This window comes from Flavobacterium sp., assembly GCF_030146175.1.
Classification (GTDB): Bacteria; Bacteroidota; Bacteroidia; order Flavobacteriales; family Flavobacteriaceae; genus Flavobacterium.
The window spans coordinates 1-57,671 of the sequence record NZ_JASLCE010000024.1; the positions used below are offsets into that span (position 1 = coordinate 1).

At 40.3% G+C, this 57,671-nt stretch carries 57 protein-coding genes (1 of these 57 running past the window's edge); 35 read left to right on the plus strand and 22 right to left on the minus strand.

Features of this window, described 5'->3' with window-relative positions; translation table 11 throughout:
• The first annotated feature begins 86 nt into the window (after positions 1-86).
• A complete protein-coding gene (locus Q1R07_RS02645) occupies positions 87-1,316 on the plus strand; it encodes an MFS transporter (protein WP_300485733.1) in 1,230 nt (409 codons plus the stop codon).
• A 32-nt stretch (positions 1,317-1,348) separates the two neighbouring features.
• Here Q1R07_RS02645 and Q1R07_RS02650 read toward each other — a convergent pair whose 3' ends face one another.
• Positions 1,349-1,582 carry a hypothetical protein gene (locus Q1R07_RS02650; RefSeq protein WP_300485735.1) on the minus strand — a complete coding sequence of 78 codons (234 nt, stop codon included), beginning with the start codon at positions 1,580-1,582 and terminating at the stop codon, positions 1,349-1,351.
• A 139-nt stretch (positions 1,583-1,721) separates the two neighbouring features.
• A complete protein-coding gene (ccsA, locus tag Q1R07_RS02655; RefSeq protein WP_300485736.1) occupies positions 1,722-4,862 on the minus strand; it encodes a cytochrome c biogenesis protein CcsA in 3,141 nt (1,046 codons plus the stop codon).
• 302 nt (positions 4,863-5,164) lie between these two features.
• Between ccsA and Q1R07_RS02660 the strand changes: the two genes are divergently transcribed.
• Entirely contained in the window at positions 5,165-8,230 is a 3,066-nt protein-coding gene (locus tag Q1R07_RS02660) for a choice-of-anchor I family protein (RefSeq protein ID WP_300485738.1), read from the plus strand.
• Between the two features lie 130 nt (positions 8,231-8,360).
• Complete coding sequence (locus Q1R07_RS02665; RefSeq protein ID WP_300485740.1) at positions 8,361-9,422, plus strand: nitronate monooxygenase; 1,062 nt, start codon at positions 8,361-8,363, stop codon at positions 9,420-9,422.
• A gap of 197 nt (positions 9,423-9,619) precedes the next feature.
• Here Q1R07_RS02665 and Q1R07_RS02670 read toward each other — a convergent pair whose 3' ends face one another.
• Positions 9,620-10,837 (minus strand): porin, encoded by a 1,218-nt coding sequence (locus Q1R07_RS02670; RefSeq protein ID WP_300485742.1) that lies wholly within the window; start codon positions 10,835-10,837, stop codon positions 9,620-9,622.
• A gap of 89 nt (positions 10,838-10,926) precedes the next feature.
• On the opposite strand from Q1R07_RS02670, the gene prmA reads away from it, so the two are divergent.
• Positions 10,927-11,760 carry a 50S ribosomal protein L11 methyltransferase gene (prmA, locus tag Q1R07_RS02675; protein WP_300485744.1) on the plus strand — a complete coding sequence of 278 codons (834 nt, stop codon included), beginning with the start codon at positions 10,927-10,929 and terminating at the stop codon, positions 11,758-11,760.
• Between the two features lie 27 nt (positions 11,761-11,787).
• Positions 11,788-12,063 (plus strand): ATP-dependent Clp protease adaptor ClpS, encoded by a 276-nt coding sequence (locus Q1R07_RS02680; RefSeq protein ID WP_300485746.1) that lies wholly within the window; start codon positions 11,788-11,790, stop codon positions 12,061-12,063.
• A gap of 45 nt (positions 12,064-12,108) precedes the next feature.
• On the opposite strand, the gene Q1R07_RS02685 is transcribed toward Q1R07_RS02680, so the two are convergent.
• Together Q1R07_RS02685 and Q1R07_RS02690 are read right to left on the minus strand one after the other, a co-directional pair.
• Positions 12,109-12,522 carry a DUF6691 family protein gene (locus Q1R07_RS02685; protein ID WP_300485749.1) on the minus strand — a complete coding sequence of 138 codons (414 nt, stop codon included), beginning with the start codon at positions 12,520-12,522 and terminating at the stop codon, positions 12,109-12,111.
• Between the two features lies 1 nt (position 12,523).
• A complete protein-coding gene (locus tag Q1R07_RS02690) occupies positions 12,524-13,084 on the minus strand; it encodes a YeeE/YedE thiosulfate transporter family protein (RefSeq protein ID WP_300485750.1) in 561 nt (186 codons plus the stop codon).
• A 117-nt stretch (positions 13,085-13,201) separates the two neighbouring features.
• On the opposite strand from Q1R07_RS02690, the gene Q1R07_RS02695 reads away from it, so the two are divergent.
• The 4 genes from Q1R07_RS02695 to Q1R07_RS02710 all read left to right on the plus strand — a co-directional run bounded on the left by Q1R07_RS02695 (position 13,202) and on the right by Q1R07_RS02710 (position 15,928).
• Positions 13,202-13,687 carry a DUF4199 domain-containing protein gene (locus Q1R07_RS02695; protein WP_300485751.1) on the plus strand — a complete coding sequence of 162 codons (486 nt, stop codon included), beginning with the start codon at positions 13,202-13,204 and terminating at the stop codon, positions 13,685-13,687.
• 2 nt (positions 13,688-13,689) lie between these two features.
• Positions 13,690-14,157 (plus strand): 2-dehydro-3-deoxyphosphooctonate aldolase, encoded by a 468-nt coding sequence (locus Q1R07_RS02700; RefSeq protein WP_300485753.1) that lies wholly within the window; start codon positions 13,690-13,692, stop codon positions 14,155-14,157.
• Positions 14,158-14,248: 91 nt separating this feature from the next.
• Positions 14,249-15,067, plus strand: coding sequence for a 3-deoxy-8-phosphooctulonate synthase (kdsA, locus tag Q1R07_RS02705; RefSeq protein WP_300485755.1), 819 nt, complete (start codon positions 14,249-14,251; stop codon positions 15,065-15,067).
• 15 nt (positions 15,068-15,082) lie between these two features.
• Positions 15,083-15,928 (plus strand): hypothetical protein, encoded by an 846-nt coding sequence (locus Q1R07_RS02710; protein WP_300485757.1) that lies wholly within the window; start codon positions 15,083-15,085, stop codon positions 15,926-15,928.
• A gap of 66 nt (positions 15,929-15,994) precedes the next feature.
• Here the strand turns inward: Q1R07_RS02710 and Q1R07_RS02715 are convergent, their stop codons facing one another.
• Together Q1R07_RS02715 and Q1R07_RS02720 are read right to left on the minus strand one after the other, a co-directional pair.
• Positions 15,995-16,348: a DUF1801 domain-containing protein gene (locus Q1R07_RS02715; protein ID WP_300485759.1), complete on the minus strand. Its 354-nt coding sequence runs from the start codon at positions 16,346-16,348 to the stop codon at positions 15,995-15,997.
• A gap of 2 nt (positions 16,349-16,350) precedes the next feature.
• Entirely contained in the window at positions 16,351-16,638 is a 288-nt protein-coding gene (locus tag Q1R07_RS02720; RefSeq protein WP_300485761.1) for a hypothetical protein, read from the minus strand.
• 108 nt (positions 16,639-16,746) lie between these two features.
• Between Q1R07_RS02720 and Q1R07_RS02725 the strand changes: the two genes are divergently transcribed.
• The 4 genes from Q1R07_RS02725 (at position 16,747) to creD (ending at position 19,506) form a co-directional block, all read left to right on the plus strand.
• Entirely contained in the window at positions 16,747-17,355 is a 609-nt protein-coding gene (locus tag Q1R07_RS02725) for a hypothetical protein (protein ID WP_300485763.1), read from the plus strand.
• Between the two features lie 5 nt (positions 17,356-17,360).
• Positions 17,361-17,657, plus strand: a complete 297-nt coding sequence (locus tag Q1R07_RS02730; protein ID WP_300485765.1) for a transcriptional regulator — start codon at positions 17,361-17,363, stop codon at positions 17,655-17,657.
• 47 nt (positions 17,658-17,704) lie between these two features.
• The gene (locus Q1R07_RS02735) at positions 17,705-18,160 is read left to right on the plus strand and encodes a hypothetical protein (protein ID WP_300485767.1); all 456 of its coding nucleotides are present in this window, start codon (positions 17,705-17,707) and stop codon (positions 18,158-18,160) included.
• Positions 18,161-18,231: 71 nt separating this feature from the next.
• Positions 18,232-19,506 carry a cell envelope integrity protein CreD gene (gene creD / locus Q1R07_RS02740; RefSeq protein ID WP_300485834.1) on the plus strand — a complete coding sequence of 425 codons (1,275 nt, stop codon included), beginning with the start codon at positions 18,232-18,234 and terminating at the stop codon, positions 19,504-19,506.
• A gap of 43 nt (positions 19,507-19,549) precedes the next feature.
• Here the strand turns inward: creD and Q1R07_RS02745 are convergent, their stop codons facing one another.
• Genes Q1R07_RS02745 through Q1R07_RS02755 form a run of 3 tightly spaced genes read right to left on the minus strand, consistent with a single transcriptional unit; the run spans position 19,550 to position 22,296 of the window.
• On the minus strand, positions 19,550-20,641 hold the full coding sequence (locus tag Q1R07_RS02745) for a peptidylprolyl isomerase (RefSeq protein ID WP_300485769.1): 1,092 nt from the start codon (positions 20,639-20,641) through the stop codon (positions 19,550-19,552).
• Positions 20,642-20,670: 29 nt separating this feature from the next.
• Complete coding sequence (gene gldI, locus Q1R07_RS02750; protein ID WP_300485771.1) at positions 20,671-21,279, minus strand: gliding motility-associated peptidyl-prolyl isomerase GldI; 609 nt, start codon at positions 21,277-21,279, stop codon at positions 20,671-20,673.
• Positions 21,280-21,282: 3 nt separating this feature from the next.
• Positions 21,283-22,296: a bifunctional oligoribonuclease/PAP phosphatase NrnA gene (locus tag Q1R07_RS02755; RefSeq protein ID WP_300485836.1), complete on the minus strand. Its 1,014-nt coding sequence runs from the start codon at positions 22,294-22,296 to the stop codon at positions 21,283-21,285.
• 142 nt (positions 22,297-22,438) lie between these two features.
• Here Q1R07_RS02755 and Q1R07_RS02760 point away from each other — a divergent pair, with 142 nt between their 5' ends.
• Positions 22,439-22,858, plus strand: a complete 420-nt coding sequence (locus tag Q1R07_RS02760; RefSeq protein ID WP_300485773.1) for a hypothetical protein — start codon at positions 22,439-22,441, stop codon at positions 22,856-22,858.
• Positions 22,859-22,909: 51 nt separating this feature from the next.
• Here the strand turns inward: Q1R07_RS02760 and Q1R07_RS02765 are convergent, their stop codons facing one another.
• Positions 22,910-23,977, minus strand: coding sequence for an inorganic phosphate transporter (locus tag Q1R07_RS02765; protein WP_300485775.1), 1,068 nt, complete (start codon positions 23,975-23,977; stop codon positions 22,910-22,912).
• 31 nt (positions 23,978-24,008) lie between these two features.
• Positions 24,009-24,653 (minus strand): DUF47 family protein, encoded by a 645-nt coding sequence (locus tag Q1R07_RS02770; RefSeq protein ID WP_136402937.1) that lies wholly within the window; start codon positions 24,651-24,653, stop codon positions 24,009-24,011.
• A gap of 177 nt (positions 24,654-24,830) precedes the next feature.
• Between Q1R07_RS02770 and Q1R07_RS02775 the strand changes: the two genes are divergently transcribed.
• From Q1R07_RS02775 to Q1R07_RS02785, 3 genes are all read left to right on the plus strand, one after another.
• Complete coding sequence (locus tag Q1R07_RS02775; protein ID WP_300485777.1) at positions 24,831-26,459, plus strand: carboxyl transferase domain-containing protein; 1,629 nt, start codon at positions 24,831-24,833, stop codon at positions 26,457-26,459.
• A gap of 104 nt (positions 26,460-26,563) precedes the next feature.
• Entirely contained in the window at positions 26,564-28,195 is a 1,632-nt protein-coding gene (locus Q1R07_RS02780) for a M1 family metallopeptidase (protein ID WP_300485779.1), read from the plus strand.
• Positions 28,196-28,313: 118 nt separating this feature from the next.
• A complete protein-coding gene (locus Q1R07_RS02785; protein WP_300485781.1) occupies positions 28,314-28,739 on the plus strand; it encodes a DoxX family protein in 426 nt (141 codons plus the stop codon).
• 100 nt (positions 28,740-28,839) lie between these two features.
• On the opposite strand, the gene Q1R07_RS02790 is transcribed toward Q1R07_RS02785, so the two are convergent.
• Positions 28,840-29,880 carry an AMP-binding protein gene (locus tag Q1R07_RS02790; RefSeq protein ID WP_300485840.1) on the minus strand — a complete coding sequence of 347 codons (1,041 nt, stop codon included), beginning with the start codon at positions 29,878-29,880 and terminating at the stop codon, positions 28,840-28,842.
• On the minus strand, positions 29,873-30,784 hold the full coding sequence (locus Q1R07_RS02795; RefSeq protein WP_300485783.1) for a CPBP family intramembrane glutamic endopeptidase: 912 nt from the start codon (positions 30,782-30,784) through the stop codon (positions 29,873-29,875). The genes Q1R07_RS02790 and Q1R07_RS02795 overlap by 8 nt, the downstream gene beginning before the upstream one ends.
• A 115-nt stretch (positions 30,785-30,899) precedes the next feature.
• On the opposite strand from Q1R07_RS02795, the gene arsC reads away from it, so the two are divergent.
• Together arsC and Q1R07_RS02805 are read left to right on the plus strand one after the other, a co-directional pair.
• Positions 30,900-31,241 (plus strand): arsenate reductase (glutaredoxin), encoded by a 342-nt coding sequence (gene arsC / locus Q1R07_RS02800; protein WP_300485785.1) that lies wholly within the window; start codon positions 30,900-30,902, stop codon positions 31,239-31,241.
• Positions 31,242-31,337: 96 nt separating this feature from the next.
• Positions 31,338-33,815 (plus strand): outer membrane beta-barrel family protein, encoded by a 2,478-nt coding sequence (locus tag Q1R07_RS02805; RefSeq protein WP_300485787.1) that lies wholly within the window; start codon positions 31,338-31,340, stop codon positions 33,813-33,815.
• Positions 33,816-33,885: 70 nt separating this feature from the next.
• Here the strand turns inward: Q1R07_RS02805 and Q1R07_RS02810 are convergent, their stop codons facing one another.
• Complete coding sequence (locus Q1R07_RS02810; protein ID WP_300485789.1) at positions 33,886-35,850, minus strand: endonuclease; 1,965 nt, start codon at positions 35,848-35,850, stop codon at positions 33,886-33,888.
• 262 nt (positions 35,851-36,112) lie between these two features.
• On the opposite strand from Q1R07_RS02810, the gene Q1R07_RS02815 reads away from it, so the two are divergent.
• The 10 genes from Q1R07_RS02815 (at position 36,113) to Q1R07_RS02860 (ending at position 46,834) form a co-directional block, all read left to right on the plus strand.
• Positions 36,113-38,941 (plus strand): aminopeptidase, encoded by a 2,829-nt coding sequence (locus tag Q1R07_RS02815; RefSeq protein WP_366526329.1) that lies wholly within the window; start codon positions 36,113-36,115, stop codon positions 38,939-38,941.
• Positions 38,942-39,146: 205 nt separating this feature from the next.
• On the plus strand, positions 39,147-41,552 hold the full coding sequence (locus Q1R07_RS02820) for an alpha-ketoacid dehydrogenase subunit alpha/beta (protein WP_300485791.1): 2,406 nt from the start codon (positions 39,147-39,149) through the stop codon (positions 41,550-41,552).
• A gap of 133 nt (positions 41,553-41,685) precedes the next feature.
• On the plus strand, positions 41,686-42,249 hold the full coding sequence (locus Q1R07_RS02825; RefSeq protein ID WP_300485793.1) for an AAA family ATPase: 564 nt from the start codon (positions 41,686-41,688) through the stop codon (positions 42,247-42,249).
• A 196-nt stretch (positions 42,250-42,445) separates the two neighbouring features.
• Complete coding sequence (locus tag Q1R07_RS02830) at positions 42,446-43,378, plus strand: AraC family transcriptional regulator (protein WP_300485795.1); 933 nt, start codon at positions 42,446-42,448, stop codon at positions 43,376-43,378.
• Between the two features lie 72 nt (positions 43,379-43,450).
• Entirely contained in the window at positions 43,451-43,948 is a 498-nt protein-coding gene (locus Q1R07_RS02835) for a VOC family protein (protein WP_300485797.1), read from the plus strand.
• A 187-nt stretch (positions 43,949-44,135) separates the two neighbouring features.
• Entirely contained in the window at positions 44,136-44,621 is a 486-nt protein-coding gene (locus tag Q1R07_RS02840; RefSeq protein WP_300485799.1) for a VOC family protein, read from the plus strand.
• An 11-nt stretch (positions 44,622-44,632) separates the two neighbouring features.
• A complete protein-coding gene (locus tag Q1R07_RS02845; RefSeq protein WP_300485801.1) occupies positions 44,633-45,079 on the plus strand; it encodes an SRPBCC family protein in 447 nt (148 codons plus the stop codon).
• 11 nt (positions 45,080-45,090) lie between these two features.
• The gene (locus tag Q1R07_RS02850) at positions 45,091-46,002 is read left to right on the plus strand and encodes a hypothetical protein (protein ID WP_300485803.1); all 912 of its coding nucleotides are present in this window, start codon (positions 45,091-45,093) and stop codon (positions 46,000-46,002) included.
• Positions 46,003-46,020: 18 nt separating this feature from the next.
• Complete coding sequence (locus tag Q1R07_RS02855) at positions 46,021-46,464, plus strand: SRPBCC domain-containing protein (protein WP_300485805.1); 444 nt, start codon at positions 46,021-46,023, stop codon at positions 46,462-46,464.
• 1 nt (position 46,465) lies between these two features.
• Positions 46,466-46,834: a nuclear transport factor 2 family protein gene (locus Q1R07_RS02860; RefSeq protein WP_300485807.1), complete on the plus strand. Its 369-nt coding sequence runs from the start codon at positions 46,466-46,468 to the stop codon at positions 46,832-46,834.
• A gap of 15 nt (positions 46,835-46,849) precedes the next feature.
• Here Q1R07_RS02860 and Q1R07_RS02865 read toward each other — a convergent pair whose 3' ends face one another.
• The gene (locus Q1R07_RS02865) at positions 46,850-47,476 is read right to left on the minus strand and encodes a TetR/AcrR family transcriptional regulator (RefSeq protein ID WP_300485809.1); all 627 of its coding nucleotides are present in this window, start codon (positions 47,474-47,476) and stop codon (positions 46,850-46,852) included.
• Positions 47,477-47,555: 79 nt separating this feature from the next.
• Here Q1R07_RS02865 and Q1R07_RS02870 point away from each other — a divergent pair, with 79 nt between their 5' ends.
• The 6 genes from Q1R07_RS02870 to Q1R07_RS02895 all read left to right on the plus strand — a co-directional run bounded on the left by Q1R07_RS02870 (position 47,556) and on the right by Q1R07_RS02895 (position 53,654).
• Positions 47,556-48,092 (plus strand): DUF2867 domain-containing protein, encoded by a 537-nt coding sequence (locus tag Q1R07_RS02870; RefSeq protein ID WP_300485811.1) that lies wholly within the window; start codon positions 47,556-47,558, stop codon positions 48,090-48,092.
• A gap of 41 nt (positions 48,093-48,133) precedes the next feature.
• On the plus strand, positions 48,134-48,943 hold the full coding sequence (locus Q1R07_RS02875; RefSeq protein WP_300485813.1) for an alpha/beta fold hydrolase: 810 nt from the start codon (positions 48,134-48,136) through the stop codon (positions 48,941-48,943).
• Between the two features lie 19 nt (positions 48,944-48,962).
• Positions 48,963-51,473, plus strand: coding sequence for a cation-translocating P-type ATPase (locus tag Q1R07_RS02880; RefSeq protein ID WP_300485815.1), 2,511 nt, complete (start codon positions 48,963-48,965; stop codon positions 51,471-51,473).
• 78 nt (positions 51,474-51,551) lie between these two features.
• Positions 51,552-52,421, plus strand: a complete 870-nt coding sequence (locus tag Q1R07_RS02885; RefSeq protein ID WP_300485817.1) for a cation diffusion facilitator family transporter — start codon at positions 51,552-51,554, stop codon at positions 52,419-52,421.
• Between the two features lie 80 nt (positions 52,422-52,501).
• Positions 52,502-53,131, plus strand: a complete 630-nt coding sequence (locus Q1R07_RS02890) for a hypothetical protein (RefSeq protein ID WP_300485819.1) — start codon at positions 52,502-52,504, stop codon at positions 53,129-53,131.
• A gap of 13 nt (positions 53,132-53,144) precedes the next feature.
• Positions 53,145-53,654 (plus strand): GyrI-like domain-containing protein, encoded by a 510-nt coding sequence (locus tag Q1R07_RS02895; protein WP_366526330.1) that lies wholly within the window; start codon positions 53,145-53,147, stop codon positions 53,652-53,654.
• Between the two features lie 146 nt (positions 53,655-53,800).
• Here the strand turns inward: Q1R07_RS02895 and Q1R07_RS02900 are convergent, their stop codons facing one another.
• The 6 genes from Q1R07_RS02900 to Q1R07_RS02925 form a co-directional block, all read right to left on the minus strand.
• Positions 53,801-54,649, minus strand: coding sequence for a hypothetical protein (locus Q1R07_RS02900; protein WP_300485821.1), 849 nt, complete (start codon positions 54,647-54,649; stop codon positions 53,801-53,803).
• A 76-nt stretch (positions 54,650-54,725) separates the two neighbouring features.
• Entirely contained in the window at positions 54,726-55,289 is a 564-nt protein-coding gene (locus tag Q1R07_RS02905; protein ID WP_300485823.1) for a hypothetical protein, read from the minus strand.
• 73 nt (positions 55,290-55,362) lie between these two features.
• Entirely contained in the window at positions 55,363-55,776 is a 414-nt protein-coding gene (locus Q1R07_RS02910) for a hypothetical protein (protein WP_300485825.1), read from the minus strand.
• 45 nt (positions 55,777-55,821) lie between these two features.
• Positions 55,822-56,481 (minus strand): JAB domain-containing protein, encoded by a 660-nt coding sequence (locus tag Q1R07_RS02915; RefSeq protein WP_300485827.1) that lies wholly within the window; start codon positions 56,479-56,481, stop codon positions 55,822-55,824.
• A gap of 255 nt (positions 56,482-56,736) precedes the next feature.
• The gene (locus tag Q1R07_RS02920; RefSeq protein ID WP_300485829.1) at positions 56,737-57,228 is read right to left on the minus strand and encodes a hypothetical protein; all 492 of its coding nucleotides are present in this window, start codon (positions 57,226-57,228) and stop codon (positions 56,737-56,739) included.
• A gap of 160 nt (positions 57,229-57,388) precedes the next feature.
• Positions 57,389-57,671: the 3' end of a DUF4041 domain-containing protein gene (locus Q1R07_RS02925; RefSeq protein WP_300485831.1), read on the minus strand. The gene runs 1,145 nt beyond the window's last position; the window shows 283 of its 1,428 coding nt (coding positions 1,146-1,428); the start codon falls outside the window, past its right edge; it ends in the stop codon at positions 57,389-57,391.

A 57,671-nucleotide genomic window follows, 5' to 3' on the forward strand; every position in this document is an offset into this window, starting at 1 on the left:
ATTAATCGCCTTAAAAATATCCTGACAAAAAAAGAACACAGAAGACAATTATTTATATTTTTGGCAATACTTAACCTAAAATACAAATGGAATCCCAAAAAATTAAACATTTATTATCCTTTCCTGTAATTGTAGCAGCTTTAGGCTATTTTGTCGACATTTACGATTTACTCCTTTTCGGCATTGTTCGTATTCCCAGTTTAAAAACCCTTGGTCTTGATGTCGATACCGACGGTACGATGATTCTGAATTTCCAGATGGTCGGACTGTTGTTAGGTGGTATACTCTGGGGCATGTTAGGCGACAAAAAAGGACGGCTTTCGGTACTTTTCGGTTCCATACTTGTCTATTCCGTGGCTAATATTTTGTGCGGTTTCCTTCCATTTCTACCCTTTAACGACAAAGCGATGACCTATGCCATTCTGCGTTTTATTGCGGGTGTCGGACTGGCGGGCGAATTGGGCGCCGGAATCACGCTGGTTTCGGAATCATTACCCAAAGAATTACGGGCGATCGGAACTTCCATTGTGGCTGGCTTCGGCCTTTTAGGTGCCGTAGTGGCGCAGCTTACGGTAGAATTGGCCGGTGACTGGACCTATGCCTATTTTATCGGTGGTTCGTTAGGACTGTTTCTGCTTTTTTTACGCGTAGGTGTGATGGAATCCGGCCTATATAAAGACCTTCGGGATACCGATATTCAAAAAGGAAATTTTCTTGGCTTTTTTACCAATCGCAAGCGTTTTATAAAATATGTAAAGTGTATTTCCATTGGATTGCCCACCTGGTTTTGCGTGGGGATTCTGGCGGTAATGGGGAATCAGTTTGCACCATCCTTCGGGATTGGAGAAATTGACCCTGGTAAAGCGATTATGTGGGCGTATGTTGGGATTTCCGTAGGCGATTTTGCCAGCGGGTTGATTTCGCAATTATTGCGTTCGCGGAAAAAGGCCATTTTATATATGATGCTCTTTACGATTGTAGGAATTGTATTGATGCTATACGGCGGAACACGGTCGGAGACTATGTATTACTTTTATTGTGCCTGGCTCGGATTGGGAACCGGCTATTGGGCGATGTTTGTAACGGTGGGTGCCGAGCAGTTCGGAACCAATATCCGCAGTACGGCCGCTACAACGATCCCGAATATGGTTCGCGGTTTGCTTCCGGTGATGTTAATCGCTTTTGATCATTTAAAAGTGCATAACGGGGTAATTGTTTCCGCTTCTATAGTCGGATTGATTGTATTTGCTTTGGCTATTTATTCGACGCTTACGATCGCCGAAACCCATAATAAAGATTTGGATTATACTGAATAAAAAAGCGCCCGGAAGAGGCGCTTTTCATTTTGTTACTTTTTTTTCATTTCGTCTTTGACTTCGGCTTTCGCTTTTTTACCTTCAGCTTTCATCTCAGCTTTCGCTTCTTTGCCTTCGGATTTCATTTCCGCTTTCGCTTTTTTGCCTTCGTGCTTCATTTCTTTTTTAGCAGCATCAGTCTCTTTTTTTACTTCTTTTTTCACTTCCTGAGCCGACATTGCCATGGTAAATAATAATGCCATTCCTAAATAAACTACTTTTTTCATACTGTTTGTTTTTATTGATTAACGAGTATAAATGTAATAGGTATTTTTGTTAAAAAAATATTAAAAATTAAATTATTTAATACTCATAAATAAAAAAAAGCTACCCGAAGATAGCTTTCATTGTTTTATTATTTTGCAATTATTTCTTTTTATGCAGGTATTTTTTGTTTTTGTAGTAGGCCAATGCCACCAACAGCGTTATCAAAGCCATTGAATAATACACGAAGTTTGGTGTTACCACTTTATCTCCTTTGGCATACGAATGCAAACCGGATAAGTAGAAGTTTACTCCAAAATAGGTCATCAAAATGGAATAGAAGGCATAAACACTAACTGCATTATAAATCCATTTACCACGCATAGCCGGAACCAAACGCATGTGGATTACAAAAGCGTATACCATAATACTGATCAATGCCCAGGTTTCTTTCGGATCCCATCCCCAATAACGTCCCCAGCTTTCATTAGCCCATTGTCCACCCAGGAAGTTACCAATCGTTAACATCACCAATCCGACAGTAAGTGCCATTTCGTTGATATAGGTAATCTCCTGAATGTTCAGGTTCATTTTTTCTTTGTTCTTTTCGTTCGTGAACACCATTAGCAATAACGCTACAATTCCCAGAATCATTCCCAGTGTAAACGGACCGTAACTACCTACGATAACCGCCACGTGGATCATCAACCAATACGAGTTTAATACCGGTTGTAAATTGGCGATCGCAGGATCCATCCAACTCCAGTGTGCTACCATCAAGATCATGGCCGCAACAAAGGCTGTAGACGCTACCGTTAATTCCGATTTTCGGCCGAATACCAATCCGAATAGCATGGTCGCCCATCCAACGTAAATCATCGACTCGTAGGCATCACTCCACGGTGCGTGACCGGAAATGTACCAACGGAAGATCAATCCGGCGGTATGCAATACAAATAGTACCGCAATAATCGCATGGCTGATTTTTACCAGTATATTAACCGTTTTATTGGTTTTGAAAATTTTGATGATCACAAAAAGGAACATCAATACTCCGGCATACATATACCAGGAGAATAGCTTTTTGAAAATGTCGTATTTGTTGTACAGGATTTCCGTATCAATTTTTTTGTCGCTTGGACGTACTTTCGATCCGTATTTGATTTGGTAATTTTCCAATCCTTTAAGCAAGCTGTCCGACAGTTTATAATCGCCCGAAATAGCAGCTTTATCGATACTACTCAAATAATACGGAATAACGTTTTTAATAGAATCCAAAGCGGTATGCGTTTGCTCGTTCACTTCCAGGAACGATACCCATTTGTTATTCGGATCGTTCGGAACCGGGAATACTTTTAAAATCTGACCGCTTAACGCCGAATACAACAGGTTTACTTTTTTATCCGCTTCGATAAAATCTTTCTGGAATTGGTTTGGAACCGCAGCTTTATAGGCTTCGTCCAAAACACCAGCCAGTTTGTAATTCCCTCTTTCATCGAAGAAACTTACCAACGGAGCATATTTTTCGCCCAACGACACTCCGATTAATTTATGGATACTGTCGTTGTCTTTTTTCATATAGATCAACGGAACATTATACCATACCTGCGGGAATTGTGTCATCGACAGGAACGCCTGATCGGAGTTCATTCCTTTATAATGATCCTGTTTGCTTACTTTTCGCAATAGTTCGGATGAAAACGTATTGATAGGCTTCATACGTCCACCCTGATCCTGAATTACCAATCGGCCAAATTTTGCTGCTTCTTCGTCGCTTACCTTATATTTGGTTAGTAAAGAGTCGATTTGTTTTGGCGTTGGCATCTGATGTTGGTGGTTGTTTTGCGCAAAACCGCTAAACGATAGCAATAGCGCAATAACCGGTAGTAATTTTGCTTTTTTCGTACGCACTTTTTCCAGTTTCTTTTTCAGATCGCCAAATCGGCTGTTTTTATCAAATAAGATCGCTATAAGTCCAACATACAATAAGAAATAACCCAAATAGGTCATATTGGTTCCCCACGAATCGTGGTTTACCGATAACACGGTTCCCTTTTCGTCCGGATCGAATGACGACTGGAAGAAGCGGAATCCTTTATAGTCCAAAATGTGATTCATATAAATACGTTCATCGCGTTGTTCCGCACCATCGAGTACGGTTACTTTACTTTCAAAAGACGAGTAGCTTTTTTCCGTTCCCGGGTATTTTTCGGCTACGAAATCATTTAAACGGATTTTAAATGGCGTTTCATAAACTTTACTTCCGTACATCATGGTAAACTCCAGATTCCCCAGTTTAAAGGAATTCGGCACACCCATTTTTCCTCTGGCACCCAATAGGGTTACTTCATGTTCTTCGCCTCCAACGGTTACGGTTAACACCAAAGCATCGTCGGATTTATCGTCTTTAAAATCGTTGTTCGATTCGAAGGCCACAACACCTTTTATGGCCGGTTCCGGTAGTACAAATTGCGTACCGCCCATATTATACAGGGAACGGAACATCAAGTCCTGAACCATATCTTTCGCAACATCGCCTTTCATCTGGTCGGCCATTCGCATAAAGTTTCCTTCAAATGGTGATTTTATCGAATATTTATCGCCTTCTTTGATGATATTAATCGCACCGTCGGTTGGTTTGTTAAACGCAAACAATACGTTGTGGATGTTTTGTACTTCCCCTTCTTTCAGGTAATGCTCGTGACGGGTTCCGTCGCCGGATTCCACGAGTTTTAAAAACAATGTCCCTTTTTCACTTGGTTTGATCACCTCTTTGGCGCCCATTACAAAGTCTTTATAACGGATTTCAAATGGCGTTTCATTAAACTTTTTGGAAATGGTAAAGTCGTTATTCGTCACCGGTGAGAACAAAGCTCTTTGTTCAAAGGTTCTTCTACGCATTTCGCCTTGGTAATCACCATCTACAAAAACAGTCAGATACGTTCTGTCTGAAAAAATCTGATTGGAACTTTCGCCTTCGCGGATTGGCATCACACCTTCATAACTGATATAACGGGTGATAAAGGCTCCCAAAATGATAAAAATAAAAGACAAATGCAGCAATAGCGTAGCCCATTTCTCTTTTTTATGCAATTGGTAGCGTTTGATATTTCCAAAAAAGTTGATCAGGAAGATCGCCATAATACCTTCGAACCATTTCGTATTGTAAATCAGAATACGGGCTGTCGTGGTATTATAATCGTTTTCGATAAACGTTCCTACGGCCATCGCTGCTGCAAAGAAAATAAACAGGAAAGCCATTAAACGCGTGGAGAACAAAAATGAGACTATTTTTTTACCCATGGTGATTGGATTTGTTTTTTTATAAATTGTCGCAAAAGTACTTAAAAACAAACTCCTATTAACGCTTTTTAACGTAATATTTAACAGCTGTTAAAATTGATAAACCTTTCTTAAAACGGGCATTTTTGTCCTTTTTTTTTTATATCGGTGACCGTCCTGCGGAAAAGTTAAGTTAACATCCGGTTGTGTATTGGTTTACCTTCCTAACCTATTCTTAAACATTCTGTTACACCGATTTATTTTTAAGTTAATACTACCCTAACCTGAAACCTTCACTTTTGTACCCAACCAAAACAACATACATGACACAATTTTACACTTCTAAAAAGAACCTGTTACGCCTGTTCCTTTTTATGGGATCGACCTTTACCTGGGGACAGACACAGCAAATTCACTACTGGAATTTTAATGCACTTCCATCCGGAACGTTAACAACCGTAGCTCCCGATGCTTCATTAATTCCAACCGGAACGCAGATTACCTATCCCGGAACCGGTGCCGGATATATGGACAATGTGGCCGGATCGGCATTGAACGCGCAAAACGGTGATGCAGCCGGATTGGGTTTACGTCCGAGAAATCCGAGTAACACCCGCGCACTACTGGTTGCCGCACCCACTACCGGATATCAGAATATCATCATTAAATTTGCGACGACTCGTACCACACAAGGTGCTTCGTCTCAAAACTATTCGTATACGTTAAACGGAACCGATTTTATCACTACCGGATTGGCCGTAACCACCTATTCTCCTCAAACCGAACCTACCTATGAAGTGGTAACCCTTGATTTCTCCGGAATCGCAGGTGCCGCCAACAACCCTAATTTTGCCCTGAAAATTGAATTCGGAGGTAGCACAGCTGCCGGTTCAAGCGGAAATAACCGTTTTGATAATCTTACCATTACCGGTTCTACTGCCGGCGGTAATGACACAACGCCTCCGCTAGCGTCTTTTAATCCAACGCATAATGCGACTAACGTAGCCATCAATACACAGCCTACAATTTCGTTTAATGAAGATGTCCGTCTGATTGACAATTCGCCTATTACCAATACCAATGTGGATGCTTTAGTACAAGTACGCCAAGGGAGTATTACAGGGGCTACTGTACCATTTGACGCTACTTTTAACAACAACACGATTACGATCAACCCGACACAGCCGTTTAATAACAGTACTACCTATTTTGTATTCTTATTACCGAATCTGATCGAAGATATGCATGATAATGCCATAACATATAGTTCTGCAGTTCAGTTTTCGACGGTAGCTTTCGATACTAAAATTGCGATGGCTTCCAATTTTGTAACGGTAAACGAAAATCACGGTACGCTATCATTCAACCTAAATCTAACCAATCCTGCTAATGCATCGGTTGATTTAGTAGTAAAGGCGGCTCCGTTCAGTACAGCCGATCAAAATGACTTTACATTACAAACCCAAACCTTACATTTTACAGCGGGTAGTAACGCAACTCAAACCATTTCGATTCCGATTATCGACGATACACAGGAAGAACAGCATGCCGAATATTTTGTACTAAGCCTTGAAAACCCGGTTGGTTTAACGATCAACGGAAATCCAATGGCTACCGTATATATCAAGGATAACGACCGCCAGGCGCCTAGTCCGAATCACGATATCCAACTGGACTATATCGGAAGTTTCGATCCTTCCGGAGCAAGTACCAGTTCTTGCGAGATCATCGTACACGATCCGGCTACGCAACGTCTTTTTACCATCAGTGCTATTTCCGACAAGCTGGAAATCATCGACTTTTCGAATCCGGCCAATTTAACGGTAATCAACTCCATCAATATGGCTTCGTATGGTGGTATTACCAGTGTAGCTGTTAAAAACGGAGTGGTAGCCGTTGCTTCGCCAAATGCCAACGAACAACTAAACGGATCGGTGGTATTTTTCGACACCAATGGGACGTTCTTAAAACAAGTAACCGTAGGGGCGCTACCCGATATGGTAACGTTTACACCGGACGGAACAAAAGTGCTAACCGCCAACGAAGGACAACCGAATGATGCCTATACCGTAGATCCGGAAGGTTCGGTTTCCATTATCGATATTTCCGGTGGAATCGCTTCTTTAACGCAAGCTAATGTCACTACGGCTTCATTTACCGCTTTTAATGCGCAGGAAGCTGCTCTTATCGCTTCAGGTGTACGTAAAACTAAAAGTACCAGTACACTGGCGCAGGATTTGGAACCGGAATACATCACCATTCGTCCCGATTCTCAAAAAGCATGGGTAACCCTTCAGGAAAATAACGCCATTGCCGAAATTGATTTGGTAACTAAAACCATTTCCGACATTTGGGCTTTAGGCACAAAAGATATCAGTCTGCCGGGTAACGGTATGGATATTTCCGATAATAACAACGAAGTATTGATTGCCAACTGGCCAATCCAGGCGTATTATATTCCGGATGCCGTAGCAAACTACACCGTAAACGGAACAACCTACCTGGTTATGGCCAACGAAGGTGATGAAAAAGAATATGCCGGTTTAACCGAAAGAACTACGGTTGGTGCCAATACCTACACTTTAGATCCTGCTATTTTCCCGAATGCCTCGGTTTTAAAACAAAACCACAACGCCGGAAGACTACGTGTAACCAATCTTAACGGAAATACCGATGCGGATGCCGATTTTGAAGAAATCAAAATTTTAGGTTCCCGTTCGTTCTCCATCTTTAATGCCGATACGAAAGCGATCGTATTTGACAGTGGCGACGATTTCGAGATGTATACCGCTATGACACCATCTATCAGTCCGATTTTTAATGCCGACCACGGTGATAACGTTAAAAAAGGAAGAAGCCGTGCCAAAGGTCCGGAGCCGGAAGGTGTTACGCTAACGCAAATTGCCGGGAAAACCTTCGCTTTTATCACGCTGGAGCGCGTTGGTGGTGTGATGGTTTATGATGTGACCAATCCGAACGATGTAAAATTCGTAGACTATAAAAACAGTCGTAGCACATCGGCTTATTCCGGAGATTTTGGTCCGGAAGGCGTTACCTTTATCAAAGCTGCCGATAGTCCGAACAATAAAAATTATGTAGCCGTTGCTAACGAAATCAGTGGTACGATTAGTATGTATGAAGTCAATACCGCAAATCTAACCAACGATGATTATGTACAGGCTCCAAAAACCTTTGCTGTTTTCCCGAATCCATCTACCAAAGGTGTGGTTTATTTTAACCGTATGGCCAGCTATTCGCTATATGATTTGACTGGAAAATTAATCCAGTCGGAGAAAAATGCACTGTTGATCAACACATCAAAACTGACGGCAGGTATTTATCTGATCAAGACGGATGAAGGCCTTACTCAAAAACTGGTTGTTAAGTAGTTTATTATATTTTTAGGAAGAAAGCCGGGTTGGATTCGCCTCCAATCCGGTTTTTGATTTTTGGGCGTTAAATATATCCCAAACCCGGTTTTACGGTAAGCATTTTCATAAATTTGAGAAAACATTTACCATGAACCGGTTCCATTCCATTACCGAAAAGTTACACATTCAATATCCAATCGTTCAGGCTCCGATGTTAGGCGTAACCACTCCCGAGATGGTTGCCGCAATTGCCAATGAAGGCGGATTGGGATCACTTCCCGTTGGCGGTTTATCGCCTGAAAAAACAACCGAATTAATCCGAAGAACCAAACAACTCTCCCAACGTCCGTTTGCCGTCAATCTGTTTGCGCATACAATCCCGGAAGTAAATCGGGATCAGGCTGCGCAAATGCAGGATTTCCTGATCGGACTTGGCCAAAAAAACGGGTTGGAATTCCCGGAGTTAGCTTTGGACACACTCACTTTTTATTCCTACAAAGCACAAATCGATATTCTGATTGCGGAACAAATCCCTATTGTTAGTTTTACGTTCGGGATTCCGGATGATGAAAGTCTGCAAAAATTAAAAGCCAACGGTACGGTTTTAATCGGAACGGCAACCTGTTTGGAAGAGGCACTTCTATTAGACAAAAAAGGCATTGATATGATTACCGCTCAGGGTATTGAAGCCGGCGGTCATCGCGGTACTTTCCTCGAGGATATTCCGTTACCACAAGTTGGTGTACTGGCATTGGTTCCGCAAATTGTAAATCGTATCGGTAAACCGGTTTTAGCATCCGGAGCGATCAACGATAGAAAAACCATTAAAGCGGCTTTTGCTATGGGCGCTTCCGCAGTGCAAATTGGAACGGCTTTTATTGCCACAACCGAAAGTCTGGCGATACCGGCTTATCAGCAGGCGGTTTTGGCAGCAAAAGATACCGATAGTCAACTTACCCGTGCATTTTCCGGACGATGGGCTCGTGGTTTGCAAAATCAATTTATGACCGAAGTGGAGCATTCCGGTTTCACACCACTTCCCTATCCGATACAAAATAGTCTGACGACCGCATTGCGCCAAAAAGCCCAACAACAAAACAAAGGTGATTTTACCAATCTATGGTCGGGACAATCCGCCCCTAAAATCCATTTACCGGATTGTGCCGCAATTTTCCGGGAACTGATTCGACAGGCTGAATTAACATACTAAAACACCTGACAGGTTTTCGAAACCTGTCAGGTGTCTATCCAAAGAATATTCTTTTTTAAATGCATATTTTCAATCTGATAGCAAATAGAAACACCTTCCTTATCTGTTTTATTCTTCAAAGTAAAAATACACCCTAAAAGAAAACACCTGACAGGTTTTCAAAACCTGTCAGGTGTCTCTTCATATGAGTATTCTTTTTAAATACCTATTTCAATCTGGAAGCGAACATACCAGTTATTTTTTGTCGATCCGTCGTTAAAACTCAGACGATCGTAGGTAAACTCCGTTTGCAATTTAAAGGCATGCTCCCAAAGGTATTTCGTTACACCAAGAGTGTATTCGTTCGTATTTGGTGTAAACGCAGCGATATCTTTATTCGCTTTTTGCGTTGAAAAACGTCCGATAATTTCATAATTCGTTGGAAACGTATAACTCAACTGATAGTCCATTCCGTGACCAACATAAGCATAATTTGTTAAGGTCGGATCCAACGGATCAACAGCCACCGGATTGTGTGATGCACGGGACATATAGGTCGCCATAGCAGCCCAACCGTTGTATTTAAACATCGCATCCGCAAAAAAGGAACGCAAGGTTTTTTGCTGGTACAAATCGTCTCCTAACTGACCTTGGGTTCGTCTGGCGTTATTGTTTTGATGATAAGCACCCGAAAACAATAATTTGGGTGTTTTTTCGCGGGCAAGATCGCCTTCAAAATTCGATCCGTCTTTCGTGAACGATCCTAATGGAAATAATTCGATCTTACCGGTTAAAGCCACACCATTATCCGGGCTTTTGGTCCAGTTACGACCTTCACCAGTAGTAACAGCCGCTTTTAAATTATAGGAAAACCGGTCTTTTTGCTCATTCAGATAATACGCCTGAAGTCCAAAATCACGGTCGATATTAAACTTGGCATTGTTAATCGAACGATCAGTTAACTGTAACGCTCCCGATGAATTGACCCGTTGACGGTTCCCCGGTAATTTTGTTTGTCCGAAAGTAAAACTCCAGTTTCGGTTTGGTCGGTAAATAACCGCCGCATCCCGGATAATATTGATGTTTTCCCCATCGTGGATTTCGCCTACATCGCCCGGTGCAAATGATAATTGCAACACATACAGAAAATGCGGGTTTCCGACATAACCGTCGAAACGCAAACGCAAACGACGAATCTGTCCGTCATACGCATCGTCTTCACCTTCATTTTTGATAAATCCGATACGGTTTTGCATCCGGAAACGAATATTTAACTGGAAAAGACTGTCGGCAGAAGTAATTCCAAGCCCCTTACCGTAGCTGTAATAGGGTAATGCCGCTAATTTTAAATCGTTATCTTTGGTGCTAATCTTAATGTCCTGCGCCTGTAATACAGCTGCGACGAACAGTAAAACAAAAGTTAGTTGTATTCTCATGTTAGTGTTGTGTTATCTGAGAGCAAAACTAATGTTATTTATCCGCTGACGATATTAAGATAATGTTACCTTTGCGAAAAATTAATGTTATGCAAAATAATTATATAGGATACCACTTCTCTGTGGAACCCAAAGAGTTAGGTTCTGAAATTTTAATCGCTGAACTGGGAGAAACGGCTTTCGAAAGTTTTATCGAAACCGAAAACGGGCTGTCCGCTTACGTTCAAAAAGAGCTGTGGAATGAAAATATCCTGGATGATATACAGATTTTACATTCTGAGGAATTTACTATTTCTTATACCATAGAAGAGATCGAACAGGTAAACTGGAATGAAGAATGGGAAAAGAATTTTGAGCCGATCGACATTGACGGTATTTGCCAGATTCGCGCCCCTTTCCACGAAAAAAATGAGGCACAATACGATATCGTAATCGAGCCAAAAATGAGTTTTGGAACCGGTCATCACGAGACGACTTTTATGATGGCACAACACTTATTGGAAACCGATGTAACCGGCATGAAAACCCTTGATATGGGATGTGGTACGGCAATTTTGGCGATTTTAGCCGAAATGCGTGGCGCACAACCCATCGATGCTATTGATATCGACAACTGGTGTTATCTGAATTCGATCGAGAATGCCGAACGAAATAATTGTAAGCATATCACGGTTTACGAAGGCGATGCTGCTTTATTGGTGGATCAGCAATACGATTTGATCATCGCGAATATTAACCGTAATATTTTACTAAACGATATGCAGGCTTATGTAAACCGTCTGAATAAAGGCGGTATTCTATTGTTAAGTGGTTTTTATGAAGAGGATATTCCGTTTATCGATGCATCCTGTACCGAAAAAGGACTGACGTATGTTAAAAAGTTCCAAAAGAACAATTGGGTATCTCTAAAATATGTAAATTAGCTAAAAAATTAAACTAAGCTTCTGATTATGAGTACCCAGGAAAAAGTTTTAGAAAGCGTATCGGTTGAAGAGCTGATTTCATTAAATAATGAAATTGTACTGTTTAACGACGATGTAAACACTTTCGATCACGTAATAGACACTTTAATCCGCGTTTGCGACCATACCTCCGAACAAGCCGAGCAATGTGCCATTTTGGTGCATTATACCGGAAAATGTACGGTAAAAACCGGTTCGTATACCGACCTGAAACCGCAGTGTTCGTCATTGCTGGATGCCGGTTTAAGCGCTGAAATTCAATAAAAAAAGTCCCGATAAATCGGGACTTTTTTATTTACAAACCCGCTCTTAATGCGGCAGTATATCTTTTAACAATCCGTAGATATAAGTTCCTAAAAGCGCACCGAGTAAAATCACACCGGCACCCCAAAATCCGGCTCCTAACAAAATAAAAATCGGTCCCGGACACGAACCAACCATCGCCCAGCCCAATCCAAACAACGTACCGCCAATAATATAACGGGCAAATCCTTTTTCTTTGGGTTCGATCGCAATGGGCGCACCGGTATAATCTTTTAGGTTTTTACGTTTGATCAACTGAACACCAATCAAGCCGGTCATCACCGCAACCATAATAATCCCGAACATATGGAACGACTGGAACTGGAACATTTCGTAAATACGATACCAGGATACCGCCTCTGATTTGGTTAGCACGATTCCGAATACAAAACCAACCAGTATAAATTTGATATATTTCATCTTATCTGAAAATTAAAGGTAATAGAAAATGGGACATGATCAATCCGCCGATAAAAAAACCGATTACGGCGATCAGCGAAGGCAACTGTAAATTACTTAACCCGGAAATAGCGTGTCCGGACGTACATCCGCCGGCATAACGCGTTCCAAATCCAATCAGCAACCCTCCGGCTAATAAAATGATAAAGGTTTTCGGATTTTTTAAGGCTTCAAAACCCATTAACGAATCCGGAGCCAGTTTCCCTTCCGGTGCTTCGATATGCATCGTTGCCAATTGTTCTATTGTTGTCGGATTCAGGTTTACGCCACTTCCGTCACTTAAAAAGTGAACCGCTACAAAACCGCCCAGCATGGCTCCAAAAACCACCGCCAGATTCCAACGTTGCGCTTTCCAGTCAAATCGGAAAAAATCGGCAAAACGACCCGCTCCGGCAATACTGCATAAGGTTCGTAAATTAGAGGACATTCCGAATGCTTTGCCAAAATAAAGTAGCGCCAGCATCACCATTCCGATCAAAAAGCCCGATATATACCAGGGCCAGGTTCCATAAATTACTTCCATAAAAAACTGATTTAGGGCAAAAGTACTTATTCGACCAGTATTTTGTGTAACATTGATTACATAATTTTCCGCAAACAAAATATTCTGCTACCTTTGAAACCATAAATTTACCCGCAGATGAAAAAGTTTTTTACCGAAATAAAATGGAGTATTATTTTTTCCGTAGCCACTGTTTTATGGCTGTTTTTAGAGAAAATTGCCGGCTTTCACGACGAAAAGATCAGTAGTTATTTCTATATCAGTTTGCTGTTCGGAATCGTATACATTATTGTTTATACGCTGGCATTAAAAGAAAAAAAGACAACTTTTTACAACGGTACCATCACCTACAAACAGGCGTTTATTTCGGGGGCTATTCTGACGTTACTCATCGCTGCAATAAGTCCGCTGGTACAAACGTTTTTCCATGAGGTGATTTCTCCGGATTTTTTCGACAATGCTATCGCGAATGTGATCAAAACCAAACCGGGTAATAAGGAATTTGCAACGGGTTATTTTAACCTTCAGAGCTTTATTTCACAAGGATTTTTAAACATCCTGTCTTTAGGAATTATACTATCGGCAATTGCCGCTTATTTTATTCAGACCAAAAACCGAAATTAATTATGAAAAAAACAGCTTTTGCCCTGCTATTACTGGCGTTGTCGGTTTCTTCCTGTATCAGCACCAAATCGACCATTAAAAATATAGACGAAACCGCTTCCCGCCCTATTCTTCGCGGGGATTATTATCTGCTGACCGAATATAGCGATAACGCCAAATACGGATATGATTCGGACTATCCGATCAATATCGGGTTTGTAGCGGAATCGCAGGAACAAAATAATGTGACGTACTTTTTTAACGGATTGGAAGGTCCTGACGGGCAAAAATTAAGCTTCGAAAAAACCGGAACCTGTTGTCCGTTTCCAACGAAACACAACCGTGTAGGTGCCGGAATGCTGGCGCAATATACCGTAAGCTGGGAAGGTCTGGCAAAACCTATCGTACTTTACTTTAACACTTTCGAAAAAGGCAAAATAATGTGTCCTAAAGGTTTATCCATTAAGAAAAACCCATCCCGAACACACTAATTTTAAGAATACTATAAGAAATCGCATCCTTCCAAAACGTTTTTTGGAAGGATTTTTGTTGTATATTTGTTTCACTTTTTAAGAATCCATTATGAACTTATCCAATATACCGCAAATCAAACATACTGATAGCGGAAATTTCTTTTTATTGGCCGGACCTTGTGCCATTGAAGGCGAGGAAATGGCCATGCGAATTGCCGAAAAATTAGTAGGCATCACCGACAAACTTGCCATTCCTTATGTGTTTAAAGGCTCGTTTAAAAAGGCTAACCGTTCCCGAATCGATAGTTTTACCGGTATCGGAGATGAAAAAGCCCTGAAAATACTTCAAAAGGTATCTAAAGAATTTGGCGTACCAACCGTTACTGATATTCACGAAAACCACGATGCTGAATTGGCTGCCGAATATGTGGACATTCTTCAGATTCCTGCGTTTTTAGTACGTCAGACGGATCTTGTGGTGGCTGCGGCGCAAACTGGAAAAACCGTAAACCTGAAAAAAGGTCAGTTTATGAGTCCGGAAAGTATGAAACACGCCGTACAAAAAGTATTGGACTGCCAAAACGAAAACGTGATGCTAACCGATCGCGGAACCATGTTTGGTTATCAGGATATGATTGTGGATTACCGAGGAATCCCAACCATGCAACAATTTGCTACGACAGTACTCGATGTGACCCATTCGCTACAGCAACCCAACCAGTCGGCCGGCGTTACCGGTGGTCGTCCGGATATGATCGAAACGGTTGCCAAAGCCGGAATCGCAGTTGGTGTAGACGGTATTTTTATCGAAACCCACTTCGACCCTGCTAATGCGAAAAGCGACGGTGCCAATATGCTACACCTGGATTATTTTGAAGGGCTGATGCAAAAACTGGTAGCGATCCGTAAAACTGTAAATTCATTTTAATTTTTACTATCGATAATGAAACATCCATTTTTAATGGCTGTGCTAACTTTTTGTGTTTTTTCACAGTACACCTTTGCTCAGGAAGAAGCAATCACACCTGAAAAATACACGGCTCACAACAAAGGTAAGTTTTACGTTTTCTGGGGCGGAAACCGCGCAAATTTCACCAATTCGGACATCCATTTTCAAGGTGCCGATTACGATTTTACACTGCACGATGTTGCGGCTCAGGACAAACCCAAAGGATGGCATATTGACTATATCAACCCGGGACGAATGACGATTCCACAAACCAATCTGCGTGTTGGTTATTTTATCACCGACAAATACAATATTTCAATTGGTGTGGATCATATGAAATATGTAATGCAACAGGATCAGCGGGCGCGTATTTCCGGTACGTATCCGGCAGAATACAACAACACGGTCGTGAGCAATGGAATGGTTGATTTAACCGATGAGAGTTTCCTTACTTTCGAGCATACCGACGGATTAAACTATATCAACACGGAATTTTCCCGTGTGGACGATATTTCAAAATGGTTTGGAATTACCGATACCGACGTATTTCAGATCAATGTAACCGAAGGTGTTGGTGGTGGTGTTTTATTCCCTAAAACCAATGCAAAATTGTTTAATAAAGAACGTCATGACGATTTCCATATTTCCGGATTCGGACTTTCGGCCAAAGCCGGACTTAACCTGACTTTCTTTAAACACTTCTTTATTCAGGCCGAATTAAAAGGTGGTTATATCAACATGAACGACATCAAAACGACGTATAGCAACGACGATAAAGCGTCACAGCATTTTATGTTTTTACAACGTGTGATTGCTTTTGGTGGTATTTTCAGAATATAATTTAAAAGAGAAAAGACGCTAGACAAAAGATATTAGACAAAAAAAGGCTCCGTTTGGAGCCTTTTTTTATGGATATAACGCCATAGCTTCTTTGATCAAATCCGTTAATACAATCGGATCTATTTCTTCCAGCGATTGGTAACGCAGTGATTTCATCGTATTTCGTCCTTCCGACACCAATAGCTCCTGATGTTGCACAAGCTTAAAACCTCTCGAAAAACCCAGATCGACATACTGTCGTTTATGACTCGCATTCAGAAAACAAAATGGCCTTCCTTTATAATACATATGCGGAACTTTCCACTTGTATTCCAAATGATACGAGGTTTCCAATGTTGTTTCTAAAACGGCCAACAGGTGCAATAATATCGAACGATACGGCTCCGGCTGGTTGATAATATAGACGTCGGCTGGTTTCATATTTACAGTTGTTGCTCTTCGGTAGAACTATTTTGTGTTTTATTTTTTGCCTTACGGATCAAACGTCGTCCGTAGCGGATTAGCAAAAAGTCGGCTACAGCCAATACAATCATGGCGACAATAATCCCCATATAGTATACAATCAGAAAACTGGGTTTCTCCCCTTTCAGATGTTCCGTATACGATGTAACACCGATAAGTGCCATCAGGAGATACACTCCGAACAATATCCCTATGATAACCAGTAAATAACCTACTATACGCATCGTTTTAAATCTTTTTACAAACATATCACTTGTTTTGGTAATTTCCGATCAATCTTTTATCAGATTTATTTTCTTAAAAAAATTGCTGGTTTCAAAAAATATCACTTACTTTGTTTTTCAAAGTACTTTTAAATGGATACAAATAATTATTTACAGGATTTAAAAGACATCAAGGACTTGATGAATAAATCGACACAGTTTATCTCATTGAGCGGTCTTTCCGGCGTTTTGGCCGGTGTGTATGCTTTGATTGGCGCCTTTGTGGCACAGTATCTGATCCGTACCAACACCGATGCCTATGTTTCCGTGAACAGTTCCCTGTTCCAGCAACTTGTTTTGGTTGCGCTGGCGGTACTCGTTTTTTCTTTAATCACGGCGTATATCTTCACCGTTAATAAAGCCAAAAAAACAGGCGAAAAAGTATGGAACTCCTCTTCCAAAAGACTATTGATCAACTTTTTTATTCCACTGGTAACCGGTGGGATTCTGACCTTGCTATTATTTGAAAAAAGCTATTACGATCTGATCGTTCCCACTACCCTTATTTTTTACGGTATGGCTTGTCTAAACGCCAGTAAATACACCTTACGGGATGTGCGTTATCTTGGGATTACCGAAATCATTTTAGGATTATTATCCGTAGTATTTTCCAATTATGGTTTGTACTTTTGGGCACTTGGATTCGGAATCTGCCATATCCTCTACGGTACTGTGATGCATTATAAATACGACCGAAAATAATTGTTTTGAAAAGTCTGATCGAAAATATCAATAAAGCGTTTGACCATCGGATCCGTCTGGGCATTATGTCCATACTGATGGTCAACGAGTACGCCGACTTTACGACGCTTAAAGAACTTCTAGGCGTGACAGACGGCAATCTGGCGAGTCATTCCAAAGCGCTTGAAAGTGAAAACTATATCGTTATTGAAAAACAGTTTATCGGGAAAAAACCCAATACCCGCTATATCGCAACTCAGGAGGGCCGAAAAGCCTTTCAGGAACATATTGACGCTCTTGAAAAATTAATCCAAAAACACTAACGCTATTTTTTTGCCTTTTAACTTTGAAATTCAAAGTACTTTTAAATATGAAAGATAAATTATTTGAACTGTTTTACACACTTTCCAAATTACCGTATCAGCACTTTTTTAAAAAGAATGCACCATGGAACGTTACCAAAGAGGAACTACTCTCCTATCCCGAAAAAACACTAGGAAACGACCTCGGAATATTTTTAACTGCAAATCATTTTACAATGGAACCCAAACTGGAAGACCACGATGTGATGCACATTCTCACCGGAATCGGAACGTCTGTAAAAGAAGAAATCGCAATGCAATGCTACCTACTCGGCAACGGAAAAAGAAGTGCCTATCTGTTTATGGTAGTACTAATCGGAACACTATTTTATTGCTTCGAATTAGCATTCTTCCACTCGTATTACAAACGAGGCCGCAAAGCATTGGCCTTTCATTACCTCGACTATTCGAAACTCTTATTACAACCAACCGAAAACATTCGAAAAACTTTTAAAATTCAATAACCTTAAATCAAATCAACATGGACCATCAATCTGAAAAAGACACTTCCAGACCGGAAGTAAACCTCCCAAAAATGCCGACTCCTTTTTTCCAAACGCCAACGGTCAAAATGATCATGATTGGCTTTCTGACGCTGTTTTTACTAATACCGCTACAATTTGTCAAAGATTTAATTTCGGAACGTTCACAGCGGAAAAATGAGGTGATTAAAGAAGTGAGTGAAAAATGGGGTAGCAGCGTTTATTTTTACGGACCTATTTTAAAAGTACCGTATACCGAAGCCAATAGCCAAACCTATAAATATGCTTATCTGTTTCCGGAAAAACTGGAAAATCAGACGACAGTCGAAACCAAACCGTTAAACCGGAATATTTATAACGCCACGGTTTACACGGCCGAAATGAATTTTAAAGGCTCCTATGTAAAACCCGATTTTGACATACAGAATATTCCGGCAGGAAACATACATTGGGACAAAGCGACCATCCTGATTCAGACCACCAATCTGAAGAGTATTAAAGATCAAGTCGACATTACATTTGGTGGCAAACCGTATACCTTCGAACCGATCTACAATAGCAATTCCGGTTATGAAGCACTGGAAACCGCTCCTATCAATATGGCAGGCGCAACTTTTCCAACTTCTTTTGATTTTAAAATCAAATACGATGGTAGTCAGCTGATCAAAATTGTACCGATTGGAAAAACGACGGAAATGAGTATGAAATCAAACTGGCATAGCCCGGGCTTTACCGGAAATTTCCTTCCGAACGATAAAACAAAAGTGATTTCAGATGATGGTTTTCAGGCCAAATGGAAAGTACTGCATATCAACAGAGCGTTTTCGCAGCAATATTTTAATACTCTACCGGATCTGAGTAAATATGCCTTTGGGGTTAATTTTATTGTGCCTGTTGACGAATATCAAAAAAATGAACGCGTATCCAAATACGGCTTCCTGGTGATCGGTCTTACGTTCCTGACATTTTTCCTGATTCAGTCCATCAGTAAAATCCGTATTCATATTTTCCAGTATTGTATGATCGGTATTGCGCTGGTATTGTTCTATACGTTGCTTATCGCAATAACCGAGCACAGTAGTTTCCACCTGGCCTATATTCTTTCCGGTCTCGCAGTTGTTCTGATGATCAGTCTATATTCGTTTTCCATTCTGAAGAATCCTAAATTCCCTTTACTTATCGGTACGTCGCTATCGGCTTTGTATCTGTTTATTTATATTATTATTCAAATGGAGAATTATGCCCTTCTTGTAGGCAGTATCGGTTTGTTTATCATCCTTGGACTTGTGATGTACCTTTCCCGAAAAATCGACTGGAACAGCAATTAATCCTATAAAAAAAGTCCCGATTTTGTCGGGACTTTACTTTTATTTATTGTTTTGCTTTTGGCGCCGGTGGCGTTTCCAACATTTCGATTTCGAAGATCAAATTGGTGTTTGGCGGGATAATCGCATATCCTCTTTCTCCATAAGCCAAATGTGACGGGATAAAAAGGATCGCTTTATCACCAAATGACATATTTTCCAATCCTTCGATAAAACCAGGGATCAAACCTTCTTTTTTACCGTAAGGGAAAGGGAATGGCATATACTGATTCGCAGCGGCTCTGTTGGCATCAAGCTTTCCGAAAGCTTTTGCAACATCTTCGTAGCTGGTATCAAACAAGTCTCCGTTTTCGAAATAACCGGCATAATGTACATATACCTGTGTTCCGGCAGCCGGTTTTTTACCGTTTCCTTTGTTAACAATAACATATTCCAATCCGGATTGTGTTTTAGTAGCTCCTGTTTTTGCTGCTGCAAATGCCGCTACTTTATCCGTTTTAATTTTACTTAAACCTTCGGCCAATTTCTTTTGTGCAACCGATTCGGTATCATAATAACCTTTGAATACTTTTGGCGCGTCGAATTTTTTAGCGTCTTTTCCAACACGGATAATTGTGATTTTTTTGATCACATCGTTTTGCTCGATCTTATTTACAACATCCATACCTTGAACCACTTCTCCGAAAACACTGTGTTTTCCGTCTAACCATGGCGTAGCTTTGTGCGTAATAAAAAACTGACTTCCGTTTGTACCCGGTCCGGCATTGGCCATCGATAAGATTCCCGCTTTGGTATGTTTTAATTCCGGTGCGATTTCATCTTTAAATTTATAACCTGGTCCACCTTCTCCATTTCCGTCCGGATCACCACCCTGAATCATAAAATCTTTGATCACACGGTGAAATTTAACGTCATTATAAAACGGTTTCCCTTTGAATTTATCTTTTACAAAAGGATTTTTACCTTCGGCTAACGATACAAAATTCGCTACGGTAACCGGCGTTTTCTGGTATTCTAATTTAACGATTATGTTACCTTTATTTGTCTCGATATCGGCATAAAGCCCGTCGCCTAACTTATCGTAAGATGACGTACAAGAGCTAAATAATGCAACAAGGCCTAAAAATAAACTTGTCATTGATTTCATTTTTAAATTGATAATTATTACTAGTTTTCGGGTTGGTTTTTTGTATTTTCAGTTTCGGTTTTCGGAGCCGGCTTGCTTTTTTCGGAAGCACCCGGTTTTAAATCGGTCAATGTAACCGTACAGATTAACGGTTGATTGGTGCCGATTTTATCATTATCCCCGTGATAGCCATATGCCATATGCGACGGAAATAAGAACGTTACCTTTTCTCCTTTTTTCATCAGTTTGATTCCATCGCGAAGTCCCATCATGATGTTTTGTTTGTCCACATGATATACCTGCGATTTTAAATCGGCTTCCGAATAAATCAGTTTACCGTCCAGGTCGCTGATGTTATAATCAAAATAAGCGATATCGCCTTTTTTAGGCGTCAGGGTTTCTTTATCATTTTTGATATCATATCGATACCAGTATCCTTTGGCTGAAGCAACATAGGCCTTTGCGGTATCTTTACTGATCACCGCCTCGATAAGCGATTCTTCATTGGCGATCAGTTTTTTATTTCGCTTGATCGATTCTTTGATAAAAGTCCCCGAACTATGCGAAATCGGATGCCGTGCCTGTTGTTGAGAACAGCTTGTAAAAGCAAATCCCAAAACGGCCAGCACTAAAAAATAGATTCTTTTCATAAGTTATGTTGTCTTTTCAGACGCTAAAATAGCAATAAATTGTTGTATCGTTTCGTCTAATGGTAAAAAGGATTTTCCGCCGGCCGCATTGATATGTCCGCCGCCGTTGAAATGTTCGCGGGCAAATTGGTTTACATCAAAACCACCTTGCGAACGGAACGATATCTTAACAATCCCCTCTTCTCTGTTTTCGATAAAAATAGCCGTAAAATCGATTCCTTTAATCGATAGTCCGTAGTTTACTATTCCTTCGGTATCACCTTTCACATAATGAAACTGATCCAATTCGTCCTGACTTAAAGTGATATAAGACGTTTTGTATTCCGGTAACAGTTTCAGGTTTTGCAAACCGCGTCCTAATAACTGCAAACGGTTATAGGAGCTTGTATCGAACAACAGGTTATGAATCTTACTGTTTTCTACACCACGGTCGATCAGATCGGCTACAACACGATGTGTCGTACTGGTTGTAAGCGGGAATCGGAATGAACCCGAATCGGTTACAATTCCGGTATAAATACAGGTTGCCACCGTCTTATTGATCAAATCGGAATATCCCAATTCGGTTAAAAACGTATACACCATTTCGCAGGTAGAACCGTAACTCGTATCGGAAAACGTATATTTTGCATAGGCATCCGGCAACTGATGATGATCGATCATGATGAATAATTTTTCCGTCAACGTTTTCAGGAAATTTTCCATCTGTTCACCGGTTCGGTGCAGCGCGTTAAAATCTAATGTAAAAACAATATCCGCCTCGTTTATCAGCGTTTCACAGGTTTTTTTCTGGGTTTCAAAAACCCGAACCGTATCGGCTCCCGGAAGCCAGTTTAAAAAATCCGGAAATTCATTGGGCGCTATGACAACCGCCTTATGGCCCAGTTGTAAAAAAGTGTGGTACAATGCCAGTGTCGACCCCATAGCGTCTCCGTCCGGATTTCGATGGGGAATGATCGCGATTTTTTTTGGCGAGGCCAATAACGTATGGATCGCTTCCATTTCATTTTTATTCATCATGCTGCGAATTTACATTTTTTTGGTTCACAAAAGGGTTAGTATTTCCTTAAAAATAAAGGTTTCGAAAAAACCGATAAAATAATACGGCATTCCGGACGTTTTTTTTGTATTATTGTCCCCATTAAAGCATAGTACTAAAATGAAAACGATTCGAAAAGCCCTACTTTTTTTACTGTTTCTATCCGGAAGCAGTCAGCTTTATAGTCAGGATTACCGTTTTGTCACGACCGGTGTCAGCGTGGCCGAAAAAGATAAAAAAGGAAAATGGAGCGATTATACCGAATTCCGTAAAGCGGAAATCATTATCGATCTGAATACTCAAAAAAACCGGATTATGGTTTATTCCAACGTCGAACAGTTGTTTAAAATCATTAAATATTTCGATGTTAAATCTACCCCTACCGACGACATTGCTTCTTTTCAATGTGTCACCAACGAAGGAGATGATTGTACGATTGCTATTTACACCCGTAAAAAACAAGGTAACCGCAAACAATTATACATCTATTACAACGACCGGATTGTGGTTTACAACATGAAATATCTAAAAGATAAATAATAAAAAAAAGAGCTGTCAAATGACAGCTCTTTTTTTTATTTCAATTTCCAATTACAGGAACATTTTCAAAATATAATACATTATTGCCGCGATCAGGGCCGAAACCGGGATCGTAAGAATCCAGGCCCATAACAGGTTAATCGTTACACCCCATCGTACCGCTGAAATACGTTTTGTAATTCCAACCCCGATAATCGAACCGGTAATGGTGTGTGTCGTTGATACCGGAACTCCCATATGCTCGGTTAAATATAAGGTAACCGCACCGGCAGTCTCGGCTGCAACACCTTCAAGAGGCGTTACTTTGGTAATTTTAGATCCCATGGTTTTAACGATCTTCCATCCACCACTTAGCGTTCCCAAACCGATCGCCAGGAAACTCACAAAAGGAACCCAGGCCCAATCTTCCACAAAGTGTGCAAAACGGTGGCTCGAATCCAAAGCAGTATAGGCTACGTCACCAATATTCATATGATAACAGATTACAGCAGCTCCGATGATCCCCATAACTTTCTGAGCATCATTCCCTCCGTGTCCTAAACTAAATAAGGCCGAAGATACTAACTGTAATTTTTTAAACCACTTATCAGCTTTATGCGGATTGGCCTTTCGGCAGATGTTCATAATTAAAATGGTAATCAGATAGGCGATAAGCATACCGATTAACGGGGCACAGAAAATAAACAGGAACGTTGGGATTACTTTGGCGTAGTTAATTACGTCTATTCCGTTATCGGATAAAGCGCCGGCATGTGCCAGTGCTGCTCCCATAAATCCTCCCAATAAGGTGTGGGATGAAGAAGACGGAATTCCAAGCTTCCAGGTTAGTAAGTTCCAGATAATTGCTGCGATAAGTCCGGCCAGAATCACTTCCAGCGTGATAAAGTTTTCGTTAACCGATTTGGCGATGGTGTTACCAATCTTAAATTCACCGATCCAGTACATGGAGATAAAATAAGCTGCGAAGTTAAAAGCCGCCGCCCATAATACCGCCTGAAAGGGCGTCAGTACTTTTGTTGCCACGATGGTCGCAATCGAGTTGGCCGCATCGTGAAAACCGTTGATATAATCAAAAATCAGTGCTAATACAATGATAATGACAAGTAATGTAAAATCCATACGATTTATTTTCTGGGGGTGATGACTGTTGTTATGAATATTTAACCGTTACCGATTCTAAAACATTGGCAACACTCTTACACTTGTCGGAAGCAGTCTCTAATGCCGATAATACTTCTTTGTATTTGATGATATTTTTAGCATCGGTTTCGTTTTCGAAAATATCCGCTACGGCTTTATCGAATACGTTATCCGCTTTACTTTCCAGTTTGTTGATTTTTTTACAAGCATCAGCAATGGCTTTTAAGTTTTTAAGGTCTTTTAATTCCTTAATTGCATTTCCGATATGCTGACAAGCTTCCAAATTGATTTCCGTTAATTTACGGATCGATTTTGTAATTTTTTCTACCTGATACAAACGCATTCTACTTGCCGCTCCGTGCATATAATCGGCTACGTCATCGATAGCAGTGATCAAAGCGTGGATATCTTCACGGTCGAATGGCGTGATAAAGTTACGGCTTAATTCCAGGTTTGTTTTATGGGTAATTTCTTCGATGTTAGCTTCTAACTCTTCAATCTTTTTGAAGTACTCTTCTCTTTCATTTTTCGGTGCATTTACTGCTTCGTGAAGGGTTTCTGCCAATTGAATCAGGTTAATAGAAGCCTGCTCAAAAAGAGGAAAGAATTTCTTATCTTTCGGTACTAAAAACTGGAAAATGTTGTTTAATGACATCATATGTTAATTTAATGACGCGAAATTACCCTTGTAATGTTAAGCTAACGTTAACTAAATAACAATTCATGTTTAATTAATCCCCTTCAAAAACTTCAATAGACACCCACTTTTTTATTGGTAATTAAATCGTAAATTAGCGCTCCAACAAACAAACTCAAAGCGAAACAACATATAATGGACTTAAACTTCAACAAAAACGAAGATCATAACAAGCTTTTAGTCTCCGAATTAAAACAAAATTTAGCAAAAGTAAAGCTCGGAGGTGGCGAAAAACGAATTGCAAAATTACACGCCGAAGGCAAAATGACAGCCCGTGAGCGTATCGATTATTTATTGGACGAAAAGTCAAAAAGTGTCGAAATCGGTGCTTTTGTAGGCGACGGAATGTATAAAGAACACGGCGGATGTCCATCCGGTGGTGTGGTTGTCAAAATCGGATATATCAAAGGAAAACAATGTATTGTTGTTGCCAATGATGCTACCGTAAAAGCCGGAGCCTGGTTTCCGATTACCGCGAAAAAGAACCTGAGAGCACAGGAAATCGCAATGGAAAACAAATTGCCGATTATTTATCTGGTGGATAGTGCCGGAGTATACCTTCCGATGCAGGATGAGATTTTCCCCGATAAAGAACACTTTGGTCGTATTTTCCGTAATAATGCCATCATGAGTAGCATGGGAATCACCCAAATCGCTGCCGTAATGGGAAGCTGTGTTGCCGGTGGTGCGTATCTTCCGATTATGAGTGATGAAGCCCTGATTGTAGACAAAACCGGAAGTATTTTCCTGGCCGGAAGTTACCTGGTTAAGGCTGCTATTGGCGAAACGATTGATAACGAAACGCTGGGTGGCGCAACAACGCATTGCGAAATTTCAGGAGTAACCGACTATAAAGCCAAAGATGACAAAGATGCTTTGGATACGATTAAAAACATTGTAGGTAAGATTGGTGATTTCGAAAAAGCCGGATACAACCGTGAAAAACCGGCCAAACCTGCTTTGGATGAAAACGAAATTTACGGTATCCTACCGAAAGCGCGTTCCGAACAATACGATATGATGGACATCATTAATCGTTTAGTAGACAATTCGGAATTCGACGAATATAAAGCCGGGTACGGACAAACGATTATTACCGGTTATGCCCGTATTGACGGTTGGGCTGTTGGAATTGTAGCCAACCAACGTAAAGTGGTTAAAACCAAAAAAGGCGAAATGCAATTTGGTGGTGTTATTTATTCCGACAGTGCCGATAAAGCAACCCGTTTTATTGCCAACTGTAACCAGAAAAAAATCCCGTTGGTATTCCTTCAGGATGTAACCGGATTTATGGTAGGTTCCAAATCCGAACATGGCGGTATTATTAAAGACGGTGCCAAAATGGTAAATGCCGTATCCAACTCCGTTGTTCCGAAATTTACCGTAGTGGTAGGAAACTCCTATGGTGCCGGAAATTATGCGATGTGTGGAAAGGCTTACGATCCAAGATTGATCTTCGCCTGGCCAAGTGCCGAACTAGCCGTTATGGGCGGTGCGCAGGCAGCCAAAGTGTTATTACAAATTGAAGCGTCTTCGCTAAAAGCCAAAGGAGAAGAACTGACTCCGGAAAAAGAAGCCGAGATGTTCGACAAAATCAAAGCGCGTTACGATGCGCAGGTATCGCCTTATTATGCCGCTTCACGACTTTGGACCGATGCTATTATCGATCCGTTGGATACCCGTAAATGGATTTCCATGGGAATCGAAGCTGCCAACCACGCTCCTATTGAAAAACCGTTTAACCTTGGCGTAATCCAGGTTTAACACAACATATTGTAACAATTTTAAAAATCTACTACTTATTCGTAAGCAGTAGATTTTTTATTTATGCTACCGTTTTCTTTACCCGGATTAAAATCAATACGACTATGAAAAACCTTATACTCGCTTCTCTTTTATTATTTGGTTTCCAACAGGTTTCCGCTCAGTTAATCACCGAAAAAGACGTTTTTACCCGTAGGGATTCCCTTCATGGTGGTTTGCGGGCCGAACGTACCAGTTATGACGTACAACGTTACGACCTTAATATCAAAATCAACCCGGAAGAACGTTCGATCACCGGTTATAACGACATCACTTTTAAAGTGGTTACGCATACCAATATGATTCAGGTAGATCTGTTTGAAAACATGAAAGTCGACAGTATCGTGTTTCAAAATAAAAAACTGGACTACAAACGCGATAACGATGCCGTTTTTATTGCCTTTCCGGAACGCCTTCTAAAAGGAAACACCGAAACCATACGGTTTTATTATTCCGGAAAACCCATCGTAGCCAAAAATGCACCATGGGATGGCGGTTTTGTATTTAGCAAAGACAGCAAAGGAAAAGACTGGATCGCCGTAGCCGTACAAGGAACCGGAGCAAGTTTGTGGTATCCGGTTAAAGATTCGCAAACCGACGAGCCTGATAATGGCGCCTCCGTAAAAGTAGCGGTTCCAAACGGTTTGATGAATGTTTCCAACGGTCGTTTTAAAGGTAGCGAAGATTTGAAAAATGGGTATACCCGTTGGGATTGGGAGGTGATCAACCCGATAAACAATTATGACATTACGGTTAATATCGCCGATTATGCGCATATCCACGACAATTACAAAGGTCTTGACCTCGATTATTATGTGTTACGTGAAAATGAAGACAAAGCCCGTAAACATTTTGAAGAAGTAAAACCGATGATGGATTGTTTCCAGTCGAAATTTGGAAAATATCCATTCTGGGAAGACAGCTATAAATTGGTCGAAACACCTTATTTAGGTATGGAACACCAAAGTGCCGTAGCCTACGGAAACAAATACCGCAAAGGCTATTTGGGATCGGATCTGAGCGGTACCGGTATCGGACTGACATTTGATTTTATCACAATACACGAATCCGGACACGAATGGTTTGGAAATAGCATTACGTCTAAAGATATTGCCGATATGTGGATTCACGAGGCATTTACCACGTATACCGAAGCGGTTTTTGTAGAATGCAATCTGGGTTACGACAAAGCGTTAGCTTATGTAAACGGTCAAAGTCGCAACGTTAAAAACGACCGTCCTATTATTGGTTTTTATGGTGTGAACAAAGAAGGTTCGGGCGATATGTATTACAAAGGCGCTTTGCTACTCAATACGATTCGTCATATCCTTAACGACGACGCCAAATGGTGGAAGCTTTTACTGGATTATTCCGAAACCTATAAAAAGCAAATTATCGATACCGAAACGGTTATCGCTTTCTTTAATAAGGAAACCGGAAAAGACCTGACACCGATATTCAACCAATACCTACGCTATAAAAACATTCCGGTATTGGAACTTCGAACTCAAAACAACCGTTTGGAATACCGCTGGAAAGCCAATGTGGATAATTTCCAGATGCCGGTAGAATATACTTACAAAGGGAAAACCGCCCGAATAGACGTTACAACCGAATGGCAAAAATTTGACAAAAAGGTAACCGCCGATCAATTGGAATTTAATACTAAAAAGATGTATTACAATGTTCAGAAATAATTTACAAAATATATTATTTTAACATTTAAAACCTGTAAAAACACAACTTTTAACCAATAAATTATCAAATATTAATTTTATTTAGTAACTTTCATACTAAATCAAATTGTCATTTGTTATGGATAGAGTAAAAAGTTTAAACAAATGGGCCAACGCTCATACCAGCTATCCGATAGATCTGGTGCGTATTGGCCTTGGTGTCTTTTTGTTTTTAAAAGGCGTATTTTTTATCACAAACAGACAGTACTTACACGAAATTCTCGGTCATATGAACAAGAATTTTGGTAGTGAAATGCTACTAATCCATTATGTGGCCTCGGCACATATGGTAGGCGGTATTATGATCGTTTTCGGATTACTGACCCGCTGGTCGATTTGGGCGCAATTGCCGATACTAATCGGAGCGGTGATGATTAACTTTTTAGGACAAATGAATGTACAAAACCTGATTATGGCCGCCATCACGCTGTTGGTTTGTGTCTTTTTCCTATTCTACGGAAGTGGAAAACATTCGGCCGACTATTATTTTAAAATGAACCAATAGTTCTTATAAAAAACCCGCCACAAAGACCACTTGAACCAACGTGTATTCAGAAACGTGTTGTGAACAGCTAACAGGTGACTTTGTGGTTTTTTTTATGCCCTTATGCCACGGTTTCCTTCCGCTTGATTTTTCCGGTTTCGGTTTCTTTAAAATGGGTTACAAAAAGGATTTCTTTCGGTTTTTCAAATTTATCCAATTTGCCAAAAGCTTCCGGTGCCAGAGTATACGGTTCCCCTTCGATCACCAATACCAACTTTTCGCCCAGCGTATCGTCTTCCTTTCCGATCACAAAATAACGTTGCGGTATAGCCATAGCCAGCTTCTCCTCGATCTGTTCCGGGAACAATTTCACGCCACCACTATTGATCACGTTGTCATAACGTCCCAACCATATAAATTGCTTTTCTCCGATTATCGTTACCATATCGTTTGTTACCAAGGGTTCCTCACAAATGCGCGGTGCGTTTATCACCAGACAACCGCGTTCGTCGGTAGCAATATGTATGCCCGGTAATAGCGTAAAAGCCGTTTCCTGTATTTTTTTAGCCGCAATATGGGTAATTGTTTCCGTCATCCCATAGGTTTCATAAATGGCCACCGGTAGTGTTTTTAACTGTTCGACCAAAGTGGCGTTTAGTTTGGCTCCGCCGATAATTAGTTTTTGAACCTGATCCAATTCGGCCAGTGATTGTTCCACCTGCAAAGGTACCATCGCCGCAAAATCGTATTTTTTCCCCGTTATATCCAACGGACGGGAATCCGGTACGACATAATCCAACTCCAATCCGAGGATAAAGGCGCGCACCAACATCATCTTACCCGCTATATATTGTATCGGCAAACAATGAAGTGCCGTATCGCCCGGTTTTAAATCGAAAAAATCGCCTGTTGCCAGTGCCGAATTGACCATTGCCGCCTTTTGTAAGTGTATTTTTTTAGGCGTTCCCGTGGTTCCGGAAGTTGTCATTTCGATATATTCTTTTCCGTCAAACCATTCCAGAATAAAGTTCCCTAATGCTTTTTCGTGAGCGTCTCCTTCTTTTACAAAAACATAGGCTTTATCATACAGTTCTTTTCCGTTAAAATGCAGCCCGTTTAACTTAAAACGATTGTGCACATTTTTGTAGGTTAGCTTATTCATCATAATCCTCTTTATTTTCAAATACGATTTTACCGGTTAGCTTTTCTTTCCAGTTTTTCCATTGGTATTTTCGCGAATAGATATACAGCAATACCGGGAAGATAACGAACACCGGCAGTATCACATCAAAACCGGCCGATGGTTCCGACATATCTTTTAAAATGGAATGGGTCTGAAAAACCGTCCAGTCGGAAGTAACCAAAAGCGCTCCAACCAGGTTATTGGCCGCATGGAAACCCAACGCCAGTTCCAATCCTTCGTCCATTAGCGTCATTATTCCCAGAAAAAATCCGGTTCCGATATAATATATCAATATAATATTTCCCATTTTCCCGACTTCCGGGTTGGCAATATGCAGTAGTCCGAACAATATAGAAGTGGTCAAAAATGGAATCAACCGACTTCGTGTCACCACACCGATACCTTGCATCAGGTAACCGCGAAACAAGTATTCTTCGAAACTGGTTTGCAATGGGATAAACAATACCGCCAATATCAGAAAGGTAAAAAACGGTACCGGTTGGAAATTGAACGTAAAGTTTTCGGGATGCGAAAAATAAACCGCCAGCGTCAGTACGATCGATATTGTTGCCCATAATCCGAATGAAAATAAAATCCGGCTCCAATCCACTTTTGGCCGCGAAGTCGTCAAACTGGTAATACTTTGACGGTGTATCACTTTTACCCAAACCCATAACAACAGACAAGCAATCGAAAGTGGCAGAATAATCATTACAAAGGTCATATTTTCACCAAAAGCGGCTATGGTTTGATGCATTGCCTGTTCGGTATCGATCTCGGAAGCCGCCATATAATTGGCAATCATAACGGCAAAAAAGAACACCGGAATCGGTAAATACAAAAAGAAACGAAAGTTTTTGGTTTTGACTTGTTCGATAAACATATCTGTTACTGGATTTTAGTACGCTCCTTATAGAAACCTCAGGAGGAAAATTTGTTTTCACTAAGTTAATCCAATTTTCACAGAATAGTAGTTCCTTTGTAAAAAATATTGCGCTATGATTACAATTTACCACAACCCGAGATGCAGCAAATCCAGAGAAGGACTTTGCCTGTTGGAAGAAAAAGGAATTACATTTGAAACCGTAAAATACCTGGACGAACCTTTGAGCCGTGAAGAACTGCAATCGATTATCCAGAAACTGGGGATTAAACCGATCGAACTGGTGCGTCAGAAAGAAACGCTTTGGACCGAAAATTATAAAGGTCAGACGCTTTCCGACGATGCGATCATTACCCTTTTAGCCGAAAACCCAAAACTAATTGAACGTCCGATTGTTATCAATGGCGACAAAGCCGTTATTGGTCGTCCAACCGAAAAGATTCTGGATATTATTTAGAATCAGTATACGTTTGTTTTAACAAACATTTGTGATTCCGCACTTAAACCCAAGGTTACTTTTGCAGTCAAACCTTGCAAATCAAACTAATTACACATGAAACGATTTCATTTTGCGGTAGTAATGTTCTTACTATTGTCTTCTGTTGTCTCTTTCGCTCAAAAACCAGACGTCAATAAGGTTACCGTTACCGGACGTGTTGTGGACAGCGAAACCAAGCAACCCCTGGAATATGCTAATATCTATGCCCAAAATCTTAAAAACAAATCACTTGTTTCCGGTGCGATGACCAACGACAAAGGGGAATTCACTTTTGAAGTACCCGCCGGAAATTACTATATCAAGGTGGAATTCCTTTCCTTTAAGACTGTTGAAATCCCACAAAAAGAACTTAACAAAGACACCAGTCTGGGAATGATCACACTGGCACTTGATGCCAAACAACTTCAGGAAGTTACCGTAGTAGCCGAAAAAAGTACCGTAGAGATCAAACTGGACAAAAAAGTATACAACGTTGGAAAAGACATGACTGTTAAAGGCGGTAGCGTGAGCGATGTGTTGGACAATGTTCCTTCGGTTACGGTTGATTCTGACGGTAACGTAAGCTTGAGAGGTAACGACAACGTTCGTATTTTGATTGACGGAAAACCTTCGGGACTTGCCGGAATCAATGTTGCGGATGCTTTGCGTACACTTCCGGCCGACTCGGTTGATAAAGTGGAAGTCATCACTAACCCGTCGGCGCGTTATGATGCCGAAGGTGGTGCCGGTATCGTAAACATCATCCTTAAAAAAGGAAAAGCACAGGGAATTAACGGTAGCGTTATGGCTGTGGCCGGAAATCCGGACAATTTTGGTGGTAATACCAATATCAATTTCAGAAGCAAAGAGTTTAACCTGTTTACCAACTTCGGTTACAACTACAGCAACAGTCCGGGGAATTCGTTTACCGATTCGGAAAACTTAGATCGTACTACCGGTGCGGTTTCCAGCTATATCGAAGAGCGTCGTAAAAACAAAAGAGAGCGTAAAGGGTATAATGCCGGTTTCGGATTGGAATGGTATTTAACCAAATCCTTAACCTGGACGAACTCGATTGGAGTCCGTAAAAACAACGGTGCCAATCCGGATAATGTATTCTTTAATAATTATGATGCCAATCACGATTTTTTATACACCCGTAACCGTTTTAACGATCAGTCAAACGATTCACAAAATTTAGAATACTCGACAAATTTCACGCAGAAGTTTAAAAAAGATGGTCATAAATTAACCGTTGATTTTTCGGCTTCTACCAACCGTGATAATGACGATGCAACGATTAGCGATACCCGTTTTGATACCGGTGTGGCTACTATTGACAGAACCTTAAACAACCAAAAACAAACGCGAAGCCTGTTACAAGCCGATTACGTTTTACCAATTGGAAAGAAAAGTCAGTTTGAAGCGGGTTACCGTGGTGACTTTACCGATTTGATCACCGATTACCGTGTGGATCATTTTAGTAGTAACGCCTGGATGAACGATCCGAACTTTACCAATATTTTCGAATATAAAGAGCAAATCAACGCGCTTTATGCACAGTTTGGTTCTAAGATCAGTAAATTCAGTTATATGGTGGGAATGCGTTTTGAAGATTCCAACATCGGGATTGACTTTTTACGTACGGAACAATTCAATACCAAAAAATACCACAATTTCTTCCCAAGTGTATTCTTAAGCTATGAGTTTGCACAGGATAACAGTATTAGTTTAAGTTATAGCAAACGTATCAACCGTCCGAGAGGGCGTTTCCTAAATCCGTTTAACGGATTATCGAGTAACATCAACGTATTCGAAGGAAACCCGGATTTGAATCCGTCGTATACCAACTCCTTTGACCTGGGTTATTTGAAACGTTGGGACAAATTGACGTTGAATACGTCGGCTTATTTTAATAAAACCGATGATAGTTTCCAGTTTATTAAAAAAGCAACCGGAAATGTAATCGACGGTAACCCGGTATACGCCAATACGCCGGTGAACTTAGCTACCGAATATCGTTTTGGTTTTGAATTTACGTTGAATTATACGCCATACAAATGGTGGAAATTAAACGGTAACTTCAACTTCTTCCGCAACGAGTTGGAAGGAAGTTATACTTATATTGATCAAAACAATACAGAGGTTTTTACCGATTTAAGCAATACGGCTTACAGCTGGTTTACCCGTGTGAGTTCGAAAGTGAGCTTACCATATGGAATCGACTGGCAAACCAATGGGACGTATAATGCACCGCAAAATACCTCTCAGGGAAGAAGCGAAGGAATCCTATCGGCAAACTTAGCTTTGAGCAAAGACATTCTGAAAGATAAAGCAACGATTGCCTTAAATGTAAACGACATTTTTAATTCCAGAAAAAGAATTACCGATACCAACATTCCACTCCTACTGAATTCACACAGTGAAATGCAATGGAGAGAGCGTCAGATCAACCTAACCTTTACGTACCGTTTTAACAAAAGTAAATCCGACAGGGATAAACAACAAAAACGCGACGATAATGGTGGTGGTGAAGAATATATGGGTGGATAATCTCCCAAAAGCAATAAAAAAAGCTCCGTATCTACGGAGCTTTTTTTATGCAATCTAGTTGTCGTTTTTTCTAATTGATGATCAACTTTTTAATCAGTGTTTGATCTGCTGCGGTTACTTTCGCCATATAAATTCCGGATGGCAATCCCAATTGTAATCGGGTTGTTCCGTCAAAATCGAATGTACGTACTTTTTGTCCGGCGATGTTATAGATTTCAATTTGTCCGCGATCAACGCTACCGCTAATCATCAGATAATCGTGTGCCGGATTCGGATACAATACCATTTGTAGTTTTGTTATATCTTCGGTTGTTAAGGTAGCCGACCATGCTTCTCCCGCATGAACACCCCAGATATAATCCGCCAAATTTGGATGATCAATAAATGGATTACGGTTCATTTGCCAGGTATAAATATAATTGTTACGATTCATTTCAAAATCATCCGATGGATCGCTGTGATTCCACGTCAATAAAGACGCCAGATCGCCCAATTGTCCTACCGTCGTATCCGGTGGATTACCGTTTACCAGATCCAATGCGTTATAACGGATCGCCATATAAAATAAAGCACGCGCTACATCGCCTTTCCAGGATCCCTGGTTGCCTACCGGTCCGTTGTAATCGGTACCGCCATAATCGCGGTTGTTACGCGAACTGTTTTCCGGTCCGTCTTCCGCTCGTAAATGATGTGCATCGGCATGGGCCGCATTAATATCGTCCGCATTCGTTGGTAACCAAACATTGATTCCATCCGGTGTTGATGACGTTCCGTTACTAAATCCACCACGGGATTGCGGATAAATGTGTTCGCGGTTCCAGGTGCCTACATTACTGCTTCCGGTCTGAAAATCGAGTTTTGCACGTGGCGCTTCCACATACATCATCCAAACCTGATTGCTGTTTAGCGGATTCTGATCGGCTTTTTTCAGGATATCGACAATATCGCCATAATTATGCGCGCGTACTACGGCCGGATTGGCGATAATATTCTGAATTCCCTGTTTTAGCGCTGCTCCGCTTAGTCCTTCCAGCGAACTGTAATAACCGGCCGGAGCGGTACTACTTACCACACCATGGGTAGGATTTAGAGGCGTTCCCCAGGCTGAAGTGGTATAATCGTTGTCAATTACGCGAATCTCGATAAAGTCGTTCATCCGAACATAACCCGATGGAAGTGTCCCGAATTTAATTCGTAAAACTTCATCGCCTTCGTCTTCGGTATCATCTACAAGTTGAATCGTCGTGGTAAACGAATTGGAACCTGCCGGTATAAAAACCGTAGTATTTCCGGTGAAATCAGCATTGGTAAAACTACCGTTGTTCAGCGTAAAATTAAAGGTAAGATTACTCGTTACATTCGTTTGCGTAGTAAAGGTGATGTTAAAACTATCGCCTTCGGTCAGATGCGTTGTCGGAGCGGTAATCGTGATACCGTTAAAAGCAATACCGCTACCATCGTTGTTACGGCCCGGTGTTGGCGCTTTAACTTCATACGTCCCGTCGTTTTTACGCTGAATGGATTGCGTAGTCCCCTGGGAAATCATATTTTCATTAATCTGAGTCGAAACACCCAAAGCGGTCAATAAAGCTGAGGCCTGTGTATTGTTGTTTCCGTAAACCAGCGCATCGATAAGATTGGTCGTTGAGGCCGGAGTATTCATTGGAAAACTGGAAGCACTCGCCTGATATATCGCAATCGCATCCGGTCCGTTCTGAATGGTATTGATCGAAAAAAGATAGTTCGGAACCGGCGATACTAAGGGATTTCCCAATACGATAATTCCATTGGCATCGGTAACCATACCGTTTAAATCGATCACATAATAACTCAAATTCGACGTTCCGGTACTTCCACCGTTAAACATAACCAGAATATAACCGTTTAACGAAAAATTGGGTGTCGCCGATTTTAATTCAACGAATTCTTTATCGTCTGTCGAAGGCGTATCCGAATCCAGTTCGTTGATAACCACCTGCGAAAACATAAAATTCGTCGCTAATAGAAATAAAATTTGGAGGAGTTTTTTTGTCATTATAAGAAAGTTTAAAGACAAATGTAGCCATAAAGACTAAAAAATGATCTTTTTCAAATGTTAATACGTAACTGGATATCAAAAAATTACCTTTTCTTAACATAGTAAAAGCAGGTTTTGGCATGGCTAAGCATCAAAATAGTGTCTGATTTTTTTTATTTCTGTTAAAAGAATTTTCGCAAATATTCTGAATTAAAATTGTAACATTGTGAATCGGGAATGTGAAACTATAAATCAGGTCAAACACAAGAAACGTTATCTATTGAAAGCCTATATCTATCTTTGTATTGCTTTACTTTCAGGAATATGCAGCATTCATGCGCAACACCACAGCGCCATGCAGATAACCGTTGATTCCGATGCCAAAACACTAAAGATTCAACAGGAAATAACCTATCACAACACGACCAACGACACGCTAAAAGATTATATCTTAAACGATTGGAACAATGCTTATTCCGATAAAAATTCACCTTTGGGGAAGCGCTTTTCGGACGAGTTTACCCGGATTTTCCATCTGGCAAGTGATAGCGACCGCGGCCATACCGATATCATTTCAATTATTGATCAAAATCAGAGAAGACTCGAATGGTCCCGCCTTCCCAACCAACCCGATCTGGTCGATGTACATTTGCTGAATCCTTTATATCCAAATCAGAAATTTAAAATCAACATCGTTTATTCGGTAAAGCTTCCGAACGATCGTTTTACGCGATACGGATTCGATAGTCAGGGCGGTTTTTATATCAAAAACTGGTTTTTAACACCGGCGCGTTACGAAAAGGGCGGTTTTGTAAAAGACAGTAACGAAAACCTGGACGATATCTCGAATGCGGTATCCGATTTTGATATCCAGATTAAAATCCCATCGCAACTATCTCTGACAACCGATTTAGACGTTTTAGCTACAAACGAGGAAGATCCCTATAAGATATATAGCCTAAGCGGAAAAAATCGTCAGGATATACTACTGGCCGTTGAAACCGCCGCTACCTATAGCTTTTATAAAAACGATAAAACCGAAATCGCAACCAATATCAGCGAAAAAAAACTAGATGATTTCCAAAAAGCAGTGATCATCGATCGAGTGGTGAATTATGTTTCCGAGCATTTGGGTAGTCCGGCGCAAAATAAAATGATCATTAGTCAGACCGACTACGACCGTAATCCATTTTACGGACTTAACCAACTTCCAAAGTTTTTAAGACCTTTTCCGGATTCCTTTGTCTACGAATTGAAATTCCTGAAAACCTACGTCAACAATTACCTAAAAAACACCTTACAACTCAATCATCGCGATGACAACTGGATTTACGACGGTATTCAGGTTTATACGATGATGAAATATATAGAAGACAATTACCCGAATGTAAAAATGACCGGGACGCTTGCCCGTTATAAAATATTACGCGGTTTTAGTCTTTTTAGTACCGGTTTTAACGAACAATACAGCTATCTCTATCTGATGATGGCCCGTATGAATTTGGATCAACCGATTGGAAATCCAAAAAACACCTTTGTTAAATTCAACGAGCAAATCTCCGGAAAATACAAAGCCGGACTGGCACTGAATTATCTGGATGCTTATTTGCAACAGGAAAGCGTTGATCAGGCGTTACATGATTTTGTGACCTTAAATAAAACGCAGCAAACGACGCGTCAGGATATCGAAAATATCCTAAAATCGAAAACGGATAAAAATATCGATTGGTTTTTTAAATCGGTGATCGATTCCAGAGATCTGATCGATTACAAATTTGGTAGAATCAAAGAAAGTGACGATGGTAAAACCGTACAGGTAACCGTTAAAAACAACGCCCATGCCACTGTACCGATATCCCTTTACGGTGTTAAAAAAGACCACGTTATTTCGAAAGTGTGGTTGCCCAATGTCGCCACCGATACCATTGTGACCGTTTCCAAAGAAGGCATCGACCGATTGGCACTGAACTATGGCAATGAGGTGCCCGAATTTAACCGTCGGAATAATTATAAAACCTTAAAAGGGTTTCCAGCGTTAAACCGTCCTATAAAATTTAACTTTTTTAAAGATCTGGAAGATCCGCAATACAACCAGTTATTCTATGTTCCGGATTTCAATTATAACCTCTATGACGGTGTGATTGTTGGAATGCGTATTCATAACGAAACCCTTTTGGACAAGCCATTCCAGTTTGACATCATACCGGATTATTCCAGTAATACCAAAGAATTGGTCGGTAGTGCCACACTCTCCTATTTCCATAACGTAAGAGACGAACGTTTGTATAATATCCGTTATTCCATTACGGGTTCAACCTTGCACTATGCGCCAAATGCTTCGTATACCAAGATTACACCATCGGTACAATTCCGATTCCGTGAACCGGATTATCGCGAAAATAAAAAGGAAACGATTTTATTCCGCCATGTTTTTGTAGAAAAAGAAGACTCTCCATTGTTGAAAAATAAAAAGGAAGAAAATTATTCCGTTTTCAATGCGCGCTATTCTGTTGGAGAAGCGGAAACAGCCAAATTATACAGCTTTCTGACCGATTTACAGATTGCCAATAATTTCAGTAAAATATCCGCGGAATACCAATACCGTAAATTATTTGACGACCGTCGTCAGTTAACCGTTCGTTTCTTTGGCGGTACGTTTATGTATAATGAAACCGGAACCGATTTCTTTAGTTTCGGATTGGATCGTCCATCGGATTATCTTTTCGGTTACAACCTTATCGGACGTTCGGAATCCACCGGCCTTTTCAGTCAGCAATTTGTGATGGCCGACGGCGGTTTTAAATCCAAATTGAAGAACCGTTATGCCAATCAGTGGATGACGACATCCAATGTTAGTGTTAGTATCTGGAACTGGATCGAAGCCTACGGCGATGCCGGGATTATTAAAAATAAGTTTTCCAATCCGCAGTTTGTATACGACAGTGGTATCCGACTCAATCTGGTTCAGGATTATTTCGAATTGTATTTTCCGGTATACTCCAACAATGGCTGGGAAGTAAAAGATCCGAACTATGGGCAACGTATTCGATTTGTCGTAACACTAAGCGCAAGGACATTAGTTTCCCTTTTTACCCGTAAGTGGTTCTAAATAAAACTTAAAAAAAGTCCCTTTTTTATTTTATTTTATTAGAAATACCTTGACAAAAAATAGGTTTCAATAAAATATATGCAACAAAAGCATCCTATACCCTCTTTTTTTTATCAAATATTAAATTGTAATTTTAACAATTCTTTGTTTTGTATTGGGTAAATAATTAAATTTGTCCAAATCTCATTTATTTTATTATTTGACTATGAATCAAACGGCCGCTAAAGAAGCGCTTTCTTTTGAAGATTTCAAAACAGAAGTGCTTAACGATTATAAAATTGCAACTATCAGTAGAGAATGCAGCTTGTTGGGAAGACGTGAAGTACTAACCGGTAAAGCGAAATTCGGGATTTTTGGAGATGGTAAAGAAGTGCCGCAACTTGCTATGGCAAAGGCATTTAAAAACGGTGATTTCCGTTCGGGATATTACCGCGACCAAACCTTTATGATGGCAATTGGCGAAATGACTATTCAACAGTTTTTTGCCGGTTTGTATGGCCATCCGGATTTGGCTCATGATCCGATGAGTGCCGGACGTCAAATGGGAGGACACTTTGCCACACATAGTCTGGATGAAAACGGAAACTGGAAAAACCTTACCGCTCAGAAAAATTCAAGTGCCGATATCTCTCCTACTGCCGGGCAAATGCCACGTCTTTTAGGTTTAGCACAGGCCTCAAAAATATACCGCAATGTAAGCGGACTGGAAAACAATACCAATTTCTCTGTAAACGGAAATGAAGTTGCCTGGGGAACCATTGGTAACGCTTCTACTTCCGAAGGTTTGTTTTTCGAAACCATCAACGCTGCCGGAGTATTACAGGTACCGATGGTGATGAGTGTATGGGACGATGAATACGGAATTTCGGTTCACGCCCGTTATCAAACGACAAAAGAAAGTATTTCCGAAATATTAAAAGGATTCCAGCGTGAAGCCGACACCAACGGTTATGAAATCATTACCGTTAAAGGATGGGATTACCCTACTTTGGTCGAAACCTATGCCAAAGCAGCTGCCATCGCACGGGAACAACATATTCCGGTACTAATCCACGTACAGGAATTAACACAACCTCAGGGTCACTCTACTTCCGGATCGCACGAACGTTATAAAAGCAAAGAGCGTTTGGAATGGGAAACCGAGTTCGATTGTATGGCGCAAATGCGTAAATGGCTAATCGAAAACAACATCGCTACAGCCGAAGAAATCGAAGCGATGGATACCGAGGCTAAAAAACAGGTTCTGGAAGGTAAAAAAGCCGCCTGGAGTGCCTACGTAAACCCGATTAAAGAAGAACAACAAGAATTGGTAGCGCTTTTAAACACTATCGCAGCTTCCAGTCCGAATAAAGTTTTTATTGAAAAATACAGCAACGATCTGGCCGCAATAAAAGAGCCAATTCGCAAAGATATTTTGGTTACAGCCCGTAAAATTGTTCGTCTTATCGTTAATGAAAGCGGAAAAGCACAATTGGCCAGCTGGATTACCAATTATACCGAAAAAGTACAACCGCGTTATAGTTCGCATTTGTTCTCACAATCGGATAAAAACATTTATAAAGTAGCCGAAGTGGCTCCGGTTTATACCGAATCCTCCGAAGATGTGGACGCGCGTTTAATTATCCGTGATAACTTCGATGCTATTTTTACCAAATACCCGGAAGCTTTGATTTTCGGAGAAGATTCCGGAAATATCGGTGACGTAAATCAGGGATTGGAAGGCATGCAGGAAAAATACGGTGAATTCCGTGTGGCCGATGCCGGTATCCGTGAAGCGACCATTTTAGGTCAGGGAATCGGAATGGCAATGCGTGGTTTACGACCAATTGCCGAAATCCAATATCTGGATTATTTATTATATGCGATTCAGATCATGAGCGACGATTTGGCTACGTTACAATACCGTACAGCAGGTCGCCAGAAAGCACCATTGATCATTAGAACTCGTGGACACCGTTTAGAAGGAATCTGGCATTCCGGTTCGCCAATGGGAATGATCCTGAACGCCATTCGTGGTATCCATGTTTTGGTTCCGCGTAGTATGACAAAAGCTGCCGGTTTTTACAATACTTTATTGGAAACCGACGAACCGGCTTTGGTTATCGAGTGTTTGAACGGCTATCGTTTAAAAGAAAAAATGCCAACCAATTTAGGAGATTTCAAGACGCCAATTGGTGTGATCGAAACACTTAAAGAAGGTAGCGATATTACTTTGGTTTCCTACGGTTCTACACTTCGTTTGGTAGAACAGGCTGCTAAAGAATTACAGGAAGTAGGTATTGATGCCGAAATCATCGATGTACAATCATTGTTACCTTTCGATATCAACCACGACATCGTGAAAAGCCTTGCCAAAACCAACCGCCTACTGGTAATCGACGAAGACGTACCAGGTGGTGCTTCGGCTTATATCTTACAACAGATTATCGACACACAAAAAGGATACTTGCACTTAGACAGTCAGCCGCAAACATTGGCTGCCAAAGCGCACCGTCCGGCTTATGGAACCGACGGGGATTATTTCTCCAAACCATCTGTAGAAGATATCTTCGAAAAGGTTTATGAGATTATGAACGAAGTAAATCCTTCAAAATATCCAAGCCTTTATTAATAAAGGACCTTTAAAAAACCGGAATTAGTTCCGGTTTTTTTTGCTACTTACCCAACATTCATAACGTATTGCAATCGAAGCCTCAGCTATTACTTTTATTTACAACTTAGATAACGCAACTTAAAGATTCCTTATGCCGGATAACTATTATGTACTAACCGGTGGTCCCGGTTCCGGAAAAACCACCTTACTCGAAGCCCTCGCTCAAAGCGGTTATTCGTGTATCCCCGAAGTGGCCCGGGAAATTATCAGCGAACAAATCCGGGACAATGGTACTGCGCTACCCTGGCAGGATTACGTTTTATATACGCAGCTCATGCTCGAACGTTCGGTTTTAAGTTATACGGAAACTGCAAAAAAGCACATTCCAAATCAGCCGGTTTTTTTCGATCGCGGCATTCCCGATACCTTATGTTATGCCGAGTTAACAAAACAACCGATTACCGAAATAATGACATCGTATGCCCGGGAGTATCGTTACAATCGTAACGTTTTTATCCTACCGCCTTGGGAAGCGATTTATCATACCGATGCCGAACGCAAACAAAGTTGGGAAGAAGCCGTTGCGACCTACGAACAAATGGTAAAAACATACCAACAATACGGTTATACCATTATAGAAGTTCCAAAAGACACTGTCGAAAACCGACTGGCTTTTATGCTACGACATACAAAAGCCACTCCGGAAAACATTTGATCAAAAGATTAAAGGGATCTATTTTTCACTTAAAAACAAAAGCGGTTTCCGATTTTATTTTTCTTTTCAGATTATAACAAATTTCAAAAAATAATCAAAAAGTGTTGTTTTTCAGAATAATATAAAAAAATCGTACATTTATAACACGAAAAGTTATACGAATACCGTTACTAAAATATAATCGAAACTGGTTATCATGCTGGAAAAACAATGCTACATTAACAAAGAACTTTTTTTACAACGTCCGAAACCTTTGGATATCCCGACTTTTATTTCGCTTTTTTCCGGATTGACAGAAAAAGCCGATTCAAAGCCGTTCCATGACGATTTCGCAGTCCTAGAAATTGATCATTCCGTAAAACCAGTTGGCGTGGCCCGCTTTGGATTTACGAGCGTACTGCTTTGCCTTTCCGGTAGTCTGGAGAGCATTGTTGGTCAGCATCAATTTACCATAAAAGCGCACGATATCGCTATTATTCCAGCCGAACATATTAATGCTTTATCCGGGTTTTCAGACGATTTTAAAGCCAAACTAATCGTATTCCGTTCCGATTTTCTAAGAAAAGGATTCCTGAATACCGCCATTTTGGATGAATTGCTCTATATCAATCCGGATTATCCGCCCATTTTTGAACTGGACACGGTCAATTTTGAGGCCAATCTGTATAAGTTTGATAAGATACTCGAAGAACAAAATAAGACCAATCCTTTTTTTCTGGATATGATCCGGTTATATCTGGTTCAGATTCTATTCGATTACAATCGCGTTTGCGAAATCTGTCTGCTCAATTCCACAACCAATATGAACCGGCAGTTCCAGATTGTTCATAAATTCCGAAAACTGATTGACCGTCACTTTGCCACACTTAAAACCGTAAAAGAGTATGCCGATTTACTGCATATCACTCCGAAATACCTGAGCGAATGTACCAAACAACAATTAGGCTATTCTGCCATTGATTTGATCCACCAACGCATTCTATTGGAATCGGAATTTTTATTGCGCTATTCCGAACTCACCATTAAAGAGATTTCGATTTTTCTGAATTTTGATACGATTTCACATTTTGGACGTTTTTTTAAAGCGCAAAAAAACCAGACACCATCCGAATACCGTCAAACTCGGTAAAATTGGTTCTTATAACCGCAATACCGCTCTTGATGTCCCTGTCGTTTTACCGGAAATTTGCCTAAAAATTATATGAAACATTTTTTAGCAACAGCCGTTTTGACCGGGTTATTCGTTGTAACCGCCTGTCAGAACAAAACAAAAACAACAGTTACCATGAACGAAAACACAAGCGGTTTCAGTGCCGTTCAGTTCCGAATCGCACGTCCTACCAACAATTTAAAAGCGGTTGTGACTTTTTACAAAGAGGCTTTAGGTTTAAAAGAATTGGGCTCCTTTTCCGGACACGATGGCTATGATGGCGTTATGCTTGGTCTTCCCGGCGAACAGTATCACCTGGAATTTACGCAACATAACAGTCAGACTGCTTTACCGGAACCAACCCGCGAAAATTTATTGGTTTTTTATTTTGACACACCCGAAAAATACCATCAGGCCGTACAACGGATGGCCGATTCCGGAATCACTCCCGTAGCACCTGAAAATCCCTATTGGAACGGAAAAAGCGAAACCTATGAAGATCCGGACAAATGGCGGGTAATCCTTTTTAACGGAATATACAAACCCTGATTCAAAGAAGAATCCTTTCAATACCAGAACATTGAAAGGATTCTTCTCTTTATTTGGATTTACCTCATCCATTTTTTATCCCTATTCCACACACTTACAACAAACTACTCGTGTTTTAGCGATCAAATACTTCTTTTATTCCTACAATTCTGCTAAATTTGAGATAGCAAACAAAAAACTACCGATTATGGACAAACCTATTCAAAAAATAACGCCTTTTCTCTGGTTTAACAATCAGGCGGAAGAAGCCATGAATTTCTATATTTCCATTTTCAACAATGCCCGCGTACTCAAAACCAGCTATTATAGCGAAGGTGGCCCTGCTCCAGCCGGTACATTAATGACCGCCAGCTTTCTACTGGAAGGACAAGAATTCGTCGCGCTAAATGGCGGCCCGCAATTTACCTTTACACCGGCCATTTCATTTGTCGTAAATTGTCACAATCAGGAAGAAATTGATCTTTTATGGCATAAACTTTCCGAAGGTGGTCAGCAGCAAAAATGCGGTTGGTTACAGGATCAATACGGTGTATCCTGGCAGATCGTACCTGCAATTATAGGCGAACTTATGAGTTCTAACGATCCTGAAAAGTCCCATCGTGTGATGATGGCTTTATTACAAATGGACAAACTCGATATCAGTATTCTGCAACAAGCCTATAATGGCGCTTAAAAATATCTCCTATGCATCCACAAACGTATAGCGCTAAAGCCGCAATGCTTATCCGCAGACCGGTTTCTGAAGTATTTGAAGCCTTTATCAACCCGGATATCACCACAAAATTCTGGTTTACCAAAAGCAGCGGACCGCTCGAAGCCGGGAAATCCGTACAATGGGATTGGGAAATGTACCACCATTCCGTTACCATAACCGTAAAAACCATCGAACCCAATAAACGTATCGTAATCGAATGGCCTACCACGGTTGAGTTTGCGTTTACCGCACGGGAAGACAACACCACTTTTGTGAGCATTACCGACTCCGGTTACGACGGAACCGTAGATGAAATTATTGCCGATGTCCGCAACGCTACCGAAGGCTTTACACTCGTTTTGGCCTCTTTGAAGGCACTTTTGGAACATCATATCAACTTAGCACTGGTAGCCGACCGTTTTCCTGATTTTGAGTGATATTTATAACGATGAAACACCTCTTCCTTTATAGCTTTCTGTTAATCAGTCGGATTATTTTTGCCGGCAATCCGTCAATTACGGACACTCCTTTTCACGCTTTGGTTCAACAATGGAACAACGCACATAGTACTACTACTACCGATTCGTTCGAATCCTTATATGATACTACCGTATTATTTTATGGGAAGCCGGAAAGCAAAGCCGGCTGTATTACCCGGAAAATAGCGCTATTAAAAAAATTCCCGGATTTTAAACAAACCGTAAACAACATTATAATCGAAAAACAGACCGATGGTACTGTGAAATGCAGTTTTCTGAAAACGGTACGGTATAACGGAAAAAACGAAAATTATCCCTCTTATCTCGTTTTTAAAAATGATGCTCCCGATTGGAAAATCATAGCGGAAAGCGATCTTATAACCGATAAAAATCATGCTAAAAAACAAGCATCCGCTTTTAAAATTCCGGAAGATGCCGTAAAAGGCGATTATAATGGCGATGGCAAAATGGAGTATATGTGGCTGGAAGCACCGCAACTGAGTGATAATGAAATGGACTGCATTGGTAGTTGCACCGCTTATATCCGGTTTTCCGACACGACAATCCCCGCCATTAGTATTCAGGACTGTATTGGCGGTTACCCGACTAATAAAGGTGACCTGAACGGAAACAAAACCGACGAAATTGGCCTGCTGCCTGAATGGTTTACCAGTTGCTGGCGTTCCTATTATGTGTGGACTTTAAAAAACGGAAAATGGATCTATGCGGTCAAACCTTTTTCAACGCATTGTACCCAATGGGAAAATGATGTGATACCGATTGAGATCGATAAAAATAAAAAGGGAAATGTGATCATTCGATATAGTCAGATTTCCGATACTGATATTATTATTAAAACTGCATCCCAAAAAGTAAACTAACCTCAAAAGCTCCAACTTATGAAAATCCTACATTTTAAAATCGATATTAAAGCGCCGCGTACCACGGTATGGAATGCGCTATGGGAAGACGCCAACTACCGTAAATGGGCTGCTGTTTTCAGCGAAGGTTCAACCGCTGTTTCCGACTGGCAGGAAGGTAGTCGCATCCTGTTTGTAGACGCCAGTCAGAGTGGTATGTATAGTATTATTGATCAAATGGTACCAAATGAAATCATGTCTTTTAAGCATCTCGGAATTCTTAAAAACGGTAAAGAAGAACCGTTGGACGAGGAAAGTAAAAAATGGACCGGAGCGATGGAAAACTATATTTTAATCGATTTGGAAGAGGTAACACAACTGGAAATCAGCATGGACATTACAGAAGACTTTGAAGACTATTTTAACCAAAAATTTCCGCAGGCGTTGGAAATTGTAAAAAATATTGCAGAAAACGGAAACTAATATGAATACAGCCCTTTTAAACGCCGTAACCGATTTTATCAGAGGAGGCGACAACAGCGATACCGCTCTATTGGATCGGGTATTGCATCAGGACTTCAGGAATACACAAAACGGCTTTTTTGAAAAAGAAGGCGTGGTAATTTTCAGTAAAACCGATTACTTGAAATTGATCGAAGACAAAGTATTTGGCGGAAAACCTCGCGAACTAACCATTATTTCTGTAGATCAGATCGGTAAGATTGCTATGGTCAAAGCAGAATTAAAAAGTAGTGCTTTGTCGTTTATCTCCTTTATCTCGCTAGTTTTAGATGATCATAATGAATGGAAAATTATTGAAAATTTTCCGCATATCTCCACCAATCACTCGTAAAATTCTTTCCTGTCGTTATTCATAAAGCGGCAGGATTTCCTGAAATTGTTTTTTCCCTTTTAAGGTCAGATACGGATAAATGGAATGCATAAATAAAAGCGTATGGTTTCCCATCGGGCGGTAGCCAATCGCATTTTCGGTGATTTCTTCTGCCGAAAGATAAAAATCCAAAATAATCTGGATGCGCTTATACAACATTTCATATTCGTCCAGTAATTCTGCTTCACGAAACAGACCGGAATCGATAAATTGTTCAATCATGCGCAAAAACTGTAGCTTACGTGAAATGATCAGTTGCTTATAATGTGCCGAAATAACATCGTTATTGCGCATCAGGTGTACGATATCCAAATAGACAAAACGATAGGCATAAATGGTAACAAAAAAGCTATCTACAAAAGTGATTAGATTCTGTAAACTCACCTCCTTCTCGCCCATCTGTCTAAATTCTTCACTAATCCAGTTAACCAGATCAAAATACAAAGCTTCCTCTATATTTTCTTTCTTTTTAAAATGGTACGTTAGATTTCCGGGGCTTATTCCCAAATACTCTGAGATTTTTCGCTGACTCACATTCGGCAATCCGTAAGTATTGAAAAGCTCTAAAGCCGCTCCCAATATTTTCTTTTTTGTTTTATTCATACTACAAAAATATAAAAATTAGTACACATGTACTAATTTTAACTTTATTTAGTACATTTGCCCTAAAGTATTTACTCCTATGAAAGTAATTGAAGTTAACTATACGCCTGGTGAAAACGCTATAAGTAGTTTAACACGAATTGATTTTTCCGATACTTTCGCTACCACAAATCATACAAATTCAATTACAGAAATAACCCAACTAATCTTTGGTCGTTCTCCAAAATGGATCCGTGCCTTGTTTGCTGTCCGTAATTTTATGGTGCGCTTTATCGGTCTGAAAAACGACAAACCGGCAGACTATAACGTCGGTTTTGAAGTAGGCCATTACATTGGATTTTTTCGGATTTTTTCAATAACCGAAAATGAAATGCTATTGGGTGCCGATGATACACATCTCAATTTCAGAGCCGTGATCACAAGCTCGCAAACGCCTTTATACAATATAAAAGTCACAACGCTGGTATCGTACAACAACCGTAAGGGACGTATGTATATGCAGTTTATAAAACCCTTACATCGCATGGTTGTTAAAAACATGGTGCGGCAAGCCTATAAAATTCCTGATTCGGAAACCAATCCAAAAAGAAAAAAATCTTTGAATTTGGCTAAATAATCGGTACTTTTAAGGGAATCCTAAAACTAAATACATTCCCCATGGCAAAGTATTTTATTTCCTTTCTCATTTTACTGTCATTTACCAATAGCTGGGCTTTAAAACCGGATAAAAACTATATCGCAAAACCGGAAGATCTTTCGTTACGCTATACAACCAATACGATTACTACTTTCGATGGATATGCGTTACATTCCTGGACAATTCAACCCGATCCGGCGAACGATAAAAAGACCACTTTGATTCTGACTTATGGCGATTCCGGGAACATGTCCTATTGGCTCAATCAGGCGTGGGTTGCATCGAATAATGGTTATACCGTAGTACTTTTTGATTATCGCGGTTTCGGGCAAAGTCAGGATTTTACAATCAACAATGATTACCTGTATTATAATGAATTTGTAACCGATCTGGAAGCTGTAATCCAATGGACTAAAACCAAAAATAAAAATAACAAAACCGGTATCTGGGCATTTTCAATGGGAACCATTATGACCAACATGGCCCTACAGAAACAGTCGGTCGATTTTGTAATTGCCGAAGGTTTGGTTTTCGATCCATCTGCCATTGCTGCCAAAATCAAACAGGCTAAAGACAAAACGATATTACTACCGGATACAAATTTCAACATTCAAAAATTATCGTCTACGATCCGTTGTCCTTATTTACTTTTTGCCGGAAAACAAGACAAAATGACTACGGTGGCAGACAGTAAGTTGTTTTCGGAAATGGCTACAAACAGAGAATTAATCGAATTTGACGGGAATCATCTGGAAGGTTTTGCTAAATTATCGCAGGGGGATTTTGGAACTACCTATATGCAAAAAATAAACAGTTTTATACAACGTTAACTCCACAATCTTATAAACCATGCAGGATAGTAAAGGCCTTACCACACAAGAAGTACTCGAATCCCGAAAAAAATACGGTAAAAACGAAGTCGACTACAAAAAAGAAAACGGATTCTGGAAAGCTGTCAAAGAATTGCTAAAAGAACCGATGGTGGTATTGCTTTTAGTCGCAGCACTATTGTATTTTATCAGTGGTGATACCGGTGATGCGATTTTCCTTGCTTCGGCCATTGTTCTCGTAGCCGCCATCTCCTTATATCAGGATTCCCGAAGTCGGAATGCTCTCGAAAAATTAAAAGCTTATACCGAACCGGAATGTACCGTAATTCGCAACGGTACTACCGAAAAAATAAAAAGTACCGAACTCGTTGTAGGCGATCATCTCGTGGTGGAAGAAGGAACTTCTATTGCTGCCGATGCCCGGATTATACAGGCCAACGACTTTTCGGTTAACGAATCGATTCTCACCGGCGAATCCCTATCCGTCTCCAAAGACTCTACAAGTCCGGAACCCTACCTCTATCAGGGAACCACCGTTGTAAGCGGACTTGCGATTGCTATCGTTACGGCTATTGGCAATCAAACCCGACTGGGACAAATCGGAAAAAGCCTCGAAAGCATCAAAGAGGAAAAAACGCCGCTCGAACAACAAATCGGGAATTTTGTCAAAAAAATGGTGCTTTTGGGTGCTATTATTTTCCTGATTGTATGGAGTATTAATTATTATCATTCCGGAAACCTGCTCGACAGTTTACTCAAAGCCTTAACGCTCGCCATGAGTATACTCCCGGAAGAAATCCCCGTAGCTTTTACCACATTTATGGCACTCGGAGCCTGGCGTTTAATGCGGTTGGGAATATTGGTCAAACAAATGAAAACAGTAGAAACCCTTGGTAGTGCTACTGTGATTTGTACCGATAAAACCGGAACACTCACCGAAAATAAAATGAGCCTGGCTAAAATCTATTCGTTTCAAACCGATACGATTTCGGATTATACCGACAGTACGAATAGCGAAAGCAATGCAATCATTCGGATGGCGATGTGGTCCAGTGAACCGATTCCTTTTGATCCGATGGAAATTGCGCTTCATAACGCTTATCGGGAAACCCATAATCCCGATGAACGCCCGGAATATAAAATGGCGCACGAATACCCTTTAGGCGGTAAGCCACCCATGATGACGCATATCTTCGAAAACAGCTCCAAAAACCGCATTATTGCTGCCAAAGGGGCACCCGAAGCTTTTTTAGACTGCATTCCTTTTGACGAAACACAAAAAAATAAAATCAACAATGCGATTCAGCAACTCGCTTCCGACGGTTACCGCATTCTTGGCGTAGCTGAAGCCACTTTTGACGGAACGCAATACCCGAAACGCCAACAGGATTTTTCATTTGAATTTAAAGGAATCGTGGCGTTTTACGATCCGCCGAAAAAAAATATCGGCGAAGTGCTGCAACAATTTTACAAAGCCGGTATTACGGTAAAAATTGTAACGGGAGACAATGCCGAAACCACGACTGCCATAGCACGGCAGATTCAATTTTCGGGTAGCGAAAACAGTTTGAATGGAGACGAACTGGTGCGGATGGACGAACAGGAACTACAACAACGCGTACAAAACACCCATGTATTTACCCGAATGTATCCCGAAGCCAAACTAAAAATCATCAATGCTTTAAAAGCTCAGGGCGAAATCGTAGCCATGACCGGCGACGGCGTAAATGACGGACCGGCACTAAAAGCAGCGCATATTGGTATCGCCATGGGGAAAAAAGGTACCGAAATTGCCAAACAGGCGGCTTCCCTGATTTTACTGGAAGACGATTTATCAAAAATGGTTACCGCCATTGCGATGGGAAGACGGATTTATACCAATCTGAAAAAAGCAATCCAGTACATTATCTCAATTCATATCCCGATTATTTTAACGGTCTTTTTACCGTTGGCATTGGGTTGGATGTATCCGAATATCTTTTCGCCGGTTCACGTGATTTTTCTCGAATTGATCATGGGACCTACCTGCTCCATCATTTATGAAAACGAACCGATGGAAGCCAATAGTATGAATCGGAAACCACGACCGTTTTCGAGTACGTTTTTTAACTGGAAAGAGCTTTTTACCAGCATCATACAAGGATTGGGTATAACGGCCGGAATTATCGTTGTGTACCAGTTTGCAGTTCATAATGGTTATAGCGAAAATGCAACGCGAACGCTGGTTTTTACAACATTGATTATTGCAAATATTTTCCTGACGCTAGTGAACCGTTCGTTTTATTATTCCGTGATACGAACATTGCGCTATAAAAACAATATGATTACAGGGATCATTCTATTGACATTGGTACTGCTCGGCATGATGTTGTTTATTCCGCCGCTGACTTCCTTTTTTGAGTTCGAAAAGCTACCGTTACAATCATTAGCGCTTAGTAGTGCCGTTGGATTTTTATCGGTTATCTGGTTTGAACTGGTCAAAGGATGGAAACGCAGCAAGGAGCATAACCCTTACGAACAGAAAAAATAGTTCTCGTTTAAAAAACATTTTTTTAATCTTCGGACATTTATATTTTATGTAATTTCGACCTCTATTTGGAAGCTTACTATGACGAACGAACAAACCGCTATCAAGACCACCTATTTCAGTATTATCGGAAATACCGCTCTGGCGCTGATTAAAGGATTAACCGGTTATTTTGGGAACTCCTACGCCCTTATTGCCGATGCGATCGAATCGACTACCGATATTTTTGCTTCATTTCTCGTATTGTTCGGTATTAAATATTCCAATAGACCCGCCGATAAAAATCATCCTTACGGACACGGGCGGGCCGAACCTTTGATCACCTTCCTTGTTGTAGGCTTTCTGATCACTTCGGCTACGATTATTGCCTACGAAAGCATTATCAATATCAATACACCACATGACCTGCCAAAACCGTATACACTGATCGTTTTGGGGGCTATTATTATCTGGAAAGAGATTTCGTTTCGGATGGTTTATAAAAAAGGAGTCGAAACCAATAGTTCATCTTTAAAAGCCGATGCCTGGCACCACCGAAGCGATGCTATTACGTCGCTGGCTGCATTTATCGGGATTTCCATTGCTTTGTTTTTTGGAAAAGGATACGAATCGGCCGACGATTGGGCGGCTTTGTTTGCGTCTTTTTTTATCCTTTATAACAGCTATCTGATTTTCCGTCCCGCTTTGGGTGAAATCATGGATGAACATTTTTACGACGATCTGATCGAAGAAATACGTACCATTTCAGTTCAGGTGGATGGTGTTATCGATACCGAAAAATGTTTTATCCGTAAATCCGGTATGAAATACCATGTGGATTTGCACGCTATTGTAAACGCACAGCTTACCGTTAAAGAAGGCCATGAAATCGCACACCGACTTAAGGATACACTAAAAGAACAAATCCCGGAACTGGGTCATATTCTGATTCATATCGAACCCAACGAATAATTTTTTTTACGGCAACTGACATACTGTTGTCACTCGCCACGACTACTTTCGTGCTGTTAGTAATTTAATCACATAACACCATGATAAAAGTACCCCACCTGAAGGCTTCCGTAATGGAATTTACCCGTTTCCGAATAACCGAAAACACCACAGAAGAAGCGCTCTTAAAAGCCATTTCCGATTTCGAAAATGATTTTCTGGCACATCAGAAAGGCATTGTTTTTCACTGTCTGGCTAAAAATGATAAAGGAGAATATGCGAATATTCTTTTGGCCGAGCACACCGCTGTACTTACTGCTATTGAAAAAGATATCGTTTCGAATCCCGGTGCGCTTTCTTTTTTAAAATTGATCGATAAAAAAACGGTCGACATCCATTATCTGGACATCGAAAAAGAAGCCTTCTTTATGCCGGAGCATTTTTCCTGTATTGAATTCGGAACATTTGCCTTAAAAAAAGGGAATCTTCAGCAGTTACTATCGGTTTCCGAGGCTATTGAAAAAAATTACCTATCGCGTTTCCAAAATACCCAATTGCATTTTATCGGATCGCTTTCGGAAGATATGTATGCCGAAGTGACCTTTGGAACAACTTTGGAAGCCACACAACAAATCTGTTCCGGTTATCTTTCCGATTCAAACGGTCTGGCGTTGATGGAAATGATCGACGAAACCCGAATGGCACTTGATTTTTGGTCGGTCGTATCCTAAAATCACCTTTAAAATGAATACATTTGGACAATCCGTTTCCCATTTACCTTTAAAAACAAAAACCATGACTATTGAAAAAATAGAATCTTTTAGCGTGATCGGAATTGCCGTACGCACCACCAACGAAAATCAACAGGCGATGACCGATATCGGAGCGTTATGGCAACAATTTATATCGGAAAAACTGCTGGAAAAGATTCCGAACAAAATCGATACTACGATTTATTGTATTTACACCGATTACGAAAAAGACCATACCCAACCGTATACCACCATTTTGGGTTGTCGTGTATCCGATACGTCGCTTGTTCCGGAAGGAATGGTCGCCAAAACGTTTACATCCGATACGTATGAAAAAATAATTGTGAAAGGAAACATTTTTCAAGGCGCACTTGCCGAAGCCTGGTTTGATATCTGGAATTCCGACAGAAACAGAGCGTACACCGCCGACTTTGAAGTTTATTCCGAAAAAGCCAGTGATCCTGAAAATGCCGAAGTGGCTATTTATATCGCCCTGGCATAATCTAAAGTATAAAAGCACGGATTACAAATCCGCGCTATCTGGTACAAATCCGCGCTAACCTGATAGCGCGGATTTGTAATCCGTGCTTTTTATTTTGTACAAGATGATTTCGTATTCGTTTCTATATGCCTGACGCAAAACCCGTGTTATAGGCTATCTTCCCAGGTTTTCATCGTTAACGGTGTCGGTATCCGACTTGGTTTTAAGGGATTCAAATCGTGCATCATTTCCAGATTTGTATAGTCAACAGAACCGTCGGCTGCTATTTTTGAAGCATATAATTTTCCTTCTTTGGTCGCAATTATCCGGTTTCTATTGTCAATGTTGGCCCACGTAATATCATGGAGCTTTATTTTCTCTTCCTTTCTTCCCAAATAAAACAAATCAACGTTTTTTCGCAGTTCGGGATCATAAAAGGTAATCCAATACAAAGCCGCACTATTGGTTATATTTTTTTTCCAAAGTTTTGGAACGATACTTTTCGGATTCGTTTCTTGGAGTAACGGCGTCGTTTCCTTTTGAATAAAAGAGGGATCCTTTTCTTCCGTCCATCCGTTTATTTCCTGTCGATGCTCGTGCAATAAATTAACATGTCCCTTCGATAATGAATATTCTTTTTGTGTTTGGAAAGTTTCAACATTCAAATGAGACGGTACGGGATAGTGTTCAAGCGCTTGGGTAGATTGTACATTAAGTACTACTGTTTTTTCATCGGCGAATAACCCTCCTCCTTTATCAAAAAGCATATCTCCGTGTTCCCAAACGGTAAGCGCAGTCCAAAATGGCGGTTTACTGATGACCGTTCTGCTCCTACCGTTTTCAAAATTATCGACCGCATAAATCAGGTAGTTACCGGAAGGCGATATATCACAATTTCGCATCGGTACTTTTTTATGGATCCATTGTCCGGGTTCCAACGTGTCGTTATCCAAATTCCAGATACTCATCTGAATCCAATCGGTTGGGCCACGTCTAAAAACAATGGCACTATTCATTATTCTAGATTTAAGAAAGAAAATTCGAGCGGTTGTAGTATTGGGATGACTCAATTCGAAGTGATTTTTTGTTTTATTAGCTTCTCTTATAGCATAATCGCGGATGTGTCCCTTCAAGTTCTCCTTTCTTGATCAATTGCGCTACTTCTGCTTCGCTCCATTCGTACGGATAATCTTTACCATTTGCGATACCAATAACGACCATCGAATCTAAAATGGTTGCGATAATATTTTCAAAAACTGCGGCATGAGGATCGTATATATAATCTCTTGTGGTAATAACCATATATTCAATCGTCTGATTATCTAATGAATCAAATGAAACGCCAACATCATAGGGTGCCAATCCATCAAATTTTTCTTCAATACCTCTATAGTTGACTAATCCTCCGGTCCTGTGGTTTCTAAGTTTTTCAATAGCCGCTTCTCTTTCCAACTTCGACTCCGGATCGATGGATTCCGATTCATACACATAATCGTTGCCATCATCGGTTTCAATATCGGAAAGAATAATGCTTTCGAATGGTTCTTCTTCGAATTCGAAATGATGCTTCCTTAAAACAGTGTCCATACGATCAAACACACACTTCATATCAGAAGGAGGAACAACAATTACAATAACCTGACTTAAATGGGACATTTTTCTATTTATGGGTTACTTGTTTTGGTAAGAATTAGTGCGATTCCGCTATAGCATCGTTGCAGTCGACAATTTACTTGGAGTTATCGAAAGCGCGTGTATATTTTTCAAGAATCGGATCTTGTATACATTCGCAAATATATTCAAAGATACTTTCTATAAGCTCCGATTCATTTGTTTTTTCATGATAACTGTCTTTAAGGACTAAATGGATGGCTACAGTATCATCATCCAGACTAATTTTTCTAAAGATACCATCATTAATCGTTATCCCTTTCGGGACAGATGGATTCATATGACAGGCTTTGATTAGATTGACAATTTTGTTTATCGTTTGATTATCGTCAATTTGTTTATGCCAAACCCTACCCTTTTCCTGAAAATAGTCTGATTTCGACATGATAACAATCAAATCATACTGATTATCATTTTTCTTAATTTCGATATCCAGTTCGCCGTCAAGGGAATTTATATTTATTTTGATCATATAGCGTTGGTTACTTGTTTTGATGCAAACCTCATTTGGGTTGCTTTATTGCATTTTCTGTTTTAAACTCTCGACAACTTTTACGGTAAGCCCGGTTAGTTTCGCAATATATTCGATTTCCATCCTTTCCTCCAAACATTTCGTTGCCATTTCTCTTGCTTTTGCATCCCGACCGGTTCTTAAACCGGTTTTTAAACCTGCTGTTCTTCCAAGTTCCTTTGCTTCCTTTTGTATTCGCTCTTCCAGTACATACCTTGGAACCCATTTGGTACTTTTTCTTAATTCGTCCATAAGTCCAATATCGGTAAAGCTTAGATAGCTTTTTTCTGAAATGATTAAATGATCGATGACTTCGGTTTGAATAATTATACCCACTTGTATTAATCGGTCGGTAATGTCTTTATCGGCATCCGAGGGTTTTAGTTCGCCACTCGGGTGATTATGGCAAAGAATGATTTTAACCGCTCGTTTTTGTAATGCAAAACTGAACACTTCCATAGGATGAACAAGCGTTTTGTTAACGGTTCCCAAGCTGATCAGTTCAATAAAAAGCACCAGGTTATTGTTGGCTAACCCAATAACCCAAAAATGCTCCCGATTGAGATCAATTTTATTTTCCCGAAGCAATACTTGTTGCATGATAACATAAATGTCATCAGAATTAAGAATTTTGATTTTTTGTGTCTCTGTTAGTTTTACATCCATTGATACAATAATTAGGTAGTACAATTTTTGTAGTATCGTTTCTGCCTAATGTGAGTTTGTTTATTCTGCGCAATTAGCGGTATTTTTAAAGGTAAACTTTTTTGAAGATGTAAAATAAGTAGAGGGATAATAGGGAGTGCGTTGGGATTATTTGGCCTGGCTTAGACAGGAAGGAGAAATTGGATACGTTGGCAATGGATGTTCTGAAAAAATGTGACGAGCTTTTTTGCCAATCTGCTGTTAGCTACAGTATATTTAATTCAGCTCTTTTTTACGGAGAATTTCTTCAATTTTTAAAATATATTCTTTCCTTTTTGTTTGTGAATTTGAACGCTCAATTGATAGACCAAAAATGTCGTTGTTACTCGATGCTTCTTCTCCATAGTAATTCACAAGTGTACTCATTGCTGAAAGCTTAGCTGAAATTTTTAAATTTTCTGCTTGTCTATTTAACGCCATTTCTGCTTTTTCTTGAGCTTCTGCAGTTCGTCTGAGTTCTTCTCTTGTTTCTACTAATTCTTGTCGCTGTAATGTCAGCTCATTTTTCTGCAGCAGAATTGTTAGAATTATTCCCGCTAAAGCTAACCCCGAAAATAAAGTATTTAACCCTCCAAACATATTATTAAAAGCTTCCAATTCATCTTTAGATTTTCCACTCATAAGCCAATAAGTAAATATTAGACTGCCTATTATTCCTAAAGCGATTAAACCGCCAATTCGTATTATTTTTTCTTCTGTAGTTTTCATTTATTTAAAGTTTGGTTGGTATTGTAATTAACGTTCCGAAGCTTAACAAAGTAGAGGTTTTCTAAAAAATATCTAAAGAATGTGAAATTTCAGTTTAACAATTTTCCGCTAACGAAAAACCAAACTACTATTTCGTTAAACCACTTTTGTAGACAATTTTTTATTCATCGTCAGCATTTAAACACATTGGGAATTCTTCTGTTATTAATTCTTCTATAGTCTTTAGATTTTCGCCATTTTTTAATTTTTCTAAAATGGCAAGTGTTTCTCTGTACTCCATAGCTTCAGGTAATCTAATAAACTCAGCTTCAAATCCCAATAGTTTTATTGTATCTTCTATTTCTTCAAGTGTAACATTAAAAAACTCTTTTCGGTGATTTATCATGTTCACTTTTTTATGTGTAAAAGCTTTATGTAATTCATATTCTAGTGTTCTTGCTTCA

Bases quoted from the DNA above. Each gene is read 5' to 3' on its own strand.
- kdsA (WP_300485755.1), top strand. From the start codon at position 14,249: ATGAACTTATCCAATATACCGCAAATCAAACATACTGATAGCGGAAAT.
- Q1R07_RS02735 (WP_300485767.1), top strand. From the start codon at position 17,705: ATGAAAGATAAATTATTTGAACTGTTTTACACACTTTCCAAATTACCG.
- Q1R07_RS02695 (WP_300485751.1), top strand. From the start codon at position 13,202: ATGAAAAAGTTTTTTACCGAAATAAAATGGAGTATTATTTTTTCCGTA.
- Q1R07_RS02830 (WP_300485795.1), top strand. From the start codon at position 42,446: ATGCTGGAAAAACAATGCTACATTAACAAAGAACTTTTTTTACAACGT.
- Q1R07_RS02645 (WP_300485733.1), top strand. From the start codon at position 87: ATGGAATCCCAAAAAATTAAACATTTATTATCCTTTCCTGTAATTGTA.
- Q1R07_RS02790 (WP_300485840.1), bottom strand. From the start codon at position 29,880: ATGAATAAGCTAACCTACAAAAATGTGCACAATCGTTTTAAGTTAAAC.
- Q1R07_RS02840 (WP_300485799.1), top strand. From the start codon at position 44,136: ATGGACAAACCTATTCAAAAAATAACGCCTTTTCTCTGGTTTAACAAT.
- Q1R07_RS02765 (WP_300485775.1), bottom strand. From the start codon at position 23,977: ATGGATTTTACATTACTTGTCATTATCATTGTATTAGCACTGATTTTT.
- Q1R07_RS02725 (WP_300485763.1), top strand. From the start codon at position 16,747: ATGGATACAAATAATTATTTACAGGATTTAAAAGACATCAAGGACTTG.
- prmA (WP_300485744.1), top strand. From the start codon at position 10,927: ATGCAAAATAATTATATAGGATACCACTTCTCTGTGGAACCCAAAGAG.
- Q1R07_RS02900 (WP_300485821.1), bottom strand. From the start codon at position 54,649: ATGAATAGTGCCATTGTTTTTAGACGTGGCCCAACCGATTGGATTCAG.
- Q1R07_RS02715 (WP_300485759.1), bottom strand. From the start codon at position 16,348: ATGAAACCAGCCGACGTCTATATTATCAACCAGCCGGAGCCGTATCGT.
- Q1R07_RS02810 (WP_300485789.1), bottom strand. From the start codon at position 35,850: ATGACAAAAAAACTCCTCCAAATTTTATTTCTATTAGCGACGAATTTT.
- Q1R07_RS02720 (WP_300485761.1), bottom strand. From the start codon at position 16,638: ATGTTTGTAAAAAGATTTAAAACGATGCGTATAGTAGGTTATTTACTG.
- Q1R07_RS02915 (WP_300485827.1), bottom strand. From the start codon at position 56,481: ATGGATGTAAAACTAACAGAGACACAAAAAATCAAAATTCTTAATTCT.
- Q1R07_RS02905 (WP_300485823.1), bottom strand. From the start codon at position 55,289: ATGTCCCATTTAAGTCAGGTTATTGTAATTGTTGTTCCTCCTTCTGAT.
- Q1R07_RS02875 (WP_300485813.1), top strand. From the start codon at position 48,134: ATGGCAAAGTATTTTATTTCCTTTCTCATTTTACTGTCATTTACCAAT.
- Q1R07_RS02680 (WP_300485746.1), top strand. From the start codon at position 11,788: ATGAGTACCCAGGAAAAAGTTTTAGAAAGCGTATCGGTTGAAGAGCTG.
- Q1R07_RS02670 (WP_300485742.1), bottom strand. From the start codon at position 10,837: ATGAGAATACAACTAACTTTTGTTTTACTGTTCGTCGCAGCTGTATTA.
- Q1R07_RS02880 (WP_300485815.1), top strand. From the start codon at position 48,963: ATGCAGGATAGTAAAGGCCTTACCACACAAGAAGTACTCGAATCCCGA.
- Q1R07_RS02890 (WP_300485819.1), top strand. From the start codon at position 52,502: ATGATAAAAGTACCCCACCTGAAGGCTTCCGTAATGGAATTTACCCGT.
- Q1R07_RS02775 (WP_300485777.1), top strand. From the start codon at position 24,831: ATGGACTTAAACTTCAACAAAAACGAAGATCATAACAAGCTTTTAGTC.
- Q1R07_RS02665 (WP_300485740.1), top strand. From the start codon at position 8,361: ATGAACCGGTTCCATTCCATTACCGAAAAGTTACACATTCAATATCCA.
- Q1R07_RS02805 (WP_300485787.1), top strand. From the start codon at position 31,338: ATGAAACGATTTCATTTTGCGGTAGTAATGTTCTTACTATTGTCTTCT.
- Q1R07_RS02745 (WP_300485769.1), bottom strand. From the start codon at position 20,641: ATGACAAGTTTATTTTTAGGCCTTGTTGCATTATTTAGCTCTTGTACG.
- Q1R07_RS02825 (WP_300485793.1), top strand. From the start codon at position 41,686: ATGCCGGATAACTATTATGTACTAACCGGTGGTCCCGGTTCCGGAAAA.
- Q1R07_RS02835 (WP_300485797.1), top strand. From the start codon at position 43,451: ATGAAACATTTTTTAGCAACAGCCGTTTTGACCGGGTTATTCGTTGTA.
- Q1R07_RS02780 (WP_300485779.1), top strand. From the start codon at position 26,564: ATGAAAAACCTTATACTCGCTTCTCTTTTATTATTTGGTTTCCAACAG.
- Q1R07_RS02910 (WP_300485825.1), bottom strand. From the start codon at position 55,776: ATGATCAAAATAAATATAAATTCCCTTGACGGCGAACTGGATATCGAA.
- Q1R07_RS02650 (WP_300485735.1), bottom strand. From the start codon at position 1,582: ATGAAAAAAGTAGTTTATTTAGGAATGGCATTATTATTTACCATGGCA.
- Q1R07_RS02865 (WP_300485809.1), bottom strand. From the start codon at position 47,476: ATGAATAAAACAAAAAAGAAAATATTGGGAGCGGCTTTAGAGCTTTTC.
- Q1R07_RS02920 (WP_300485829.1), bottom strand. From the start codon at position 57,228: ATGAAAACTACAGAAGAAAAAATAATACGAATTGGCGGTTTAATCGCT.
- Q1R07_RS02845 (WP_300485801.1), top strand. From the start codon at position 44,633: ATGCATCCACAAACGTATAGCGCTAAAGCCGCAATGCTTATCCGCAGA.
- Q1R07_RS02755 (WP_300485836.1), bottom strand. From the start codon at position 22,296: ATGAATAAAAATGAAATGGAAGCGATCCATACGTTATTGGCCTCGCCA.
- Q1R07_RS02685 (WP_300485749.1), bottom strand. From the start codon at position 12,522: ATGAAATATATCAAATTTATACTGGTTGGTTTTGTATTCGGAATCGTG.
- Q1R07_RS02885 (WP_300485817.1), top strand. From the start codon at position 51,552: ATGACGAACGAACAAACCGCTATCAAGACCACCTATTTCAGTATTATC.
- Q1R07_RS02850 (WP_300485803.1), top strand. From the start codon at position 45,091: ATGAAACACCTCTTCCTTTATAGCTTTCTGTTAATCAGTCGGATTATT.
- arsC (WP_300485785.1), top strand. From the start codon at position 30,900: ATGATTACAATTTACCACAACCCGAGATGCAGCAAATCCAGAGAAGGA.
- Q1R07_RS02820 (WP_300485791.1), top strand. From the start codon at position 39,147: ATGAATCAAACGGCCGCTAAAGAAGCGCTTTCTTTTGAAGATTTCAAA.
- creD (WP_300485834.1), top strand. From the start codon at position 18,232: ATGCCGACTCCTTTTTTCCAAACGCCAACGGTCAAAATGATCATGATT.
- Q1R07_RS02700 (WP_300485753.1), top strand. From the start codon at position 13,690: ATGAAAAAAACAGCTTTTGCCCTGCTATTACTGGCGTTGTCGGTTTCT.
- Q1R07_RS02895 (WP_366526330.1), top strand. From the start codon at position 53,145: ATGAATACATTTGGACAATCCGTTTCCCATTTACCTTTAAAAACAAAA.
- Q1R07_RS02860 (WP_300485807.1), top strand. From the start codon at position 46,466: ATGAATACAGCCCTTTTAAACGCCGTAACCGATTTTATCAGAGGAGGC.
- Q1R07_RS02770 (WP_136402937.1), bottom strand. From the start codon at position 24,653: ATGTCATTAAACAACATTTTCCAGTTTTTAGTACCGAAAGATAAGAAA.
- ccsA (WP_300485736.1), bottom strand. From the start codon at position 4,862: ATGGGTAAAAAAATAGTCTCATTTTTGTTCTCCACGCGTTTAATGGCT.
- Q1R07_RS02690 (WP_300485750.1), bottom strand. From the start codon at position 13,084: ATGGAAGTAATTTATGGAACCTGGCCCTGGTATATATCGGGCTTTTTG.
- Q1R07_RS02710 (WP_300485757.1), top strand. From the start codon at position 15,083: ATGAAACATCCATTTTTAATGGCTGTGCTAACTTTTTGTGTTTTTTCA.
- Q1R07_RS02870 (WP_300485811.1), top strand. From the start codon at position 47,556: ATGAAAGTAATTGAAGTTAACTATACGCCTGGTGAAAACGCTATAAGT.
- Q1R07_RS02855 (WP_300485805.1), top strand. From the start codon at position 46,021: ATGAAAATCCTACATTTTAAAATCGATATTAAAGCGCCGCGTACCACG.
- gldI (WP_300485771.1), bottom strand. From the start codon at position 21,279: ATGAAAAGAATCTATTTTTTAGTGCTGGCCGTTTTGGGATTTGCTTTT.
- Q1R07_RS02760 (WP_300485773.1), top strand. From the start codon at position 22,439: ATGAAAACGATTCGAAAAGCCCTACTTTTTTTACTGTTTCTATCCGGA.
- Q1R07_RS02660 (WP_300485738.1), top strand. From the start codon at position 5,165: ATGACACAATTTTACACTTCTAAAAAGAACCTGTTACGCCTGTTCCTT.
- Q1R07_RS02785 (WP_300485781.1), top strand. From the start codon at position 28,314: ATGGATAGAGTAAAAAGTTTAAACAAATGGGCCAACGCTCATACCAGC.
- Q1R07_RS02795 (WP_300485783.1), bottom strand. From the start codon at position 30,784: ATGTTTATCGAACAAGTCAAAACCAAAAACTTTCGTTTCTTTTTGTAT.